Source organism: Pseudomonas sp. NFPP25, from assembly GCF_900116505.1.
Classification (GTDB): Bacteria; Pseudomonadota; Gammaproteobacteria; order Pseudomonadales; family Pseudomonadaceae; genus Aquipseudomonas; species Aquipseudomonas protegens.
In genome coordinates this window covers 1,034,535-1,081,461 of sequence record NZ_FPBG01000002.1, presented here as the reverse complement: position 1 = coordinate 1,081,461, position 46,927 = coordinate 1,034,535, and the positions used below count along the sequence as shown (strand labels likewise).

General features: G+C 65.2%; 44 protein-coding genes (1 of these 44 running past the window's edge). 26 read left to right on the top strand and 18 right to left on the bottom strand.

The genetic code is table 11. The features are described 5' to 3' along the window. Positions 1-495 precede the first annotated feature (495 nt). Both rhtA and BM382_RS11975 read left to right on the top strand, forming a co-directional pair. Positions 496-1,383 carry a threonine/homoserine exporter RhtA gene (gene rhtA / locus BM382_RS11980; RefSeq protein ID WP_019092955.1) on the top strand — a complete coding sequence of 296 codons (888 nt, stop codon included), beginning with the start codon at positions 496-498 and terminating at the stop codon, positions 1,381-1,383. Positions 1,384-1,541: 158 nt separating this feature from the next. Next, the gene (locus tag BM382_RS11975; RefSeq protein ID WP_011062423.1) at positions 1,542-1,823 is read left to right on the top strand and encodes a hypothetical protein; all 282 of its coding nucleotides are present in this window, start codon (positions 1,542-1,544) and stop codon (positions 1,821-1,823) included. Positions 1,824-1,832: 9 nt separating this feature from the next. On the opposite strand, the gene BM382_RS11970 is transcribed toward BM382_RS11975, so the two are convergent. After that, entirely contained in the window at positions 1,833-2,402 is a 570-nt protein-coding gene (locus BM382_RS11970) for a TetR/AcrR family transcriptional regulator (RefSeq protein WP_072442931.1), read from the bottom strand. 93 nt (positions 2,403-2,495) lie between these two features. On the opposite strand from BM382_RS11970, the gene BM382_RS11965 reads away from it, so the two are divergent. Then, positions 2,496-3,236, top strand: coding sequence for an SDR family oxidoreductase (locus BM382_RS11965; protein WP_019092954.1), 741 nt, complete (start codon positions 2,496-2,498; stop codon positions 3,234-3,236). A 37-nt stretch (positions 3,237-3,273) separates the two neighbouring features. Then, entirely contained in the window at positions 3,274-3,870 is a 597-nt protein-coding gene (locus BM382_RS11960) for a 2-hydroxychromene-2-carboxylate isomerase (RefSeq protein WP_011062426.1), read from the top strand. A gap of 84 nt (positions 3,871-3,954) precedes the next feature. Here BM382_RS11960 and BM382_RS11955 read toward each other — a convergent pair whose 3' ends face one another. From BM382_RS11955 to BM382_RS31585, 5 genes are all read right to left on the bottom strand, one after another. Beyond that, a complete protein-coding gene (locus BM382_RS11955) occupies positions 3,955-5,763 on the bottom strand; it encodes an aminopeptidase P family protein (protein WP_072442929.1) in 1,809 nt (602 codons plus the stop codon). Positions 5,764-5,818: 55 nt separating this feature from the next. After that, positions 5,819-6,988: a cysteine desulfurase family protein gene (locus BM382_RS11950; RefSeq protein ID WP_072442927.1), complete on the bottom strand. Its 1,170-nt coding sequence runs from the start codon at positions 6,986-6,988 to the stop codon at positions 5,819-5,821. A 210-nt stretch (positions 6,989-7,198) separates the two neighbouring features. Then, entirely contained in the window at positions 7,199-7,813 is a 615-nt protein-coding gene (locus BM382_RS11945) for a LysE family translocator (RefSeq protein ID WP_015636467.1), read from the bottom strand. Positions 7,814-7,915: 102 nt separating this feature from the next. Beyond that, a complete protein-coding gene (locus BM382_RS11940; RefSeq protein WP_019092950.1) occupies positions 7,916-8,176 on the bottom strand; it encodes a hypothetical protein in 261 nt (86 codons plus the stop codon). Positions 8,177-8,359: 183 nt separating this feature from the next. After that, positions 8,360-8,578: a hypothetical protein gene (locus BM382_RS31585; protein WP_121528503.1), complete on the bottom strand. Its 219-nt coding sequence runs from the start codon at positions 8,576-8,578 to the stop codon at positions 8,360-8,362. Between BM382_RS31585 and msuE the strand changes: the two genes are divergently transcribed. The 4 genes from msuE (at position 8,577) to BM382_RS11920 (ending at position 12,736) form a co-directional block, all read left to right on the top strand. After that, positions 8,577-9,140 carry an FMN reductase gene (gene msuE, locus BM382_RS11935; protein WP_015636469.1) on the top strand — a complete coding sequence of 188 codons (564 nt, stop codon included), beginning with the start codon at positions 8,577-8,579 and terminating at the stop codon, positions 9,138-9,140. The two genes, BM382_RS31585 and msuE, sit on opposite strands and share 2 nt — an antisense overlap. A 9-nt stretch (positions 9,141-9,149) precedes the next feature. Then, positions 9,150-10,289, top strand: coding sequence for an FMNH2-dependent alkanesulfonate monooxygenase (ssuD, locus tag BM382_RS11930; RefSeq protein ID WP_011062432.1), 1,140 nt, complete (start codon positions 9,150-9,152; stop codon positions 10,287-10,289). Positions 10,290-10,423: 134 nt separating this feature from the next. Continuing rightward, positions 10,424-11,611, top strand: a complete 1,188-nt coding sequence (locus BM382_RS11925; protein ID WP_011062433.1) for an acyl-CoA dehydrogenase family protein — start codon at positions 10,424-10,426, stop codon at positions 11,609-11,611. Between the two features lie 24 nt (positions 11,612-11,635). Continuing rightward, positions 11,636-12,736 carry a sigma-54 interaction domain-containing protein gene (locus BM382_RS11920; RefSeq protein ID WP_011062434.1) on the top strand — a complete coding sequence of 367 codons (1,101 nt, stop codon included), beginning with the start codon at positions 11,636-11,638 and terminating at the stop codon, positions 12,734-12,736. On the opposite strand, the gene BM382_RS11915 is transcribed toward BM382_RS11920, so the two are convergent. Continuing rightward, positions 12,733-13,098 (bottom strand): antibiotic biosynthesis monooxygenase, encoded by a 366-nt coding sequence (locus BM382_RS11915; RefSeq protein ID WP_011062435.1) that lies wholly within the window; start codon positions 13,096-13,098, stop codon positions 12,733-12,735. The genes BM382_RS11920 and BM382_RS11915 overlap by 4 nt on opposite strands. 108 nt (positions 13,099-13,206) lie before the next feature. Here BM382_RS11915 and soxR point away from each other — a divergent pair, with 108 nt between their 5' ends. From soxR to BM382_RS11890, 5 genes are all read left to right on the top strand, one after another. Beyond that, positions 13,207-13,680: a redox-sensitive transcriptional activator SoxR gene (soxR, locus tag BM382_RS11910; RefSeq protein WP_011062436.1), complete on the top strand. Its 474-nt coding sequence runs from the start codon at positions 13,207-13,209 to the stop codon at positions 13,678-13,680. A gap of 258 nt (positions 13,681-13,938) precedes the next feature. Next, entirely contained in the window at positions 13,939-15,777 is a 1,839-nt protein-coding gene (locus BM382_RS11905) for an AAA family ATPase (RefSeq protein ID WP_072442925.1), read from the top strand. Next, positions 15,774-16,418 carry a 4Fe-4S cluster-binding domain-containing protein gene (locus BM382_RS11900; protein WP_011062437.1) on the top strand — a complete coding sequence of 215 codons (645 nt, stop codon included), beginning with the start codon at positions 15,774-15,776 and terminating at the stop codon, positions 16,416-16,418. Before BM382_RS11905 ends, BM382_RS11900 begins: the two co-directional genes overlap by 4 nt. 15 nt (positions 16,419-16,433) lie before the next feature. Continuing rightward, complete coding sequence (locus BM382_RS11895; protein ID WP_072442923.1) at positions 16,434-22,751, top strand: AAA domain-containing protein; 6,318 nt, start codon at positions 16,434-16,436, stop codon at positions 22,749-22,751. Next, positions 22,748-24,082 carry a coiled-coil domain-containing protein gene (locus BM382_RS11890; RefSeq protein WP_072442921.1) on the top strand — a complete coding sequence of 445 codons (1,335 nt, stop codon included), beginning with the start codon at positions 22,748-22,750 and terminating at the stop codon, positions 24,080-24,082. Before BM382_RS11895 ends, BM382_RS11890 begins: the two co-directional genes overlap by 4 nt. A gap of 168 nt (positions 24,083-24,250) precedes the next feature. Here BM382_RS11890 and BM382_RS11885 read toward each other — a convergent pair whose 3' ends face one another. The 3 genes from BM382_RS11885 to BM382_RS11875 form a co-directional block, all read right to left on the bottom strand. Next, positions 24,251-25,021: a MetQ/NlpA family ABC transporter substrate-binding protein gene (locus BM382_RS11885; protein WP_011062440.1), complete on the bottom strand. Its 771-nt coding sequence runs from the start codon at positions 25,019-25,021 to the stop codon at positions 24,251-24,253. Between the two features lie 82 nt (positions 25,022-25,103). Beyond that, positions 25,104-25,769 (bottom strand): methionine ABC transporter permease, encoded by a 666-nt coding sequence (locus tag BM382_RS11880; protein ID WP_011062441.1) that lies wholly within the window; start codon positions 25,767-25,769, stop codon positions 25,104-25,106. Positions 25,770-25,772: 3 nt separating this feature from the next. Beyond that, complete coding sequence (locus BM382_RS11875; RefSeq protein ID WP_047337435.1) at positions 25,773-26,996, bottom strand: SfnB family sulfur acquisition oxidoreductase; 1,224 nt, start codon at positions 26,994-26,996, stop codon at positions 25,773-25,775. Positions 26,997-27,279: 283 nt separating this feature from the next. Between BM382_RS11875 and BM382_RS11870 the strand changes: the two genes are divergently transcribed. The 10 genes from BM382_RS11870 (at position 27,280) to BM382_RS11825 (ending at position 35,337) form a co-directional block, all read left to right on the top strand. After that, a complete protein-coding gene (locus tag BM382_RS11870) occupies positions 27,280-27,747 on the top strand; it encodes a VOC family protein (protein ID WP_011062443.1) in 468 nt (155 codons plus the stop codon). A 296-nt stretch (positions 27,748-28,043) separates the two neighbouring features. Then, on the top strand, positions 28,044-29,267 hold the full coding sequence (locus BM382_RS11865; RefSeq protein ID WP_053159635.1) for a PepSY-associated TM helix domain-containing protein: 1,224 nt from the start codon (positions 28,044-28,046) through the stop codon (positions 29,265-29,267). After that, positions 29,264-29,806 carry a hypothetical protein gene (locus BM382_RS11860; RefSeq protein ID WP_011062445.1) on the top strand — a complete coding sequence of 181 codons (543 nt, stop codon included), beginning with the start codon at positions 29,264-29,266 and terminating at the stop codon, positions 29,804-29,806. Before BM382_RS11865 ends, BM382_RS11860 begins: the two co-directional genes overlap by 4 nt. After that, on the top strand, positions 29,803-30,141 hold the full coding sequence (locus BM382_RS11855; protein ID WP_072442920.1) for a hypothetical protein: 339 nt from the start codon (positions 29,803-29,805) through the stop codon (positions 30,139-30,141). The genes BM382_RS11860 and BM382_RS11855 overlap by 4 nt, the downstream gene beginning before the upstream one ends. Further along, a complete protein-coding gene (locus BM382_RS11850) occupies positions 30,138-30,710 on the top strand; it encodes a DUF6162 family protein (protein ID WP_072442918.1) in 573 nt (190 codons plus the stop codon). The genes BM382_RS11855 and BM382_RS11850 overlap by 4 nt, the downstream gene beginning before the upstream one ends. Positions 30,711-30,745: 35 nt before the next feature. Beyond that, positions 30,746-31,675, top strand: coding sequence for a metal ABC transporter substrate-binding protein (locus BM382_RS11845; RefSeq protein WP_072442917.1), 930 nt, complete (start codon positions 30,746-30,748; stop codon positions 31,673-31,675). Further along, complete coding sequence (locus BM382_RS11840) at positions 31,672-32,415, top strand: metal ABC transporter ATP-binding protein (RefSeq protein WP_015636481.1); 744 nt, start codon at positions 31,672-31,674, stop codon at positions 32,413-32,415. The genes BM382_RS11845 and BM382_RS11840 overlap by 4 nt, the downstream gene beginning before the upstream one ends. Further along, positions 32,415-33,314, top strand: coding sequence for a metal ABC transporter permease (locus tag BM382_RS11835; RefSeq protein WP_011062450.1), 900 nt, complete (start codon positions 32,415-32,417; stop codon positions 33,312-33,314). Before BM382_RS11840 ends, BM382_RS11835 begins: the two co-directional genes overlap by 1 nt. Next, a complete protein-coding gene (locus BM382_RS11830; protein ID WP_011062451.1) occupies positions 33,315-34,298 on the top strand; it encodes a metal ABC transporter solute-binding protein, Zn/Mn family in 984 nt (327 codons plus the stop codon). A 211-nt stretch (positions 34,299-34,509) separates the two neighbouring features. Then, complete coding sequence (locus BM382_RS11825; RefSeq protein WP_072442915.1) at positions 34,510-35,337, top strand: class I SAM-dependent methyltransferase; 828 nt, start codon at positions 34,510-34,512, stop codon at positions 35,335-35,337. A 289-nt stretch (positions 35,338-35,626) separates the two neighbouring features. On the opposite strand, the gene BM382_RS11820 is transcribed toward BM382_RS11825, so the two are convergent. From BM382_RS11820 to BM382_RS11805, 4 genes are all read right to left on the bottom strand, one after another. Beyond that, a complete protein-coding gene (locus BM382_RS11820) occupies positions 35,627-35,851 on the bottom strand; it encodes an MbtH family protein (RefSeq protein ID WP_011062453.1) in 225 nt (74 codons plus the stop codon). 82 nt (positions 35,852-35,933) lie between these two features. Continuing rightward, complete coding sequence (locus BM382_RS11815) at positions 35,934-37,346, bottom strand: aspartate aminotransferase family protein (protein WP_072442913.1); 1,413 nt, start codon at positions 37,344-37,346, stop codon at positions 35,934-35,936. Between the two features lie 235 nt (positions 37,347-37,581). After that, a complete protein-coding gene (locus tag BM382_RS11810) occupies positions 37,582-38,907 on the bottom strand; it encodes an ATP-binding protein (RefSeq protein WP_011062455.1) in 1,326 nt (441 codons plus the stop codon). Then, positions 38,908-39,585 (bottom strand): response regulator, encoded by a 678-nt coding sequence (locus BM382_RS11805; RefSeq protein WP_011062456.1) that lies wholly within the window; start codon positions 39,583-39,585, stop codon positions 38,908-38,910. A 153-nt stretch (positions 39,586-39,738) separates the two neighbouring features. Here BM382_RS11805 and dsbD point away from each other — a divergent pair, with 153 nt between their 5' ends. Genes dsbD through dsbG form a run of 3 tightly spaced genes read left to right on the top strand, consistent with a single transcriptional unit; the run spans position 39,739 to position 43,096 of the window. Then, positions 39,739-41,490, top strand: coding sequence for a protein-disulfide reductase DsbD (gene dsbD, locus BM382_RS11800; RefSeq protein WP_019092940.1), 1,752 nt, complete (start codon positions 39,739-39,741; stop codon positions 41,488-41,490). Further along, a complete protein-coding gene (locus BM382_RS11795) occupies positions 41,490-42,353 on the top strand; it encodes a TlpA disulfide reductase family protein (protein WP_011062458.1) in 864 nt (287 codons plus the stop codon). The genes dsbD and BM382_RS11795 overlap by 1 nt, the downstream gene beginning before the upstream one ends. After that, complete coding sequence (gene dsbG, locus BM382_RS11790) at positions 42,329-43,096, top strand: thiol:disulfide interchange protein DsbG (protein WP_011062459.1); 768 nt, start codon at positions 42,329-42,331, stop codon at positions 43,094-43,096. Before BM382_RS11795 ends, dsbG begins: the two co-directional genes overlap by 25 nt. A 311-nt stretch (positions 43,097-43,407) precedes the next feature. On the opposite strand, the gene BM382_RS11785 is transcribed toward dsbG, so the two are convergent. From BM382_RS11785 to BM382_RS11770, 4 genes are all read right to left on the bottom strand, one after another. Next, positions 43,408-44,220 (bottom strand): alpha/beta fold hydrolase, encoded by an 813-nt coding sequence (locus tag BM382_RS11785; RefSeq protein WP_011062460.1) that lies wholly within the window; start codon positions 44,218-44,220, stop codon positions 43,408-43,410. A gap of 108 nt (positions 44,221-44,328) precedes the next feature. After that, complete coding sequence (locus tag BM382_RS11780) at positions 44,329-44,685, bottom strand: hypothetical protein (protein WP_072442911.1); 357 nt, start codon at positions 44,683-44,685, stop codon at positions 44,329-44,331. Between the two features lie 440 nt (positions 44,686-45,125). Next, positions 45,126-46,175 (bottom strand): hypothetical protein, encoded by a 1,050-nt coding sequence (locus BM382_RS11775; RefSeq protein WP_083541071.1) that lies wholly within the window; start codon positions 46,173-46,175, stop codon positions 45,126-45,128. A gap of 119 nt (positions 46,176-46,294) precedes the next feature. Next, positions 46,295-46,927: the 3' portion of a ParB/Srx family N-terminal domain-containing protein gene (locus BM382_RS11770; RefSeq protein ID WP_072442907.1), read on the bottom strand. Its footprint extends 405 nt past the window's final position; 633 of the gene's 1,038 nt are visible here — the last part of the coding sequence; its start codon lies off the right edge, out of view — the gene reads right to left on this strand; the stop codon is at positions 46,295-46,297.

Sequence of the window (46,927 nt, the reverse complement as noted above, 5' to 3'; positions counted from 1 at the left end):
CTCATTTGCTGTCAAGTGATTTTTTTAAGAAGTTTTCAAAGTTTCCTTTTTAACTTCAACCACTTGCGCTTCCGATCTCTCGTTAGCGGGAGGCGAATTCTACAGCGTTACACGCTGCTGTCAACACCTCTTTTCAACCGCTTTCGACCGAGAGGATCGAGAGGATCGAATCGTTAATAAGGCGAAAACTGACTGCCTTACCAACTGCTTCTGGCTTCGATGAACTGAAGCGTAACCGCTGTCGAAAACTGCGTAACTCATTGAATCTCAAGGAGTTTTCCGTTTCGACTGCGCCGGAAGTGGGGCGAATTATAGACCTGTAGAATCTGCCGTCAAGGGTTAATTTGCATTTTCTATGATCAGCCGCAAAACAGCCCATTCGCAGCTTCTATATAGAGGCGTAAAAAAGACCATGCGCACTATATTGCTCATCCGTGATTAGTTGAGCATCATGTTCCAGGTGCCCCTCCCCCAACACTCTGGATGACCCCTTGCATGAATGACCAACCGCGCAGCCTTGCCTCGACCCTGTTTCCGGTGGGGCTGCTGCTTATTGCCATGGCCTCGATTCAATCAGGAGCCTCACTGGCCAAGAGCATGTTCCCAATCGTTGGCGCACAAGGAACCACAACCCTGCGGCTGATTTTCGCCAGCATCATCATGCTGCTTCTATTAAGACCCTGGCGCGCCAAGTTCACCACCAACACCCTGCGCACCGTGATCATCTACGGCATGGCCCTGGGCGGCATGAACTTCCTCTTCTATATGTCCCTCAGGAGTGTCCCTCTGGGCATCGCCGTCGCCCTCGAGTTCACAGGCCCCCTCGCAGTAGCCATCTATGCGTCACGCAAGGCCATAGACTTCCTGTGGATCGCTCTGGCTATCGTCGGGCTGCTACTGCTTATTCCCACCGGAGCCACAGAAACAGCCATCGACCTGGTCGGTGCAGGTTATGCACTGGGGGCCGGGGTCTGCTGGGCGCTGTACATACTCTTCGGACAGAAGGCCGGAGCCGAGAACGGCATTCAGACCGCCGCCCTGGGCGTCATGATTGCTGCTCTCTTTGTTGCACCCATAGGCATAGTCCATGCCGGCGCCGCACTACTGACTCCCTCCCTGATCCCGGTTGCCCTGGGAGTCGCCATCTTGTCCACAGCCCTCCCCTATAGCCTGGAGATGGTTGCCCTGACTCGCATGCCAGCCCGGACCTTCGGCACCCTGATGAGTATCGAGCCCGCTTTCGGCGCGCTTTCGGGCCTGTTGTTCCTCCACGAGTACCTGTCCCTGTCCCAGTGGACGGCAATCGCCTGCATCATCCTGGCTTCCGTAGGCGCCACCATGACCATGCGCCGCGAGACCAAACCAATAGTTGCAGTTGATTGAGATTCAACTCTGGTAATTGGTGCTCATTTAGGCCATGTTTAGCCGGCTACTCAACGTCGCCCAGGGAGTTGCCGGACAGGGATATCGCACACGCAAAAGACGACAGGTAATGCAGTCACACTCGGACGCCAGATCCGGGGCTAGCGATAAGGACGGGGATGAAACGATTTTTGATACTGTTGGCCGTACTTGCAATTGCAGGCTGCGCGGCGACCGCGAAAACCGAAGTCAAACGGGGCAAGAAAGGACTCCACATCAACTGCTCGGGTTTATCTTCTTCCTGGGAAAAGTGCTACACCAAGGCGACTGAGTCCTGCGGCCCCAAAGGCTACAAGGTCATCGCCAAGTCCGGTGATGCCGTGGAAGACCCAGGCGACTACCCCTTCGGCCTGAACCCTGCCGGCTACACCAGCCGCAGCATGATCGTCATCTGCAAATAGCCTTGCCGGTCAACTTGCGGGCAGCCGCTCCAGCTGCCCGATGATCTGCTCATGGCTGGACGCCAGTACCTGATGCTGAATGGCGGGGTTCACCAGCATTCGCGCTACCACCAACGCGCCAACGCACTGGGACAGGATCGACCAGGCCAGGCTTTCGCTGCCCAGAGTCTGCGCCCAAGCCTGGTGCAAGCGGCAGATCCAGTCCTGCGCCTCCTGCCGCACCTCTAGGCTCCCCCGGGCAATCTCCGCACCCAATGCCGGCAGTGCGCAGCCAGCACCCGGCTGTTGCAGATGCGCCACGCTCAAGTACTGCTTCAGGCAGCGACGCAACTTCTCCTGATTCTGCTGCCCCTCCCCGCCCAGGCGCGCCAGGCTCTGGCTCAACTCGCGCTCGACAATCGAGCTGAACAATTCGTCCTTGGAGGTGAAGTGGCTATAGAAAGCCCCGCCACTCAGGCCAATGGCTTTCATCAAGGCATCCACCCCCACAGTGGAAAAACCTTCGCTCTTGGCCTGCGCCGCGCTGCTTTGCAGCAGACGCTCGCGGGTTTCCTGCTTGTGACTGGCTGAATAACGCATTCCCTGACGGGCTCCCAAGTTTTCTTGACGACGGAAAAATCATAGCATAACGTTCGTTTAGTTAACGATCGTTTACCAAAGAGCGAACCTCCCATGACTGCAACCTTGAACAAGAACAAAGTCGTACTGGTAGTGGGTGCCGGCGACGCGACCGGCGGTGCCATTGCCAAGCGTTTCGCCGCCGAAGGCTTTATTGCCTGCATGACCCGCCGCAGCGCGGACAAACTGCAACCCCTGGTGGACGCCATCCAGCAGTCCGGCGGCCAGGCCCATGGTTTTGGCTGTGATGCACGCAAAGAGGAAGACGTGATCGCGCTGATCGAGCAGATCGAAACCCAGATCGGCCCTATCGAGGCCTTTGTCTTCAATATTGGCGCCAATGTGCCCTGCAGCATTCTTGAAGAAACCGCACGCAAGTATTTCAAGATCTGGGAAATGGCCTGCTTTTCGGGCTTTCTCAATGCCCGGGAAGTGGCCAAGCGCATGGCCAAACGCCAACGCGGCACTATTCTGTTCACCGGCGCCACCGCAGGCGTACGCGGTGCCGCCGGCTTTGCCGCCTTCGCCGGGGCCAAGCACGGCATTCGCGCCCTGGCCCAGAGCATGGCGCGGGAACTGGGCCCCCTGAACATCCATGTCGGCCATGTCATCGTCGACGGTGCCATCGACACCGATTTCATCCGTACCAGCTTTCCCGAAAAATACGCCCTCAAGGACCAGGACGGCATCCTCAACCCCGAGCATATCGCCGAAAACTACTGGTACCTGCACAGCCAGCCCCGGGACGCCTGGACCTTCGAGCTGGACCTGCGCCCGTGGAACGAACGCTGGTAAGGCCTTCTCCAATAACAACAATCAAGGAGTCTGAAACATGAGCAAAAAGGTGGAGTTCTTCTTCGACCTGGGCAGCCCGACCTCATACCTGGCCTATACCCAACTGCCAAAAATCTGCGCCGAAACCGATAGCCAGCTGGTGTATCAGCCCATGCTGCTGGGCGGGGTCTTCAAGACCACCGGCAACGCTTCCCCCATCAGTGTTCCCGCCAAGGGCCGGTACATGCTGCACGACCTGGCGCGCTTTGCCCGGCGCTATGGGGTGGAGCTCAACTTCAATCCGCACTTTCCCATCAATACCCTGCTGCTGATGCGCGCCACCACCGGGGTTCAACTGCGCCTGCCGGAACGTTTCGGCGAATTCCTCGACTGCCTGTTCCGTGCGCTCTGGGTGGACAAACGCAACCTCAACGACCCGGCCACCATCACCCAGGTCCTGGAGCAAGGTGGCTTCGACCCGCAGCAGATCCTCGACCTGAGCAATGACGAAGAGGTCAAGGCCGCCCTCAAGGACAAGACCGAACAGGCGTTGCAAAAAGGTGTGTTCGGCGCGCCCAGCATGTTCGTGGGAGACGAACTGTTCTTTGGCCAGGACCGCCTGGATTTCGTCCGCGAAGCCTTGAACGCGCCGTAACCTGCCCTGTCCCTGGCAGCGGCCGCGCCATTGCCAGGAGCCCATCGCGTGACGTCACCCGCCTTGCGCGGGTGACATCTTTCCTCAGATAGCCGCAGTACGAACCTGCAACCACTCCAGGGCCGGGCCCTCCAGCAGCGGGCTGAGGCGCCGGCGGACTTCGGCGTGATAGCCGTTGAACCATTCGCGCTCATCCTCGGTGAGCAGCGATGGCTCCAGGCAACGGGTATCGATCGGGCACAGGGTGAGGGTTTCGAAGTTCAGAAACTCACCGAACTCGGTCTTGCCCGCCTCACGGTTGAGCGCCAGGTTCTCGATTCGTACGCCCCAGCGGCCAGGGCGGTAGGTCCCGGGTTCGATCGAAGTGATCATCCCCGGTTGCATCGCAGTCTGCGGCGTCGCTGCGGCCTGATAGGCAATCACCTGCGGGCCTTCGTGAACGTTGAGAAAATAACCGACGCCATGCCCGGTGCCGTGCCCGTAGTCCACACCCTCGGCCCAGATCGGCGCCCGGGCGATGGCATCCAGCAACGGCGACAGAATGCCCCGCGGAAACTGCGCCCGGGACAGCGCGATAACGCCCTTGAGCACCCGGGTGCAATCGCACTTCTGCTCGGCACTCGGCGTCCCCACCGGCACCATGCGCGTGATATCGGTGGTGCCCCCCAGGTACTGGCCGCCGGAATCGATCAGCAACAGGCCATCACCCTCGATCACCGCATGCTCTTCGGGCGTGGCGTGGTAATGGGGCATGGCGCCGTTGGCGTTGAACGCTGCAATGGTATTGAAGCTTAGCGAGACATAACCCGGGCGCTGCTCACGGGCGGCCGTCAGGCGCTCATCAATGGTCAGCTCGGTAATGCGCTCACGCCCCAGGGCGCTGTCCAGCCAGGCGAAGAATTCGCAGAGCGCCGCACCATCCTGCTCCATGGCCTGGCGAATGTGCTCGGCGTCCGCCAGGCTCTTGCGCGACTTGGCCAGGGTGGTGGGGTTGAGCCCCTCCAGCAGCTTCACCCCGGGGTTCAGGTGCTCCAGCAAGCCCGCGGTGACGCGCGCCGGGTCGATCTGCAACGCTACGCCTTCCGGCACTGCCTGCAAGGCCGCGGACACCTCTGAATAGTCGCACAGGCTGACGCCATCCACCTCCAGTTGCGCGCGCAATGCCTCATCGACCTTGCTCAAGGCCACGAACAAGGTCGCCTGCTGCTGGCTGATCAGGGCAAAGGAGACAAACACCGGATTGAAGGACACATCGGCGCCGCGCAGGTTGAACAGCCAGGCAATGTCATCGAGGGTAGCGATGAAATGCCAGTCGGCGCCGCGCTCCTTGAGGGTTGCGCGCAACGCCGCAAGCTTCTCGACCCGGCTCTGGGTGGCCTGGGGCGGCAGATGCTGATAGACCGGTTGATCGGGCAATGACGGACGGTCGTTCCAGGCTTCCTGTAGCAGGTCGATATCGGTACGCAGGCTGGCCCCGCGTTCCTGCAGCTTGCTGCCCAGGGTACGGGCCGAAGCGAAGGCCATGACCGCGCCGTCCACCGCCACCACCGCACCTTGCGGGGTCTGCTCGGCCAGCCAGTCCAGGGGCCCGGGCTGGCCCGGTTGCAACTTCACCAGTTCGATGCCGCTGCCCTTGAGTTCCTTGGTGGCCTGCTCCCAGTAACGGCTGTCGGCCCATACGCCGGCAAAGTCAGCGGTCACGATCAAGGTCCCGACCGACCCATGAAACCCCGACAGCCACTGGCGCCCTTGCCAGTAGCCCGGCAGGTATTCCGACAGGTGCGGGTCGGCCGAGGGCACCAGCAAGGCGTGAATGCCTTCGCGGCTCATCAGCTGACGGACATGCGCCAAGCGCTGGGGGACCACTCCATTGGTCGAAGGCTGGGTACTCATTGTGTCTCCTTAACCGGCTTAATCATTGTTATGGAAGATCGAAGTCACTCGACCCTCAAGGTTGTGTTGTGGCCCAGAACGCAGGGGCTGAGGCGGTCGCCGCCTGGATCAGTTGAGCGGCGCGATCCACATCCTGTTCGCAGGTGAAACGCCCGAGGCTCAAGCGGATGGTCCGCGCGGCCTGCCCGGCATCATGCCCCAGCGCCAGCAATACATGGGAAGGCGCATTGCTTGCCGAGTTGCAGGCCGAAGTCGCGGAAAAGGCCAGGGCCGCGCCCAACGCCGCCCCATCAAAACCTCCCTCGGTGAAGGTCAGGCTCAGGGTGTGGGGAATGCGCTGGGTGACACTGCCATTCAAGCGCAGGCCGGCGATACCCGCCAGTTGCTCCAGCAGGCGCCCGCGCAGACGCACGATGGCGGCGGTTTCTTCCTCGAACAGTTCGCCGGCCAGGGCGAAGGCGGCGCCCATGGCCGCGATCTGGTGGGTGGCCAGGGTTCCGGAGCGCAAGCCGCCCTCATGGCCGCCGCCATGAATCTGCGCCTGCACGTGTTGCTGCGCCCGCGGCCCGACATACAGCGCGCCGATGCCCTTGGGGCCATATAGCTTATGGGCCGAGAACGACATCAGGTCCACCGGCCACCGGGCCAGATCGATGGCCACCTTGCCCGCACCCTGGGCGGCATCCACATGCAACAGGGCGCCACGCTCACGCACCACCTGGCCAATGGCCGGAATGTCGTTGAGGGTGCCCAGTTCGTTGTTCACCAGCATCAGCGACACCAGGAAGGTGTCGTCGCGCAGGGCTTCGCTGACCGCTTGCGCGGTGATCAGGCCATCGGCATCCGGCACCAGGTAGGTCACTGCGACCCCGGCCTCCTGCAGTTGCCGGGCGGTGTCGAGCACCGCCTTGTGTTCGATCTGGCTGGTGATGACATGGCCGCCGCTCACGCCCCGGGCCTGCATCACCCCCTTGAGGGCCAGGTTGTTGGATTCGGTAGCGCCGGAGGTCCAGACAATCTGCTCGGGCTGCGCGCCGACCAGTTGTGCCACTTGTTGCCGGGCGCGCTCGACGTAACCCCGCGCTTCCCGGCCAAAGACGTGTGAACTGGACGCCGGATTGCCGAAATGGGCGTTGAAACCCAGGCACTCCAGCATGACCTGAATGACTCGCTCATCCACCGGCGTGGTGGCGGCGTAGTCGAAATAAAGAGGACGCTTGTTCATGACTGAAAACCCGCAGAGCTTGTTCCAGGGTCGGCATATGCTGGCAAAAAGGCGAGGCAGCCATGCGCCGTGCTTAGGCGGCGCGGCAAATGCTGGCCTTGAGCAATACCCGATCGGATGCAGTTAAAGAAGAACATCTTCGTTTAAAAGTGCGTAGGAACGCTCCTGCATCGCAGCTTACAGGCTCGAGGCAGCGCCATGAAGCGCCGTTCAACTCATCTTTTCGAACAACAGCGGTGCGAGGGAAAGCACCAGCAAGGCGGCCATCAACAAATTGAACAGGCGCAACCAGCGCGGGTTGCGCAACACATTGCGCAGCAGGCTGCCGCACGCAGCCCAGAGGCTCACCGTGGGCGCATTGATCAGCGCGAACACCGCGGCAATCACCAGCACATTGGTGAAGTAGCCCTGCAACGGGGTGTAGGTACTGATGGCCCCCACTGCCATGACCCAGGCCTTGGGATTGACCCACTGGAACGCTGCGGCGCCCCAATAGCCCAGCGGCCGGCCGTGGTGCTGCTGCTCATCGGACAGCGGCCCGGAACGGGCAATCTTCCACGCCAGGTACAGAAGGTACGCTGCGCCAACGTAGCGCAGCACGCTGTACAGCAGCGGGTAGGCCTCGAACACCGCCCCCAGGCCCAGGCCGACCGCCAGCACCAGGACAAAGAAGCCGCAGCTGATGCCGAGGATGTGGGGAATGGAACGGTTGAAGCCGAAGTTCACCCCCGAGGCCAGCAACATGGTGTTGTTGGGACCGGGCGTGATGGAAGTGACCAGGGCAAACAGGGCGAAGGCCAACAGCAGGTCAGGGGAAAGGCTCATGGGGGCAAGATCCGGGGCAGGTCGATCAGGCCTCGACCCTAACCCAGCCTCAGACTGAAACCCACGGACAGTTGCTGAAAACTTGGACCAGTACAGTTCTTCTCAACTGGCAGGTTGATGGCGACTGATATTGCGCTGTGCACTCATTTCACCCTGGCTGTCGAAGCTCGCCGGGCGGCCCAGCAACTCGGCCTTTTTCTGCTGGTATTCATCGAAGGACAAACCGCGCCGGTTCAACGCCTCCATAGCCAGCTCCCGGGTTTCCTGCGCGGTATAGGGCCGCAACTCCGGTGCACCGGGGCTGGCACAACCGGCCAGCACACTGGAAACCAACAACAGCAAGACAGCAGAGAAAGCCTTCATGGCGAGCACCTGGGGCGGGTTGCGAACAATGGACACAGGCTACTCGCGCGCCATCAGCGGCAAAAATCACCCTGCTCGATAGTGGCTATCGATCGTTCCAAGGCCAGAGGGCTGAGCACCTTTATATTCCATAAAACTCTATAAATATGGAAACAAGCTCTTTTGAGGAATAACAACAAGCCTTTATAACAGTCCCATCTCGCCCGCCAACTGTTGCCAGAGCAACTGTTGACCAGGCAACAGCCGATCAACAAAACAGCGGTTGGGCAACAGCACCCGGCAACTGCAGATCAGCGCAAAACCGCGCCGTACAAGGGCTGCAAGTCTTTGGTACAGCTCTTGCTCCAGAGCCCGGGACCTGCCACTGCTCGTTGAGCCACTGTTTAAAAAGGAACTGATCATGTCCCGCCCCTTGAACGTCGTAGCCCTTTCCGGTGGAACCTGGCGCCCATCGCGCACCCTGGTGCTGACCCAGGCCCTGCTGGCTGAACTGTCCGGGCACCTGTCCTTCAACGCCCACCTGATCGAACTGGGGGATATCGCCCGCCCGGTGGGTGCCGCCCTGTCGCGCCAGGAACTGCCGGCCGAGGTTGAAGCCGAACTCCAGGCCATCGAGAACGCCGACCTGCTGATCGTCGCCGCCCCGGTGTATCGCGGTTCCTATCCCGGCCTGCTCAAGCACCTGTTCGACCTGATCGATCTCAATGCCCTGATCGACACCCCGGTGCTGCTGGCCGCGACGGGTGGCAGCGAACGCCATGCCCTGGTTCTGGATCACCAGCTACGCCCACTGTTCAGTTTCTTCCAGGCCCTGACCTTGCCGATCGGCGTGTACGCCACCGAGGCCGACTTCAGCAATTACCAGATCACCAGCGACCTGCTCAAAGCGCGCATCCAGCTCGCCGCCGAACGGGCCGCGCCGCTGTTTCGCGCCCACCCGACCCACCTGCTGAAAATCGCCTGAGGAACTGTCATGGATGTGTTCTGGTTTCTTCCGACCCACGGCGACGGCCATTTCCTCGGCACTGCCCAGGGCGCGCGCCCGGTCACCCTCAACTACCTCAAGCAAGTGGCGCAGGCCGCGGACAGCCTGGGCTATCACGGTGTGCTGATTCCCACCGGGCGCTCCTGCGAAGACTCCTGGGTGATCGCCTCGGCCCTGGTGCCCCTGACCGAACGCCTGCGCTACCTGGTGGCGATCCGCCCGGGGATCATCTCCCCCACGGTTTCCGCGCGCATGGCCGCGACCCTGGACCGGCTGTCCAACGGCCGCCTGCTGATCAACGTGGTCACCGGCGGCGACCCGGACGAAAACCGCGGCGACGGCAGCTTCCTCAGCCACAGCGAACGCTATGAAGTCACTGACGAATTCCTGCAGATCTGGCGTCGGGTGCTGCAAGGCGAAGCCGTGGACTTCGAAGGCAAGCACCTGCATGTGCAGAACGCCAAGGCGCTCTACCCGCCCGTGCAGAAGCCCTACCCGCCGCTGTACTTCGGCGGTTCCTCCGAGGCCGCTCATGAACTGGCGGCGGACCAGGTGGATGTCTACCTGACCTGGGGCGAGCCACCGGCGGCGGTGGCGCAGAAACTGGCCGACGTACGCGAACGTGCAGCGCGCAAGGGCCGCACGGTGAAGTTCGGCATCCGCCTGCATGTGATCGTGCGTGAGACCGAGGACGAGGCCTGGAAAGCCGCGGACAAGCTGATCGAGCACATCAGCGACGACACCATCGCCGCCGCCCAGCAGTCCTTTTCCCGCTTCGACTCCGAAGGCCAGCGGCGCATGGCAGCGCTGCACGGCGGGCGCCGCGACCAGTTGCAGATCGCCCCCAACCTCTGGGCCGGGGTCGGCCTGGTGCGCGGTGGCGCCGGTACCGCCCTGGTGGGCAACCCGCAGCAAGTGGCCGAGCGCATCAAGGAGTACGCGGACCTGGGAATCGAGAGCTTCATTTTCTCCGGCTACCCGCACCTGGAAGAAGCCTATCGCTTCGCCGAGCTGGTGTTCCCGCTGCTGCCGGAGCCCTATGCCAGCCTGGCCGGCCGCGGTGTCACCAACCTCACCGGGCCGTTCGGCGAAATGATCGCCAACGACGTGTTGCCCAACAGCCGCTGAAATCCCCAATGCTGTTGCAGGAGCCGGCTTGCCGGCGAAGGCGATCTTCCGGCCCGCTTCGCTGGCAAGCCAGTTCCTGCAGCTCGCAGCACCTTTTCCCGGCCGCCACAACGGCCACGAACGAGGAACACCGCGTGACTGCCAAACCGCAAAGCGCCCTGTTGTCCCCCCTGCAGACCGCCCGCCAACTGGCCGCCGAGTTTGCCCTGACCGCCGTCGAACGCGACGAGCGCGGCGGCACCCCCAAGGCCGAGCGTGACGCGCTGCGCCAAAGCGGCCTGCTGGCCCTGAGCATTCCCAGCCAGTTCGGCGGGCTCGGCGCGCCCTGGAGCGAGACGCTGAACATCGTCCGCGAATTCGCCCGGGTCGACAGCTCCATCGCCCATGTCTTCGGCTTCCACCACCTGATGCTGGCCACCGTGCGCCTGTTTGCCAAACCCGAACAGTGGCAACCCTGGTTCGAACAGACCGCACGCAAGAACTGGTTCTGGGGCAACGCCCTGAACCCACTGGACACCCGCACCGTGGTCCGGAACCTGGGGGGCTGGCGCGAGTTTTCCGGCAAGAAGAGCTTCTGCTCCGGTGCCAGCGACTCGGAAATGCTCATTGCCTCGGCAGTGGATGAAAGCAATGGCGGCAAGTTGCTGATCGCCGCGATCCCCAGCGGCCGCAGCGGCATCACCCTGCACCACGACTGGAACAACATCGGCCAGCGCCAGACCGATAGCGGCAGCGCCACCTTCGAACGGGTACGGGTGGAGGAGTCGGAACTGCTGCTGGACCCCGGCCCGCTGAGCACACCATTCGCCTGCCTGCGCCCGCTGATCGCCCAACTGACCTTCACCCACATGTTCCTCGGCATCGCCGAAGGCGCCTTCGAAGAAGCCCGGCAGTACACCCTCGGCGAAACCCGGGTCTGGCATAAGTCCAGCGCCCAAGACGTGCGCCAGGACCCCTACATACTCAGCCACTACGGCGAATTCTGGGTCGCCCTGGAAGGCATCCGCCTGCTGGTGGAGCGGGCCGCCGCGCTGCTGGACCAGGCCTGGGCCAAGGGCCCGGCCCTTAGCGCCGAAGAGCGCGGGCACCTGGCCACGGCCATCGCCACCGCCAAGGTCGCCGCCAGCCGCCAGGGCCTGGAGCTGTGCAGCCGCCTGTTCGAAGTCACCGGCGCGCGCTCGACCCACGCCTCCCTGGGCCTGGACCGGCACTGGCGCAACCTGCGCACCCAGACCCTGCACGACCCGCTGGACTACAAGCTTCATGAGCTGGGCGACTGGGCGCTGAACCAGTCCCTGCCAACCCCGACTTTCTACTCCTAGCCTTCTGTTCGACGGAGAGTGCCGATGCAGCTTCTGACCCTACCCCCTTCGCCCGCCCTGGCGACCTCGATCCGCGCCACCGCCCAGGTGTTCGAGGACCCGAAATCCCAGGCCCTGCTGGCGCACCTGCAACAGGTGGCACCGAGCGAAGCCAGCGTGCTGATCATTGGCGAAACCGGGACCGGCAAGGAGCTGGTGGCGCGCCATATCCACAACCTCAGTGCCCGGCGCAACCGACCGTTCGTGGCGGTGAACTGCGGTGCCTTCTCCGAATCCCTGGTGGAGGCGGAACTGTTCGGCCATGAGAAAGGCGCCTTTACCGGCGCCCTCAGCGCCAAGGCCGGGTGGTTCGAAGAGGCCGACGGCGGCACCCTGTTCCTCGACGAGATCGGCGACCTGCCCATGGCCATCCAGGTCAAGCTGCTGCGGGTGCTGCAGGAGCGCGAAGTGGTGCGCCTGGGTTCGCGCAAGAGCATTCCCATCGATGTGCGCGTACTGGCCGCCACCAACGTGCAACTGGAAAAGGCCATCAACGCCGGGCATTTTCGCGAAGACCTGTATTACCGCCTGGACGTGGTCAGCCTGGAACTGAGCCCGCTGCGCGAGCGCCCCGGCGACATCCTGCCGCTGACCCGGCACTTCATCGAGGCCTACAGCCAGCGCCTGGGCTACGGCAGCATCAGCATCAGCCCCGAGGCCGAGCACAAGCTCAAGAGCTACAGTTGGCCGGGCAACATCCGCGAGTTGGAAAACGTCATCCACCACACCCTGCTGATCTGCCGCAACGGGGTGATCCAGCGCGACGACCTGCGCCTGTCGAACATGCGCATCGAACGCGCCGACGACAGCCACCCGAGCCACGACGACTCCGCCGAGGCCCTGCTGGAACGGGCCTTTGAAAAACTCTTCGCCGAACAGGCCGGGGCCCTGCACGAAAAGGTCGAGGATGCCTTGCTGCGCGCGGCCTACCGCTTCAGCCACTACAACCAGGTGCACACCGCCAACCTGCTGGGCCTGAGCCGCAACGTCACCCGGACCCGGCTGATCAAGATCGGCGAACTGGCGGTGAACAAGCGGCGCCCGATCGATGCGCCCAACGAGCGCACCCTGCAACTGTCGATCTAGCCCGGCAGGTCGCAGTGCAAGGCATTGTCGTGGCTACGGGCGATGCTGCTGCGCACCTGGAATGAACCGAAGGTCACGGTCTTGGCCTGGTGGGCGAGGATCAACTGCCAGAAATCCTGCTCGCCGTTCTCGAAGCGCCGGAACGCCGCTTCGCCGGCTTCCCGGGATTGCCATTGCAGGTAATTGAGCACCCGCCGGCCATCGTCGCTGGCCTGCACGCTGGCACTCAGAAAACCGCCATAGCCCTGGGCCAAGCGCTCGGTCTGCTCGGCCAGGGCCGATACCAGGGCCTGTTGCTGATGGGGCTCGATCTCGAACTCGATCAATTGGGTAAAGCTGCGGGTCTTTTCAAAGGCGCTCATGGATCACTCTCCACTGGGGGCAAACAGAATATTGCTGTTGAATGCGCCGCAGGGTAAAACCTCTAGTTAAGTCAAGGTCAAGCGTATTTTTCCTCCCGAGGTCCACTGATGATCGAACCCGACTCCCGTCATAAAGAGCTGAGCGTCGGCCAACTGTCGGCCCGCAGTGGCGTAGCCGTCACCGCGCTGCATTTCTACGAAACCAAGGGCCTGATCCACAGCCATCGCAACGCGGGCAACCAGCGCCGCTACCCACGTTCGGTGCTGCGCCGGGTGTCGCTGATCAAGGTGGCCCAGCGCCTGGGCATTCCCCTGGCAGAGATCGGCCAGGCCCTGGCGACCCTGCCCGCCGACCGCGCGCCTACTGCCGCGGACTGGCAGCGCCTGTCGGAACAGTGGAGCCGCGAACTGGACGAACGCATCCGCCAACTGAGCCTGCTGCGCGAGCGGCTGAACCAGTGCATTGGCTGTGGCTGCCTGTCCATGGAAGGGTGCCCGCTGCGCAACTATGGAGATGCCCTGGGAGACGCCGGCCCGGGCGCCCGCCTGCTGGAGCCCGACGCCGCCACCGACACCCCGTAGCCGGCTTCCCTCGCAGGAACCGGCTTACCGGCCAAGGCTGACTCTCGGGCCTCTTCGCTGGCAAGCCAGCTCCTACAGCCACATCGCCTTCATACCCGTAGGAGCCGGCTTGCCGGCGAAGGCGATCTCACGGGTCTCTTCCCTCGCAAGCCGGATTCCCGCTCAGCGCTGACAGGTAAGAAAGCCTGTGGAGCATCGTAAGTAAAAACGTCCCTATGCTAATGTCGCGTCCTGCTTCCTACGACGAGCTCCGCTTCCATGCCAAGGACTGCCACTTTCGAAAAGCCACGCTGGCTGCGCGATCTGCTGCGTTTTCTCCCACTGAAAAGCCAGTTCGTACTGTCCGGTAACGTCCGTGACCTGCAGGCCAGTGAGGTCGCCCCCGGGGTCATCACCCCCCAGCCTTTCAACCTCAACCTGCGCGATGAACTGCTGGCAGCCGGCTATGCCCAGGTGCTGAGCTGGGATCCCCTAGGCGGCCTCAGGGTTTTGCTGGCCCCCGGCAGCGAGCCGGCCCAGGCCGATAACCTGCTGCGCGAGCTGGGCCTGACCCCGGTGGACGGGGCCGCGCCGGCCGGCCTCGACCTGTTGTCGGCGACCTTGCCGCGCCTGGTGGAGCGCCAGGGCGCGCCCCTGGCCCTGATTGTCGACTTTGCATCACGCCTGGTGATCCGCAATGACGCCCTGAGCGCCGCAGAACACCAGCTGTTCACCCAGGCCCTGGTGCTGTCCCACCAGGCCCGCAGCCGCCCGGCTGGGGAGCTGCGCACGCCGTTCTTCAACAGCATTCTCTGGGTGGTGGAAAAGGAAGGCGACCTGCCCGACTGGATGCTGATCGACAACCCACGCCTGCGGCCCATTCCCGTGTCCAAACCCGACCAGCAGGCCCGCCAGGCCCTGGCTCCGGCACTGTTGCGCGGCCTGCCCGGCGCCCAGGAGGCCAGCGAAGAAAGCCGCGACAGCGCGGTGCGGGCCTTCGTCGAAAACACCGAGGGCCTGCTGCTGCTCGACCTCAACGCGATCGTCCAGCTGGCCCGGGTCGAAGGCCTGGCCATGGAACGCATCGGCGATGCCGTACGCCGCTATAAAGTCGGGGTCACCGAAGACCCCTGGCTGAAGATCGACCGCCAGCGCATCCGCCAGGCCGACGGCTTCATTCGCCAGCGGGTCAAGGGCCAGGGCCACGCCGTGACCCACATGCTGGATATCGTCAAGCGCGCCATGACCGGGGTCGGCGCCAGCCGCAAGGGCAACCGGCCCCGGGGCGTGGCCTTTCTTGCCGGGCCCACCGGGGTCGGCAAGACCGAACTGGCCAAGACCATCACCAGCCTGCTGTTTGGCGATGAAAGCGCGTACATCCGCTTCGATATGTCGGAATTCAGCGCCGAACACGCGGACCAGCGCCTGGTAGGCGCGCCACCCGGCTATGTCGGCTACGACGTGGGCGGCGAACTGACCAACGCGATCCGCGAAAAACCCTTCAGCGTGGTGCTGTTCGACGAGATCGAAAAGGCTCACCCGCGGATCCTCGACAAGTTCCTGCAGATCCTTGATGACGGTGTGCTTACCTCAGGCCGGGGCGACCGGGTGTACTTCTCCGAGGCGCTGATCGTCTTCACCTCCAACCTGGGCATCTACCGCCAGGGCGACAACGGCGAGCGAGTCGCCAACGTCCAGCCCGGCGAAGCCTTCGAAGCGGTGCAAGGCAAGGTCCAGGGCGAGATCGAGCGCTATTTCAAACTGGTGCTCAACCGCCCGGAAATCCTCAACCGGATCGGCGAGAACATCATCGTCTTCGACTTCATCCGCCCGGACATCGCCGAGCAGATCTTCCAGCAGATGGTCGGCAATATCCTCGCCGACCTGGCGGCCCAGGCCCTGCATGTGCAGCTCGATGACGACTCGCTGCACAACCTGCGCCAGCTGTGCCTGCAGGACCTGTCCAACGGTGGCCGGGGCATTCGCAACCAGTTGGAGGCGCACCTGCTCAACCCCCTGGCCCGGGCCCTGTTCGACCAGGATGCGCAGCCCGGCCAATCCTTCGAAATCCGCCAACTGCAGGCCGGCGGCCTGCAACTGCTTGCCCGCGCCTCGTGAACATCAGCCTGTCGCGGGTGCACTTCCCGGTCACCACCCTGGGGCCGGGGCAGCGCCTGGGCCTATGGTTCCAGGGGTGCAGCATCCGCTGTGCAGGCTGCATTTCCGCGGACACCTGGGGGCCGGGCAAGCACCCCTTGCCGTTGGCCCAGGTGCTGGACGACCTGCAACCCTGGCTGGCCCGGGCCGAAGGCATCACCCTGTCCGGCGGCGAGCCCTTCGACCAGCCCGAGGCGCTGCTGGCCCTGCTTCGAGGCCTGCGCGAGCGCACCGGGGTCGACATCCTGGTCTACAGCGGCCACTCCCTGGAAACCCTGCAACCGCTATTGCAACAAGCCGAAGGCCTGCTGGATGCATTGATCTGCGACCCCTTCGAGCAACAACAGGCGCAAACGCTGGTCCTACGGGGCAGCGACAACCAGCGCCTGATCTTCTTGACCGAGCTGGGCCGCCAGCGTCTGTCCACCTACCAGCGCCCGCTGCACCACGAAGACCGCGCGCTGGATGTGATGTTCGACGACGACGGCAGTGTCTGGATGGCTGGAATTCCCCGGCGTGACGACGTGCTGCGTCTGCGCGACCTGCTGCACGACCAGGGCCACCAACTCCAGATCAGCGCCCACACCTCACGCCGCCGTTAACCGGAACCGCTACCGATGATACGTTTTTGCCCCAATTGCCAGACTGAACGCCCACTGGCCGAAATTTTCTGTGAAGGCCAGGTAGACAACCGGGCCTGCGGCTGGGAACTTTCCGCCGAAGCGATTCATCCCGAAGGCTGGCGCCCACAACCGGTCATCACCCTCGAAGCGCTTGAGCCGCAGCCACCGGTCGCGGCGGACAGCGGCTCCCCCTTGCTCTGCGGCAACGGTCATGCCATGGCGGACGGCGACTTGATGTGCCTGGTCTGCGGCGCCGACCCGCTCGCCCCGGAGCAACAGCCACCCGCAGCGCCCCCAGCCGCCGACAGTGAAACCGTGATCGAAGGCTGGCGCCTGCTGCGCCAGATCAGCAGCGGCGGCGTGCGCGAGCGCTTTATCGCCGAGCACCGGGAAACCGCGCACCGGGCGGTGCTGACCCTGTACCAGGCCGGCGCCGAACCCGACCCGTCGGTGTACGAAGCCCTCAAGCGCCTGCCCCGGGAACACGTGCCGGAAATCATCCTCACCGGCCGCTGGGACGAGCGCGCCTTCGAAGTGGCTGAAGAACTCACCGGCGGCACCCTGGCCGACCTGGGGATCGTGGTCAGCGACAGGACCGCGGTGCAGCACATCGTCCGTGAACTGGGCCAGGCCCTGCATGCCTTCAGCGAAGCCGGCCTGCGCCACCGCGACCTGCGCCCGGCGACCTTGCTGGTGCGCAGCCGCGAGCCCCTGGACCTGGTGATCAGCGGCTTCGGTTCGGCGCGGCTGTCGGAGTTCGACCTGGACATCGTCTCGCCCCTGGAAACCAGCCGCTACATGGCCCCCGAAGCCATTGCCGGGGGCGTGGCCGCAGCCTCCGACTGGTGGAGCCTGGGGATGATCCTGCTGGAACAACTGACCCAGGGAGAATGCTTCGCCGGCATCAATGCCAACGCCTACCTGATTCACATTCTGGCCAACGGCGTGCTGCTGCCGGACGACCTCGACCCGCGCCTGGAACTGCTGCTGCGCGGCCTGCTGGCCCGGGACCGCCACCAGCGCTGGCAATGGCCCCAGGTGCAGGCCTGGCTCCAGGGCGAAAGCCCCAGCGTCCCGGCCTCGGTCGCCAGTGAAGAGGACGCCGAGGAAGGCGCCAGCATCGCCCTGGGCAGCCGGCGCTTTCGCCGGCCAGGGCCGTTCGCCCTGGCTGCCGCCGAAGTCGAACACTGGCCCCAGGCCCTGGATCATCTGCTGCGCGGGGTGATCGTCACCTGGGCCGAACAGGCCGGTTTGCCCGCACGGCAGCTGGCGGGCCTGCGCCAGGTGGCCCAGCACGAAGGGCTGGACGATGACACCCGGCTGATGCTCGCCTTGAAACTGCTGAACCCGGAAATGCCCCTGATCCAGCGCGGCGAGATTGTCACCCCCGGCTGGTTGCTGGAGCATCCCCTGGACGGTTACCGCTTGATCAGCGGCCCGGCCCCGGACCTGCTGGAACGCCTGGAGACCGAGCACTGGCTGTCGCGGCTCAAGCTGCGGGCCGAACAGGTACGCCAGCGCGCCCAGCACCAGGCCATCGAACTGGACGAGGACCAGCTGCGCATCTACCTGCTCTCCAGCTCCCGCGCCCGTCTGGCCGCACAGTGGGAAGAACGCCAGCGCCTGCTGCCGGACAGCGAGCACAACGGCATCCTGTCCCTGGCGGACCGCCGCTCCATCAGCGAAGAAGACCTGATCGTGCTGCTCAGCGCCGCCATCGGGCAGTTCCGCTCGGTGGACGCGATCCTCGAAGAAGCCGCCACCCTGGCCCGCGAAGCCGTGGTCCTGAGCTTCGATGCGGCCAGTGCGCGTGCCCTGCTGGGGCTGCCGCGCCCGGCCTTGTACCGTGAAGTCGATGAGCGCATCAGCGGCTTCGCCCGTTGTGGCGTGCCGAGCGTCGATGAATGGGCCGAGCAGTTCCGCCTGGAACGGCGCATGCCCCTGGCCAGGGCCCTGGTGCTGCTGGCCATCGGCGCCGAGCAGTGGCTGGAGCCGCAAAAGCAGCACTACGTGTCGCAGATCCTCGACTTCTTCGAGAAGAAGGTCGCCAGCGTGGTGCTGCGCGGCCCGCTGGTGCGCATGAGCATCGGCAAGACCACCGCCCGGGTCGACCTCAACGAATTGCACAGTGAGCGCAGCCCGGCCCCGGCGCTGCTGGATCACCTGGTGGCGCGCAACGCCCAGCCCATCAGCCTCGACCCGGCGTGCTTCGCCGAAAACCCGCAGCTGGATGCACGGCTCAACAGCCTGTACCGCCAGAGTTCGCTGTACAAGCGCGACACCGGGATCGATGGCCTGTACCTGGGCTTCCCTTTCCTCCTGACCCGGGACGCGCGTGGCACCACTCGCACTCGCATCGCGCCGTTGCTGCTGTGGCCGGTCAAGCTGCTGCTGGAAGTCGGCAGCCGCGGCAAGGTGGCCCTGGTCTTCGACAGCGAGCGTGAAGAGGTGCGCCTCAATCCGGGGCTCGACACCTTGCTGGGCATCGATGCCGCCAAGCTCTGGCGCAAGGCCGCCGATGAACTGCTGGGGCGTTCGGCGCTCAAGGCCGCCGACGTGATGGACGCCTTCGGCATGCTGGCCACGGCCAGCTCCCGGGTGCTCGGCAGCCTGCCACCGCCGAGCACCGAAGTGCAGCCCTACCAGGATCAACTGGCCTGTGCCGCCGTGCTGTTCCATGTGGCCTTCATGGGCCAGGCCATCGGCGAGGACCTGCGCCAGCTCAAGGCCCTGCCCCCCGGCGGCACCGGCCTGGAAACCGCCCTGCGCCTGAACCCCGTGGAGCCCGACAGCGGCGACAGCGCTGCCACCGCGCTCGCGCCTGAACTGCAGCGCTTCTTTACCGTGGCCAGCGACCCCTCCCAGGAAGCCGCGGTGCTCCAGGCCCGACAGGCCCCCGGGCTGCTGGTGGAAGGTCCGCCCGGCACCGGCAAGAGCCAGACCATCGTCAACATGGTGGCCGACGCCATCGGCCGCCAGCGCAGCCTGCTGATCGTCTGCCAGAAGCACGCCGCCCTGGAAGTGGTGCACAAGCGCCTGGTGGCCGAAGGCCTGGGCAACCGGGTGGTGATGCTCAACGACATCAACCGTGACCGCGAACCGGTGATCCGCAGTGTCCGCGAACAGCTTGAGGCCCTGTTCAAGGACGATGCCGTCCAGCAACCCTGGCTGCACCAGCGTGAACGCCTGGCGGCACGCATCGAAGCCCTGGAGGGCGAACTGGATCGCTTCCACCAGAGCCTGCACCGCATCGATGAACACTGTGGCTTGAGCTACCGCCAGTTGATCGGCGAGCTGATCGGCCTGGAACAGGGGCCCGCGGCCCTGGATGTCCCGGTATTGCGCCAGCACCTGGCGGCCCTGGACATCGCCAGCCTGACCCGCCTGGAAGAGGCCTGCGCGCCGCTGATCCGCCTGTGGCTGCCGGCCCGCTATGAACACAGCGCCCTGGCCCAGCTCCAGCCCTTCCCCACCGACGCCGCCACGGTGCAAGCGTTCAACCAGGGCTTCGAGCGCCTGCTGAGCTGCGAGGAGCAGCGCCTGGAAACCCTGCAGGCACACCCGGCCGACTTCGAAGTCGACGACCCGGCGCCCTACCGCGCCTGGCTCGACCAGCACCTGCACAGCCTGCTGGGCCTGGACGATGAGCGTCGCCAACGGCTGGCACGCTGGCTCCCGCTGTTTCGTGGCAGCAACGGCCAGGCCGCAGAAGGCGACGGGCTGATCCAGGCCCTGCAGGCACTGGCTCAACAACTGGAACAGTGCGACGCCACCGCTTACCAGGCCGACCTGGCGCCGGGCCTCAGCGCCCTGCCCGCGGCCCAACTGCGCACCCTGCAGCAACGCGCCCGCGCCGTTATCCAGGGTCGCTCCTGGCTGGCGCGGCTCAACCCGCTGCGCCTGATCCGCCAGCGCCAGTTGCTGGCCTTCCTCGCCGAACAGGGCGCCGCGGCCCAGCCGCAGCGCCTGCCGGAACTGCTGGCGGCGGCCCTGCTGGAAAGCCAGTGGCGGCCCTTGCGCGCGCAGTTGCAACACCTGCATCAGCAACTGAGCCTTGCACAAATCGCCAGCGATTGCGGCCCGGGCCTGCTGCCGCAGGTACGCCAGGACCTCGGGCAACTGCAAGAAATGCGCGCCCTGGCCATGACCCTGGCGCAAGCCCCCCGGGTGGAGCAGTTGGATGCGGTGGTACTGACCGGCGAGCGGCGCTCTCTGGACAGCCTGCTGGCCGGCTACGACGCCGCGTTTATCCGCCACAGCGTGCGCCAGGACAGCCTGAATGCCCTGCAGCGCCTGGATCAGTGGCTGCAACCCGAGCTGCTGGGCCAACTGCGCCAGCGCGTGGAGCACAACCAGGGCAATCAGTCGGCCCTCAACCGCCTGCGCGACGCCTTGCCGACCCTGAGCGCCTACCAGGCTTTCCGGGCCCGGGCCGGCCAGCTGTCGCCGGCGGACCTGGAGTTGCTGGTAGTCCTGCGCGATTACCAGGACGCGCTCGACGCCATTCCCGCCGAGCAACTGGAAGCCGTGGTGCGGCGCATGCTCAACCGCGAAGCACGGCTGGGCTGGAAGCGCCAGATCGAACAACGCCAACCCGAACTGATGCTGGAGCACAGCGAAACCGCGGCGAAGATCGCCAGCCTGGGCGAAGCCGACACCCAGATGCGCAACCTCAACCGTCAGTTGCTCAGTGAAGGCATCGAGCTGTCGCGCCTGGGCACCCGCAAACAGTGGGAGGACGTCACCCGCCTCACCGGGCGTCGTTCGCGACGCTTGCGCGAGTTCATGGAAATGGGCGCCAGCCTGGGGCTGATGAGCCTGCGCCCGGTGTGGCTGATGAACCCGGACGTAGCCAGCCGGGTGCTGCCGCTCAAGCCCGGGCTGTTCGATACGGTGATCTACGACGAAGCCTCGCAGATGCCGGTGGAGTTCGCCCTGCCGACCCTGTACCGGGGCCGGGTCACGGTGGTCAGCGGCGACGAGAAGCAGATGCCGCCCACCGCCTTCTTCTCCAGCCGGGTGGAAAGCGACGAAGCCGAACTGTTCGATGGCGACCAGCCGGACGCCGATGCCGACGAGGAACAACGGGAGGCCTTCGAAGACACCTGGAACCGCCGCGAAATCAAGGACTGCCCGGACCTGCTGCAACTGGCTCGCAGCTCGCTACCCTCCACCACCCTGCAGATCCACTACCGCTCGGCCTACCGCGAGCTGATCGGTTTCTCCAACGCCTCGTTCTACGGCAACCGCCTGAGCATCCCGGTACGCCATCCCCAGGCCAATATCCTCGCCATCAAGCCGCTGGAGCTGATCCGCGTGGACGGCGTCTACCAGCAGCAGGTCAACCCCGACGAGGCCGAACGGGTGGTGGACTACCTGGCCGAGCTCTGGCAGGCGCCCTACGCCGAACGCCCCTCGGTGGGCGTGGTGACCTTCAACCGCAAGCAGGCCGACCTGATCGAAGAGCGCCTGGAGCTGCGCGCCGAGCAGGACCCGGCGTTTCGTGCGGCCTACAGCCAGGAGCGCGAACGCAGCGAGGACGGCGAGGACATGTCGGTGTTCGTCAAGAACGTCGAGAACGTCCAGGGCGATGAGCGCGACATCATCGTGTTCTCCTCGACCTTCGGGCGTAACAGCCAGGGCAGCTTCCGCCGCAACTTCGGGGTCCTGGGGCAGACCGGCGGCGAGCGCCGGCTCAATGTGGCGGTGACCCGGGCCCGGCGCAAAGTGGTGATGATCACCTCGATGCCGATTGCCGATATCTCCGACATGCTCACCACCCAGCGCCCGCCCGCCAGCCCGCGGGACTACCTGCAAGGCTACCTGGAGTACGCCCGCGCCCTGTCGGCCGGGGAGTTTGCCAGCGGCCACAGCCTGCTGGGGCGCCTGGTCACCGAGCGCCAGGATGCAAAGGTCCAGCACAACGCCCACAGCGACGGCTTCACCCAGGCGGTGGCGGCGTACATCCGCACCCTGGGCTGGAGCCCGGTCAGCGCCAACGAAGGGGATGCCTTCGGCCTGGACTTTGCCATCGAGCACCCCGATACCGGGCTCTACGCCCTGGGCATCGAATGCGATACCCCGCGCCACGGCCTCCTGGCCCGCGCTCGCTCCCGGGAAATCTGGCGCCCTTCGGTGCTGCGCCGGGCCATTCCCCACCTGCACCGGGTCTCGTCGCAGGCCTGGTACCACGACCCGCAAAGCGAGCGCGCTCGCCTGCAGGCCGCCATCGAGCAGGCCCTGCAGCCGCTGGCCGGTGCCGATTCGGTGACGCAGCCCCAAGCCCTGGCAGACACGGAGCAAACCCCATGAGCGGCCCGAAAGTGGTGCGTATCGTCACCCGTGAAGAAATCCTGGAGATCTGCGCCGGTCACCTGCGGCGCCTGGAACAGGCGATTGCCCGCTGGGAAACACAAGCCCAGCGCCTGGGGCAACTGACCGAACAGGAACGGGCCGCCACCCACGAGCGGTTCAAACAGTTGCGCCAATTGATCGAGGCCGATCGCCTGCAGGACCTGCAAAAGCAGGTACCGATCGAGATCGAGTTCCTCAAGGACGATCTGCAACAACGGGAAAACCGCGCCGTGCAGCAAGCCACGCAACAGCGCCAACTGGCCCGCCGCCAGCGGGAAAACGCCGCCACCCTGTTGGGCGCCCTGCAAGGCAAGCCGCTCGCAGCCCAATTGCTGGAGCCGTTGCGGGCGATTGCCGATGGGCAGCCGGTGCCGGCTGTGGAGTCGATCCTGGCCCAGGGTTTCGCTAGCCTGGGGGCGGCAGTCGAAGAACAGGGCCTGAGCGAGGCCCAGCAGCATCTGGCCCGGCGCCTGCAAGGCGAAACCCCAACCCAGACCCTGGCGCAGTGGCGCGCCGCCCATGAGCAAGCGGAACCCAGACTGGAACGCATCGAGCAGCACATTGCCCAGTTGCTGACCCTCGATGATCAGGCCAGCGCCGAACCCTACCTGGCCAAGTTGCGCCAGATAGATGCAGAAACCCGCGTGCAGCAGCGCAACCTGCTGCTGGACAGCCTGGTGCTGGAGCTGGCCCAGGCCACCCGCGACAGCCAGGAGCGCCGCGCGCGCCTGGCTCGCCTTGAGGAACTGGCCAGCGAAGTGGCGACCTTGTGCCCCGCAACCGCCGAGAACGAGCTGGCCCAGGCCGGCCAATGCAGCCTGGCCCATATGGCGCCAGTGGACGGGCTGATTGCCCGTTTCAGTGCGCTGATCGAAGCCGAGCTGCAACAACGCGCCGCCCTGGCCCGCCGCCAGGCGGTACTCGAAGGGCTGGCCAGCCTGGGCTACGAAGTTCGCGAGGGCATGGCCACCGCCTGGGCCCAGGACGGCAGGGTGGTGCTGCGCAAGGGCGCCACTCCGGGGTATGGCGTGGAGGTGGGCGGCAATGCCGACAACGGCCGGTTGCAGGTACGCGCGGTAGCCCTCAGCGCCCAGCGCGATACCCAGCGCGACAAAGACATCGAGACCATCTGGTGCGGCGAGTTCCAGCGGCTGCAAGCCCTGCTGGCGGCCCGGGGCGACGACCTGAGCATCGAGAAAGCCCTGGCCGTAGGGGCGGTGCCGCTCAGGGAGGTGCTGCTGGACGACACCCGGCAGCAATACCGGGAGCAGGCGCAACAGCGCACCTGACCCGCCTCGCCCTGTGGGAGCCGGCTTGCCAGCGAAGGCGGTCTCGCGGGCCTCTTCGCTGGCAAGCCAGCTCCTACAATCCGCCTCCCCGTAGGAGCCGGCTTGCCGGCGAAGGCGATCTCGCGGGCCCGTTCGCTGGCAAGCCAGCTCCTACAGGGGGGCAGATGCTCAGAAGCCGGGGGCGATCTGGCCTTTGTAGCGGGTCAGGATGAACTGGCGCACGGCGTCGGAGTTCAGCGCCTTGGCCAGTTTCTGGATCCGCGGGTCGTTGATGTTGTCCGGGCGCGCCACCAGAAATTCGATGTACAGGTCCTTGCCCTTCTCCACGATCAAGGCGCTGTTGGTATCGATCCCGGCTTCCAGGGCGTAGTTGGCGAAGACAAACGCCAGGTCCACCTGGCTTACCGAGCGGGCCAGCAAGGCGCCTTCCAGTTCACGGATCTTCAGGTGCTTGGGGTTCTCGACAATATCGCGCTGGGTGGCCAGGGTGTTGCTCGGGTCCTTGAGCTTGATCAGCCCCGCTTCATCCAACAGCACCAGGGCCCGGCCGGTGTTCACCGGGTCGTTGGGAATCGAAACGCTGGCCCCGTCCTTGAGCTCGGCGATGCTCTTGATCCTGGTGGAATAGGCGCCGAACGGTTCGATGTGCACCCCCACCACGGGCACCAGGTCGGTGTGCCGGGTCTTGTTGAAGTCATCGAGGAACGGCCGGTACTGGTAGTAGTTGGCGTCGAGGTTCTTCAGCGCCAGCTGCTGGTTGGGCTGGATGAAGTCGGTGAACACCTTGATCTGCAGGTCCACGCCTTCCTTGGCCAGTTGCGGTTTGACGAATTCGAGGATCTCGGCGTGGGGCACCGGGGTCGCGCCCACCAGCAGCTTTTCGTTGGCGTTGACGCTCAGGGACAGTACGGCGGCCAATACGGCCAGGGTCTTCTTCATGGGTTGCTCCTAAGGCAGAGGCAGGCAGCCGTCGTGGGGCGCACGTGGGGCCGTGTTTCGGGTTGGGTTCGAAGAAATCGCTTCAACGGCGGCTGTAGTGCGCCACCAGGCGGTCACCGGTCATCTGCAGGGCCTGCACCAGCACCAGCAGCAGGACCACGGTGACCACCATCACATCGGTCTGGAAACGCTGGTAGCCGTAGCGGATCGCCAGGTCGCCCAGGCCGCCGCCACCGATCACCCCGGCCATGGCGGTGTAGTCCACCAGCACGATGGCGGTCACCGTGACCGCCGCCAGCAGACCGCCCCGGGCTTCGGGCAGCAAGGTGTGGCGAATGATCTGCCAGGTGCTGCCGCCCATGGCCTGGGTCGCTTCCACCACCCCGCGGTCCACTTCCCGCAGGGCGGTTTCCACCAGCCGGGCAAAGAACGGCGTGCAGCCCACCACCAGCGGCGGGATAGTGCCCGGCACGCCAAGCGAGGTGCCCACCAGCAAGGTGGTCAGGGGAATCAGCACGATCAGCAAGATGATGAAGGGCAAGGAGCGCAGCATGTTGACCAGCACCGACAGCACCCGATACAGGCCCACCGCTTCATGCAACTGGCGCTTGCCGGTGAGAAACAGCAGCACGCCCAGGGGCAGCCCCAGCAGCACGGTAAAACCCAGGGCCGCGCCGAGCATGCTCAGGGTATCGACGCAGGCCTGGGCGATATCGGCCCAGTAAATGTTCTTGAACAGTTCGGCCATGGTTCAGGACCAGTCATGGCGCGGTGGCTTGATGTCGTTGAGCAGCCAGTTGCCCACCACGTGGTATTTCCAGCGCACCGGGTCGTGCAGGGTATGCACCCGGGCGTTACGCCAGTGGCGGTCGAAGTTGTGGCGCTTGAGGGTGGAACGGGTGCCCCCCAGTTCGAACAGTTTATTGCTGGCCTCGATGGCGATTTCGGTGGTCAGCACCTTGGCCTTGGCCACCGCCAGGGAGGCCCGGGCCACATTGTCTTCATCGGGTGCCGGGCGGGCCGCGTCCAGGGCCAGGCCGGCCCGCTCCAGCAGGGCCTCGGCGGCTTCCAGGCGAATGTCCAGGGCCCCCACCTGGATGATGGTCAGCGGGTCTTCACTGGCCTTCTCCACCCCGGCATCGATCCACGGCCGGGCATGCTCACGCACGAAGGCGATGGTGTCGCGCAGCGCCGCCCGGGCAATCCCGGCGTCGATGGCGGCCGTGGTCAGCTGGGCGAAGGGCCCGGCCAGGGTCGGGCTTTCGTAAGAACGGTAGGTGGGAAACAGGTTGAAGGCCGGCACCTTGAGGTCCTGGGCCAGTACGGTGCCACTGGAGGTGGTGCGCTGGCCGATGCTGTCCCAGTCGTCGATCACCGCCAGCCCCTCGCTGCCCCGGGGCACGAAGGCCAGCTGGCCCCTGCCCTGCTCGTCCAGGGCCAGCACTGCCAGCCAATGGGCATACAGCGAACCGGTGCAGTAGCCCTTGCGGCCATTGATCACATAACCGTCACCCGAGCGGCGGACAGTGGCCTGGATGTCCTGGACGTTCTTGCCGCCGGTTTCCGACAACGCATTGGCAAAGCGATGGCCTTGCAGGGCCAGGGCGAAAAAGTGCGCCTGTTGCTCCGGCGTGCCCTGCAGGCGGATGTCTTCCAGCAGGCAGTAGTGGTTCTGCGGGATCTGCCCCAGGGACGGGTCGGCAGCGGAAATGATCGCGATGACCTCGGCCAGCACCGCATAGGACACCTGGGCGCCGCCGAATTCGCGAGGCACACTGATGCCCCACAAGCCACTGTTGGAGTACAGGTCGACCACCTGCGCCGGTACTTCCCGGGTACGGTCGCGCTCGGCGTCCTGCTCCAGCAGGATCGCGGCCACTTGCCGGGCCACGGCCAGGGCTTCGGCGCCATCGCGGATCACATGGGCAGCGGGAGTGTGCAGGGGATAAACGGCAGATTCAGGCAATGCAGGCATACGGCGCTCTCGGGCGAATGAAGGTGACTGCCGCTCATTGCAGCTTCTGTGCCTAAAGCCTGCCCCCATGAATTCAAGGACTTGTGTGGTTATTTCGCCCCTGCATCAGGCCCTCTACCGGGCAGATTGCTGGAACGCTGTTGATGGGCCAACAGTAGGCCAGTGTTGCCTGGACGACACCTCGTCGGCCCGTGCCAGGCAGGCAAGGGCCCGGGTATAGAGTGAAGCCTGCTCCACGCGGCGTCAGCGTCGCCCCCAACAACAAGATCAAGGAGAAACCCTGATGAGCGTCAATCCCATTCCCGAAGGTTTCAGCGGCGTCACCCCCTACCTGGGCATCCAGCGCGCCGCCGAGGCCATCGAGTTCTACAAGAAGGCCTTCGACGCGGTGCAGATCATGCGCCTGGACATGCCCGACGGCAGGGTCGGCCATGCCGAACTGCGCATCGGCGGTTCGGCCATCATGCTCGGCAGCCCTTGCGAACAAACCCCGATGGGCAGCCCGGAAGCCCACAAGACGTCGGTCGGGCTGCACCTGTATGTGGAAGATGTCGACAGCCGCTTTGCCCAGGCGATCGCCGCGGGCGGCACCGAAGTGTCGGCGGTCAAGGACCAGTTCTACGGAGATCGCAGCGGCAGCCTGCGCGACCCTTTCGGGCATGTGTGGTTCCTCGCCAGCCGCAAGGAGGAACTGAGCGCCGAGGAAATCGGCCGGCGGGCCCGGGAAATGTTCCAGCAACAGGCTGGCTGAGCCTGCCCCTGTAGGAGCCGGCTTGCCGGCGAAGGCGTCTCGCGGCCCCGTTCGCGGGCAAGCCTGCTCCTACGGGGCCTTGGGCATTGGCCAAACCAGTCAAGCAGCGGCTTTCACGAGGGTTTCGCAGCTTCGTAACATTTACTTTCATATCGCCTTTCGGGATTTACGATTCTCATTCGTCTTAATTAGATGCAGCAGGCCGCGTTGGCCCAGGCTATGCCCGGCGCTTTTTGTCCCGGGCCCGGTCCCGGGTTCCAGTGCCGCTCCATTCCTCGAATCAAGACGCCCATTCAATGTCGAAGAAGTCCCGTTCAAAAATCTGGTTTCTGGTGCACAGCTGGCTGGCCCTGCCCATCTGGTTCTTTGTGCTGATTGTCTGCGTCACCGGCACCCTGGCGGTGGTCAGCCAGGAGATCGTGTGGCTGGCCAACCCCGACGTGCGCGCCAGCAAGCCCAGCGATGACGCACAACCGCTGAATTACGACCAGATCGTCCAGGCCATCAAGCGCGCCGAACCCCAGACCCGGGTGGACACCATCGTCACCCCGGATGAAAGCCACTTCGCCCTGAGTGTCAGTGTCAGCTACCCGGACGGCCGCTCGCCGACGCTCTACGTCAACCCCTACACCGGGGTGATCCAGGGCACCAGCCCGCAGTTCGATTTCCAGGGCTTCACCCGCGCCCTGCACGGCTGGTGGCTGGTGCCCTTCACCAACGGCTACAGCTGGGGCTGGTACCTGGTGTCCTTGCTGGGCCTGCCCATGCTGGTGTCGCTGATCACCGGGCTGGTGGTCTACAAGAAGTTCTGGAAAGGCTTTCTCAAGCCGACCCTGCGCCTGCGCCATGGCGCACGGATCTTCTGGGGTGATTTCCATCGCCTGAGCGGTATCTGGTCAATCTGGTTCATCGCGGTGATCTCCATCACCGGCACCTGGTTCATGATCGAAGCGATTCTTTCGGACAACCACATCAGTATCTCCAGCGAACCCGTGGTCCCGGTGATCGCCCGTGAACAAGTGCCGACCACGGGCGATGGCAGCCCGGCGCCGATGATCGGCCTGGACCAGGCCATCGGCATTGCCACACAGAAAATCCCCGGCTTCGACATCAGCTTCGTCAGCCTGCCGAGCAACGCCTACAGCCACCTGTATGTCGGCGGCCGCGGCTGGTATCCGCTGATGTACCAGACCGCCAACATCAACCCCTATACCGGCTCCCTGGACACCTCGCACCTGCTGGCAGACCGCAACACCCTGGAGTTCGTCACCGAATCCATGCGCCCGTTGCACACCGGTGATTTCGGCGGCCTCTGGATCAAGCTGATCTGGTTCTTCTTCGGCCTGGTGCTGAGCATGATGGTCCTCAGCGGCCTGCTGATCTGGACCAAGCGCACCGCCCTGGCCACCGCCAACGCCCTCAAGCGCGAAGAAAAGGCCGCCCGGGCGCGCCCCGCCAGCAAACCCGCCCAGGCACCCGCCCCGGCCATGAGCGCCGAAACCTCGGAGAGCACCCTGTGAGCCAGACCAGCACCGCCGCCGCGCCTTCGAACCTGAGCCGGCTCTGGCACAAGTGGCGCTTTCACCTGAACATCCTGCTGTTGCTGATTCCCCTGGGCTTCATGCCCAAATACTTCGCCGACGTTGCCCTGTTTCGCGGCGAAAGCGGCCTGGGTGAACGGGAGATCGGCGAAATCCAGGTCGGCCCCTGGAGCCTGCGCCTGGCGGAAATGCGCAACGAAGCGCCACGCAGCGATGGCCCCGCCGGTTACCTGAAAAGCTTCAACGCCGCCCTGTGCCAGGCCTGCATCGAGCCGGTCAAGGCCACCTACCTGCGCATCGGCAAGCCCCGCAGCCTGCGGGCCGCCGGGGTGATTTTCTTCGGCAGCCCGTACCGCATGGGCGCCAGCCTGCCCATCCCGGAAAAGACCAAGGCCGATTCCGAGCTGTGGATCACCATGGAAGGCTGGGACGGCAGCATGCACCAGGCATCCATTCCCCTGAGCCAGGCGTCACCCGCCACCGTGGCCTGGCTCGAAAAACAAGGAGGCAAACGATGAGTTGCGCAGTATCCCCACGACGCCTTGGCGCCCTGGCCCTGTTGTTGCTGGGCGGCGCCTTCAGCCAAAGCGCCCTGGCCCACAACCCGATGTGCGAGTGCAAGGCCATAGACGCCGAGCAGATCCGCTGCACCGGTGGTTTTTCCGATGGCAGCGGCGCCCCGGGGGTGACCCTGGACGTGATCGGCTACGACGAAACCATCCTGATGCCGGGCAAGCTGGGAGCCGACTCGACCCTGACCTTCAAGAAACCTTCCAGCGAGTTCTACGTACTCTTCGATGCGGGCCCCGGCCACGTGGTCGAGATCGACCAAGCGGATATCGAGGCCCCATGACTCCTGCCACCACCCAGGTTGTGCGCCCCGCCGGCGCCGGCCATGAAACCCTCTATGTGCTGTTGCTGTGTGCACTGATTCTGAGTGTGGCTGCCACCGTGGTGCTGTGGCGCGGCGAAGAAACCGCGACCGGCAATGTCGCCAGCCACCAGCTGGACGCGCGCCGCGACCTCAGCGCCGGCGAGCAGGGCATCTATGCCGACCTGCGGGTGACCCTCGACGAAATCCACCTGCTGCGCGCCGAAAGCCAGGACCTGCCGACCCCCGAGGAACTGGCCGGCGAAGGCTTCGCACCCTTCGCCCAGGACGCCAGCTCGGTGAGCCGCGGTGGCCATATCTGGACAGTGCAGAACCAGGCCTACCTGGGTCTGAGCCAGAACCCGCAAGTGGCCGGCTCCTTTCTGATGCGCATCGACGCCGAAGATGACACCCAGGTGGATATCTGGCTCAACCGCGCCCCTTCCGCCGCCCTGCCCGCTGACCTGGGCGACGAACCACTGGCCGCCGCCGGCTGGCAACAGGTGGTGGCGCAATTCGATGCCGGAGTGACCCGCCAGCATCGCCACTGATCATTCGCATTCACCCGAGAGAAGACCGCTTGCCCATGCCTATTTCATCTCAACGCCGCCCCTTTCTGCAGGTGCTGCTGGTCAGTCTGCTGGCCCTGATGCTCAGCCCCCTGGCCAGCGCCGACCCGGCCAAGCGCCTGCGCATCGGCATCACCCTGCACCCCTACTACAGCTACGTGGCCAATATCGTCGGTGACAAGGCCGAGGTGGTGCCGCTGATTCCCGCCGGCTTCAACCCCCACGCCTACGAACCCCGGGCCGAGGACATCAAGCGCATCGGCACCCTGGACGTGATAGTGCTCAACGGCGTGGGCCACGATGACTTCGCCGACCGCATGATCGCCGCCAGCGAGCGCCCGGACATCCCGGTGATCGAAGCCAACGAAAACGTGCCGCTGCTGGCCGCCACCGGCGTCGCCGCCCGGGGCGCCGGCAAAGTGGTCAACCCGCACACCTTCCTCTCCATCAGCGCCTCCATCGCCCAGGTCAACAACATCGCCCGGGAGCTGGGCAAGATGGACCCGGCCAACGCCAAGACCTACACCCAGAACGCCCGGGCCTACGGCAAGCGCATGCGGCAGATGCGCGCCGACGCCCTGGCCAAGCTGACCCAGGCGCCCAATGCCGACCTGCGGGTGGCCACGGTGCATGCAGCCTACGACTACCTGTTGCGCGAGTTCGGCCTGCAAGTCACCGCGGTGGTGGAGCCGGCCCACGGCATCGAACCCAGCCCCAGCCAGTTGAAGAAGACCATCGACCAACTGCGCGAGCTGGACGTCAAGGTGATCTTCTCGGAGATGGACTTCCCCTCCACCTACGTCGACACCATCCAGCGTGAATCCGGGGTCAAGCTCTACCCGCTGTCACACATTTCCTACGGCGACTACAGCGCCGACAAGTACGAGAAGGAAATGAAGGGCAACCTCGACACCGTGGTCCGGGCCATCCAGGAGGCCGGGGCATGACCGCCATCGAGACCCTGCTGCGGGGCCCGGCCATCGAGTTCGACCAGGTCAGCCTGACCCTGGGCCGCACCACCATCCTCGATCGCGTCGCCTTCCAGGTGCAGCCCGGCAGCGTGCACGCACTGGTGGGCCCCAACGGCGGCGGCAAGAGTTCGCTGATCAAGACCCTGCTGGGGCAGATGCCGCACCAGGGCCAATTGCGCCTGCAATGGCCGGATGCGCCCGGCACCATCGGCTACGTGCCCCAGGCCCTGGAGTTCGACCGTGGCCTACCGATGACCGTGGACGATTTCATGGCTGCCATGTGCCAGCGCCGCCCGGCCTTTCTCGGCCTCAGCCGGCATTACGCCCAGGCCATAGGCGAGGCCCTGGAACGGGTCGGCATGCAAGACAAGCGCAAACGGCGCATGGGCGCTCTGTCCGGCGGTGAACGCCAGCGGGTGCTGCTGGCCCAGGGCCTGATCCCGGCCCCGCAACTGCTGGTATTGGACGAACCGATGTCGGCCCTGGACGAGGCCGGGATCCAGGTCTTCGAACGACTGCTCCACGACTGGCGCCAGAGCGGCATCACCCTGTTGTGGATCGAGCACGACCTGGAGGCCGTGGGCCGCCTGGCGGACCGGGTCACCGGCCTCAACCGTCGGGTGCTGTTCGACGGCCCGGCGCAGCAGACCCTGACCCCGGAGCGCCTGCTCAGCCTGTTCTCCACCCATCCACGAGCCGCCGGGAGCGCCGCCTGATGACCTATGAAGCTTTTCGCCTGATGGTCCAGGGCTGGGCTTCGGCCGGCTACCTGCCCGAAGCCCTGGCCTACGGGTTCGTGGTCAATGCGCTGCTGGCCGGGCTGCTGATCGGCCCGGTGCTGGGCGGCCTGGGTACCCTGGTGGTGGTCAAGCGCTTCGCCTTCTTCTCCGAAGCGGTAGGCCACGCGGCCCTCACCGGAGTGGCCATCGGCATCCTCCTGGGCGAGCCCTACACCGGTCCCTACGGCAGCCTGTTCGGCTACTGCCTGCTGTTCGGCATCCTCCTCAACTACCTGCGCAACCGCACCGGGCTGGCTCCGGACACCCTGATTGGCGTCTTCCTCTCGGTGTCCCTGGCCCTGGGCGCCAGTCTGCTGCTGATCCTGGCCGGCAAGATCAATGTGCACATTCTTGAAAACGTGCTGTTCGGCTCGGTGCTCACGGTCAACGGCAACGACCTCTTGGTGCTGTTGATCGTCGGTGCCCTGGTGCTGGGCCTGAGCCTGCCGCTGTACAACCGCATCATGCTGGCCAGCTTCAACCCACAGCTGGCGGCCGTGCGCGGCGTCGCCGTCAAGACCCTGGACTACCTGTTCGTGATCCTGGTGACCCTGATCACCGTGGCCGCGGTCAAAGTCATCGGCGCCATCCTGGTAGGCGCCTTGCTGGTGATTCCGGCCGCCGCGGCACGCCTGCTGAGCCAGTCGCTCAAGGGCTTCTTCTGGATCTCGGTGAGCATCGCCACCGTCAGCACCCTGTGCGGCATCCTGCTACCCATCGTCTTCGACCTGCCGGTGCCCTCCGGCGCGGCAATCATCCTGGTGGCCGGCGTGGCCTTCGCCCTGGCCGCCATCGCTCGCGGCACTGTCCCCAGCCTGAAAGGGAATATCGGATAAATGCACAGTTCATTGCCTCACCTGTCACTGCGTCGCCTGACCCTGGCCCTGGCCCTCGGCGGCCTGATCAGTACTCCGGCCCTGGCCGAGCGCGACCACTTCGAACCGATGCGCGTGGTCGCCAACCACGGCATGGGCAACACCGCGCTGCACAGCGCCACCTCAAGCAAATCACCGACGGTGCTGGCTTCCCTGCCGGTGACTTTCGGCCTGGGGCAGATCCTGCTGCAGGGTACCGACATCAAGCTGGAACGGGCCGCCCCGGCCAACCTGCCGGGCTCGCGGCAGACTGCCTATTTCACCGGGCGTGGCGCTCCGGCCCTGGCCAAGCTGGCACTCAATGCCGACGCAGTGATCGGCCTGCGCTCGATCTGGCCGGACGACCCGCTGTACCCCAACGCCCGGCGCAGCAACATCCGCATCGTCGAGATCGACGCTGCACGCCCGGTGGACGGCGCCCTGCCCGGGGTGGCCCTGCAACCTGGCAAGAGCGACGGGCTCAACGCCCAGCCCTGGCTGTCCAGCAACAACCTGGGGCGCATGGCCGACGTGCTGGCGGCGGACCTCGCGCGGCTGGCGCCCGAAGCCAAACCGCAGATCGAAAGCAACCTGGCAGGCCTCAAACAGCGCCTGCTGAAACTCAGCGCCGACAGCGAAGCGCGCCTGGCGGAGGCCGACAACCTCAGCGTGCTGAGCCTCTCCGAGCACTTCGGGTACCTGGTCAGTGGCCTGAACCTGGAACTGCTGGAAGTGGACGCCCGGGCGGACAACGAATGGACCCCCGAGGCCCTGAAAAAGCTGCAAGCCCGGCTCAAGGACAACGATGTGGCCCTGGTCCTGCACCACCGCCAGCCGTCCGATGCACTGAAAGCCGCCATCAGCGCCGGCGGCAGCCAGCTACTGGTGCTGGAAACCGACAGCGCCGACCCGCTCGCCGAACTGGAAGGCAACCTGCAGAAAGTCACCCAGGCCCTGAGTCTGTAGCCGCTGCCGCAGGCTGCGAACGGCTGTGCAGGAGACGCTGCTCTTGAGATCGCTGAAGGTCCTGCGGACCTTGGCGCAGCTTCGCCATGGCTCGGCAGCGCCTACAGTCGGGGTCAGGGGGCCGGGGCCGCTTACATATTCCCTCAAGATCGCGCGCATTTTCCGGTGCTAGTCTGCGCTTCGCCAAAAGCCCAGAGAAGAAGCCCGCGCCATGAGCGACTACGTAAAACTCAACAAGACCAACTGGGACGAACGCGCGCCCCTGCATGCCGCCTCGGCGGACTACGCGGTGCAGCGTTTTGTCGACGAAACCGGCTATCTGTCCGACGTGGTGCAGTTCGACCGGCCCTTGCTGGGGGATATCCGAGGCCTGCGCGGGGTGCATCTGCAATGCCATATCGGCACCGACACCCTGTCCCTGGCCCGCCTCGGCGCGCAGATGAGCGGCGTGGATTTTTCCCCGGCGTCCCTGGCGGAAGCCCGGACCCTGGCCCGACGCTGCAATACGCCTATCGACTACCACGAGTCCGACGTGTTCCTGGCCACCGAGGTACTGCCCCAAGGCAACTTCGATCTGGTCTACACCGGCATCGGCGCCCTGTGCTGGCTGCCGAGCATCGAGCGCTGGGCGCAGACCGTCGGCGCCCTGCTCAAGCCCGGTGGCCGGCTGTTCATCCGCGAAGGCCACCCGATGCTCTGGGCCATCAACGAAGATCACCACGACTCATTGCGGGTGGAACTGCCCTACTTCGAAACCCGCGAGCCTCTGGTCTGGGACGACGAAAACACCTACGTGGAAACCGACAGCCCCCTCAAGGCCACCATGACCCACGAATGGAACCATGGCCTGGGAGAGATCATCAGCGCCTTGCTGGCCCAGGGCCTGGACATCACGGGACTGGTGGAGCACCAGAGCATCCCCTGGGAAGCCCTGCCCGGGCAAATGGTGGTGGATGAACGCGGCGAATGGCGACTCAAGGAAGCGCCATGGCGCCTGCCACTGAGCTACACCTTGCAGGCCGTCAAGCGCGGGGGCTGATCGCCCGGCGTGAAAAACCGCCAAGCTCAAGAAGGCAGCGCCTCTGTAGCCGCTGCCGCAGGCTGCGAACGGCTCCGCAGGAGGCGCTGCCCTTGAGATCGCTGAAGGTCCTGCGGCCCTTTGCGCAGCTTCGCCATAGCTCAGCAGCGGCTACAGAACAATCTTGATCCGGGATCTTTGTAGCCGCTGCCGCAGGCTGCGAACGGCTCCGTAGGAGGCGCTGCTCTTGAGATCGCTGAAGGTCCTGCGGCCCTTTGCGCAGCCTCGCAGGCTCGGCAGCGGCTACAGGTCAGCCGGCGACGGCCTGCTGGTCCATCTTCTGGCGCAGGCTCAGGGGACGCATGTCGGTCCAGACTTCTTCGATGTAGGCCAGGCAGTCCTTCTTGAAACCGCTCTTGCCCACAGTGCGCCAGCCCTGGGGCACGGCCTTGTAGTCGGGCCAGATCGAGTATTGCTCTTCATGGTTGACCACCACCTGGAACAGGATGTCCTCACGGTCGAATACTGAAGTCATTGCTTGTCTCCATCACTGATAAGGTTCGCCGCGCTCAGCGCACGGCGGTTGTGTAGAAGGAACGAAACGGCGGGGCAAAAAATTAGAGGCTGGCCACTGCCGCCGCTACGGCTTTGCTGAAGATCTGGGCCACCTGGTCGATCTGCGCTGCGGTGATTACCAGCGGCGGCAGGAAACGCACCACGGCGCCGTGGCGCCCGCCCAGCTCCAGGATCAGCCCGCGCTTGAGGCATTCGCGCTGCACCAGCGGTGCCAGGCGCGCATGCTGGGGTGGATGGCCCTGGGCATCCGGCACGCCGGCCGGGTCCACCAGCTCCACCCCGAGCATCAGGCCACGACCACGGATATCCCCCAGTTGCGGGAAGTCGCGCTGCAGGATCAGCAGGTGCTCGCGCAAGCGCTCGCCCATGGTCGCCGCGTGCTCGGGCACCCGGTGTTCCTTGAGGTAGCGCATCACCGCGGAACCGGTGGCCATGGCCATCTGATTGCCGCGGAAGGTGCCGGCGTGGGCACCCGGCTGCCAGGTGTCGAGCCAGTCGCGATAGACCATCACCGCCAGCGGCAGGCTGCCGCCGATGGCCTTGGACATCACCACCACATCGGGAATGATCCCCGCGTGCTCAAAGGCGAACATCTTGCCGGTGCGACCGAAGCCGCTCTGGATTTCATCGACGATCAATGCCACCCCGGCCTTCTCGGTGATGCGGCGCACACCTTGCAGCCATTCCAGGTCGGCCGGGATCACCCCACCCTCGCCCTGCACCGCCTCGACAATCACTGCTGCTGGCAGGGCCACCCCGGCTTCCGGATCGGTGAGCAGGTTTTCCAGGTAATGCAGGTTGACCTTGACCCCTTCGGCGCCCCCCAGCCCGAACGGGCAGCGGTAGTCATAGGGGAACGGCAGGAACTGCACGCCGTTGTTCAGCAGCCCGGCCAGGGCGCGCTTGGGCCCCAGGCTGCCCATCAGGCTCAGCGCACCCTGGCTCATGCCGTGGTAACCGCCCTGGAACGACAGCACGGTGCTGCGCCCGGTAGCGGTGCGCGTAAGCTTCAGCGCGGCTTCCACGGCATCGGTGCCGGTGGGGCCGCAGAACTGGATCCTGGCCTCGCCAGCCAGGGCCTCGGGCAACAGGCCGAACAGGTCCTGGACGAACTGGTCCTTGACCGGGGTGGTCAGGTCCAGGGTCAACAGCGGCAACTCATCGGCCAGCACCTGCTGGATCGCGGCGATCACCACCGGGTGATTGTGGCCCAGGGCCAAAGTCCCGGCACCGGCCAGGCAATCGATGAAACGCCGGCCCTCGACGTCTTCGACGTGAATGCCGCTGGCCCGCTTCAGGGCCAGGGGAATGCGCCGTGGATAACTGCGGGCATTGGATTCCTGGCGGCTCTGGCGGGCCAGCAGGGGCGACTCGTCGAACTGGTAAAGCGTCTCTTGCGGGGCGGCGCCAAGGCCCACCGGCGAATCTTCCATCAGGCTGGTAACGGCTGACATGTCTCGAACCCTCACGCTGCAATTTGAGCAAAACGGCCACCGGCCGGATGCGCAGCCCAAGCGCGGGCGCGCACTGACAGGTTTTCCTGTTCTAAAAACGCTTCAGCGCGGTGGGGATTTACACCCCGGGGCGAGGAAATTGCACATGCCGCCCCGTAGGAGCCAGCTTGCTGGCGAAGGCGGTCTCAAGGGCCCCTTCACTGGCAAGCCAGCTCCTACAGTGGACGGTGATGGGTCAGGCGCGGTGGGCTGGCAGGGTCAGCTCGACTCGCAGGCCATCGGGGCGGCTGTCGAAATTCAGCTCGCAACCACAACGCTGGACGATGGCCTGGACAATCGCCAGGCCCAGGCCACAGCCACTGCTCTGGCTGTCGCGCCAGAAGCGCTGGGTCAGGTGCTGCAAGTCTTGCGCGGGAATGCCCGAGCCATGGTCGCGGACCTGGAAACGCACCCGGGCGCCGACTGTCTCCAGGTTCAGCTCCACCGGGCATTCTTCAGGGGTGTGGCGCAGTGCGTTGTCCAGCAAGTTGCGCAAGGCAGCGATGGCCAGGGTCGAGGGCATTTCCACCGCAGCCTCGCCGGCCTTGCCGTGCATATGCAGCTTGACCCGGGCCCGAGCGCCCACGGCGGCGTCCTGGATCGCCAGGCGCGCCACCTGTTCGGCAGTACAGTGCACGCCGTCGTCGAACGACAGGCTGCCCTCGACCCGAGCCAGCAACAGCAGCTGCTCCAGGGTCCGGTGCATGCGGTCGGCGCCCTCCTCGGCCCGGGCCAGGGACTGATCCCGGGCCGCACCTTCGGTCATGCGTGCCACTTGCAGGTGGGTCTTGATCGCGGTCAGCGGGCTGCGCAATTCGTGGGCGGCGTCACCGGTCAGGCGCCGTTCGCGCTCGATGGTCTTGGCAATGCGCTGGAACAGCTGGTTCTGGGTTTCCAGCAGCGGCCGCAGCTCGCTGGGCATGGGCTGGATCTGCAACGGTTCCAGGGAGTCGGCGCTGCGGCGCATCAGCGCGTCACGAATCCGGTTCAGCGGGGCCAGGCTCTGGCCGATGCCCAGCCACAGCAGCCACAGGCAGCCGAGCAAGGCCACGCCCACCGGCACCGAAGCCGCCAGCAGCACCGACATGTTCAGGGCTTCGCGCTCGACCTGGCGATCCGCGGTGGTGATGCGCATGTCGCCGCGCACCAGGGTGAAGGTGCGCCAGGGCGCGCCGTCGATCATCTGGTCGTGAAAGCCCAGCTTCTCGGCTTCCAGCGGGTGCTCCGGAGTGCTGTGGCTGCGGGCCAGGATCTGCCCGCGCAGGGAACTGACCTGGCAGGCCATGCCGCCGGGGATGGTCAGGGCTGCGCTGTTGATCTGGTTGCTCGGGCCATGGGACGGCAGCGCCGGCATCTGCTCCAGCAGCCCGGCGACCATGCGCGCCGAAGCGACCAGGCGCTGGTCCAGGGAAAACATCATCTGGTTGCGCAGGTCACTGAGCATCCAGGCCGCGGCCAGGGCCCAGATCAGGATGAAGGCAGCGCCCAGGGTCATGCTCAGGCGCAGGCGCAGGCTTCTCACTTAGCGGTTCTCCTCACCGTCGGCCGGGCCCAGGCGATAGCCGAGGCCGCGCACGGTTTCGACGATGCCGTTGCCGAGTTTGCGCCGCAGGTGGTGGATGTGCACATTCAGCGCGTTGCTCTCCAGCTCATCGTTGAAACCGTAGACGCTGTCCTTGAGTTGCTCGCTGGACAGCACCCGGCCACGGTTGTGCAGCAGCGCCTGGAGCAGGGATTGCTCGCGCCGCGAGAGGTCCACCGGTTGGCCGCCGAGCAGGGTTTCCCGGGTGCTCGGGTCATAGGTCAAGCGCCCGTGCTCGATCAGGTTGACGCTGCGCCCCGCCACCCGGCGCAACAGGGTGTGCAGGCGCGCCGCCAGTTCCCGCAGGTCGAAGGGCTTGAGCAGGTAATCGTCGGCACCGGCCTGCAAGCCATCGACCCGGTCGGTCACCGAGTCGCGGGCGGTGAGGATCAGCACCGGAATCTCCAAGCCCTGCTGGCGCTGCTGCTTGAGCAGCTTCAAACCGTCTTCATCCGGCAGGCCAAGATCCAGTACCATCACGTCGAAATCGGCCACGCCGAGCATGGCCCGCGCTGCCGAAGCGGTGGCCACATGCTCGACCGTCAGGCCCTGGGCCGTGAGGCCGGCGACTATCCCGCTGGCAATCAGCTCATCATCTTCACAGACAAGTACGTGCATGGTCGGTCCTGTACAAAGGCGTTGATTAAGCGGGCTGCGGATTAAGCGGACATTATGCCCGCCGTTTCCTGGCCACAAGCCAAGTATGGTTAATCATCGGTTAATCAGGACCGGCCATTGTGCTCGCAACTTGCACCGGTTTAAGGCTTGGCCATGCGTCGATTGTTTCTCCTGTTGTTCATGCTCTTCACCACACTGGCGCACGCCGGCAACAACCCGTTCGAGGTCAAGCCCGACTTCCTGCCGGTGGGCAAGGCCTTCGTCTTCACCTCCGAGCGCCTGCCTTCAGGGGAAACCCAGCTGTTCTGGCAGATCGCCGACGGCTACTACCTGTATCAGAAGCGCCTGAAATTCGACGGCGTGGCGCCAGAGCTGCAACCCACCCTGCCGGCCGGTGAAGACCACAGCGACGAATTCTTCGGCCAGCAGACGGTGTATCGCCAGGGCCTGGAAGTGAAGCTGCCGGCCGCCGCCAGCGGCAAGGTCAAGCTGGGCTGGCAAGGCTGCGCCGACGCCGGCCTGTGCTACCCGCCGCAAACCCTGGAAGTGGACCTGGGCGGTGCGCCGGCAGTGGCCGCCAGCAACGTCGCGACCACCAGCAATGGCTCGGCCCAGGACCAGTTGCTGGCCAATGACCTGCAACACAAATCCTGGGGCCTGGGCCTGCTGGCCTTCTTCGGTTTCGGCCTGCTGCTGGCCTTCGCCCCCTGCTCGCTGCCGATGCTGCCGATTCTGGCCGGCATGGTGGTGGGCAGCGGCGCCAGCCCGCGCCGGGGCCTGGCCCTGGCCTCAAGCTATGTGCTGTGCATGGCCCTGGTGTATGCCGGCATGGGGGTAATCGCCGCCCTTTTGGGCAGCAACCTGCAAGCCTGGCTGCAACAACCCTGGGTCCTGGGCAGCTTCGCCGCGCTGTTCGTGCTGCTGTCGCTGCCGATGTTCGGCTTCTTCGAGCTGCAGATGCCGGCCCTGCTGCGCGACCGCCTGGAAGGCGCCAGCCGCCAGCGCCAGGGCGGCAGCCTGATTGGCTGCGGCATTCTCGGCGCGCTGTCGGCCCTGTTGGTGGGCCCGTGCATGACCGCGCCACTGGCCGGCGGCCTGCTGTACATCGCCCAGACCGGCAACGCGCTGTTTGGCGGCCTGGCACTGTTCGCCCTGGGCCTGGGCATCGGCCTGCCGCTGTTGCTGCTGGTGACCCTGGGCAACCGCTTCCTGCCCAAGCCCGGCCCGTGGATGAACCTGCTCAAGGGTGTATTCGGCATCCTGTTCCTGGGCACCGCCATCTACATGCTGCGCCCGGTACTGAACCCCGGCCTGTGGATGGGGCTGTGGGGCGCCCTGGCCCTGGTGGTGGCCTACTGCGCCTGGCAGCAACGGGCGATTGCCGGCCGCTTGCTGCACCTGTTCGGTGCCGGCGCGCTGCTGTTCGCGGCCTGGGGCGGCATGCTGCTGGTGGGTGCCGCCGGTGGCGGCGACGACCTGTGGCGGCCGCTTAAGGTCTACAGCGGTGGCCCGGTGGCCAATAGCGTCACGGCCCATGATGCCTTCACCACGGTGAAGTCCCCCGCCGAGCTGCAAGGCGCCCTGGACAGCGCCCGGGCCCAGGGCCAGTGGGTGCTGCTGGACTACTACGCCGACTGGTGCGTGTCCTGCAAGATCATGGAGAAAACCGTGTTCGGCCAGCCTCAGGTGCTGGAGGCCCTGAAGGATGTGCGCCTGCTGCGCCTGGACGTGACCCTGGACAACGCCGACGGCCGCGAACTCCTGAGCCGCTACAAGGTGCCGGGGCCACCGAGCATGCTGTGGATCGGCCCGGACGGCAGTGAACGCCGCAGCCAGCGCATCACCGGCGAAGTGGATGCCAACGCCTTCCTGCAACGCTGGACCCAGACCCGGGAAGCCCGTTGATGCTGACCTTTACCATCGGCACCTTTGCCATCGCCCTCAACCACCTGCTGCTGATCAGTGCCCTGGCCCTGGCCACCCTGGTGGGCTGGCGCGTGGCCAAGCGCGGCGGTGACAACCCCGAATCCGTGCTGTTCAGCCTGTTCCTTTTGGGCATGCTCGCCGCCCGGGTCAGTTTCGTGCTCGCTTACTGGAAGCACTACCAGCACGACCTGTGGATGATCATCGACCTGCGCGACGGCGGCTTCCTGGCCTGGCCGGGGGTGATCGTCATGCTCCTGGCGGCCCTGGCCTGGGGCTGGAAACGCCCGGCGCTGCGCCGCCCATTGGGTGCCGGGGTGGCCAGCGGCCTGGCCTTCTGGCTGCTGGCGACCCTGGCCCTGACCCTCTACGACCAGGGCACGCGCCTGCCGGAAGTGGCCCTGCGCAACGCCGCCGGCGAAACCGTGCAACTCACCGACTACCAGGGTGGCCCGCTGGTGATCAACCTCTGGGCCACCTGGTGCCCACCGTGCCGGCGGGAGATGCCAGTGCTGGAGAGAGCCCAGCAGCAACGCCCGGACCTGACCTTCCTGTTCGTCAACCAGGCCGAAAGCATGCAAAGCGTCAGCACCTTCCTGGCCACCCAGGACCTGAACCTGAACAACGTGCTGTTCGACGGCAGTGGCCGCCTGGGCAAAGCCGTGGGCTCCATGGCCCTGCCGACTACGCTGTTCTATAGCGCCGATGGCCGCCTGCTGGGCAGCCACCTGGGGGAACTCTCGGAAGCCAGCCTGGCCCGGGCCCTGGAAAACTTCGACGGCGCCCACCCGACCTCGGTCGCCCCTTCAAGGAAACTGCCATGCCCTTCATCCGCCACTTGCTGAGCCTGTCTCTGGGCGCGGCGTTGCTCAACGCCCCACTGCTACAGGCCGAGGAACTGCCTGCGCCCATCCGCAAGATCGAAGAAAAAGGTGCCAAGATCATCGGCAGCTTCGACGCCCCGGACGGCCTCAAGGGCTACGCCGCGCAGTACCAGAACCGCGGCATGACCCTGTACCTCACCCCTGACGGCAAGCACGTGTTGCTGGGCAACCTCTACGATGCAGACGGCAAGGACCTGAGCGCCGAACCGTTGCAGAAACTGGTCTACGCGCCCATGGCCAAGGAAGTCTGGGGTAACCTGGAAAAGAGCAACTGGATCGCAGACGGCAAGGCCGATGCACCACGCATCGTCTACCTGTTCAGCGACCCCAACTGCCCCTACTGCAACATGTTCTGGGAACAGGCGCGGCCCTGGGTCAAGGCTGGCAAAGTGCAGTTGCGGCATATCATGGTGGGCATCATCCGCGAAGACAGCCCGGGCAAATCCGCCGCCCTGCTGGCCGCCAAGGACCCGCAGCAGGCCCTGCAGGATCACGAAAAGGCCGGCAAGGGCAGCGCCCTCAAGCCGCTGGCCAGCATTCCCGCAGCGGTGCAGGCCAAGCTCGACGCCAACATGAAACTGATGGAAGAGCTGGAGCTGTCGGCGACCCCGGCGATCTTCTACCTCGACGACAAGGGCGAGTTGCAACAGCAGCAAGGCGCCCCGGCCCCGGGCAAACTGACCCAGATCCTCGGCCCCAAATAACCCCGCCCCTTCCCCGTAGGAGCCGGCTTGCCGGCGAAAGCGTCCGTCAGGCGGGCGCCCGGCTTGCGGGCCTCTTCGCTGGCAAGCCAGCTCCTACAACGCGTATCCCACCCGTAGGAGCCGGCTTGCCGGCGAAAACGCCCGTCAGGCGGGCACCTGGCTTGCGGGCCTCTTCGCTGGCAAGCCAGCTCCTACAACGCGTATCCCCACCCGTAGGAGCCGGCTTGCCGGCGAAAGCGCCCGTCAGGCGGGCACCTGGCTTGCAGGCCTCTTCGTTGGCAAGCCAGCTCCTACGGCAAGAGAGTCAGGCTTCAGCCGTTGCGCTGTAAAAACGCCAACAAGGCCCGGGTCACGAACTCCGGGTTTTCCCGGCTGGAAATATGCCCCGCGTCAGGAACCAGCTGGTATGGGCAGCCAATGCGTTCGGCCATCTCGAGGGTTTCCGCAGGTGGTCGCGGCTTGTCCTGATCACCACACAGCAGCAAGGTGTTCGGCCCATCCAGGTGCTGCAGCTGATCCAGCACATCCGCCCGGCTGAAAGTGATGCGCCCCATGGGAATCACGCTCTGGCGCAGGCGCTCGGCCGGCAGTGCCGCGAGGCTGGCACGAAAATCCTGGAACAGCGCCGACTGCCGATCGATCCCCGGACGGAAGAAGATCGGCACCACGATATCCAGCAGCGGCTCGGCGATCAGGCCGCTGTCCTCGATCTGCTGGAACAGGGAAAAGTAATACTGCCGGGTCGGCGCAGGCTCGGCGCCCAGGTAAGTGTCCATCAGCACCAGGCCGTCGATGCGCTGCGGCGCCGCCAGGGCCAGGCGCGCGCCCCACATGCCCCCCACCGACAAGCCCACCAGGGTTACTCGCTCGATCTGCAAATGGTCGAGCAAGGCCAGCATCTGCCGCGCCACATCATCCAGCGACGCGGTGCCCTCAGGCAGCGCCCCGGACTGGCCATGGCCCCACAGGTCCACGGCGATCACCCGATACTGCGCCGACAGCGCCTCGATCTGCGGCGCCCACATGCCGGTGTCCCACAAATAACTGCCGGCCAGGAACACCACCGGCCCCTGGCCCTGGTCGAGGTAGTGCAACGGTTGTCCATCGATGGTTGCGAAAGGCATGGGCTAGCTCCTGCAAGGAAATGACGAAAAAGGTCCGACAGACTGTGCCGTGAAAAAAGCCCAGTCAATCGGACCCGTCCGACAAAACGTATCAGGAGATGCCCGGATTCAACGCCCGCGCTGACAGTCGAGCAAGGCTTCGACCACGGCCCTGGCCATTTCCACGGAATGCACCATGGACCAGATCAGCCCGCGCTCCAGGCCGCTGCCCTGCTGGGTGATTTCATCGCACACCTCCTCGGCACATTTGAGCAGCAGCGCCACATGCACCAGGGCTTCTTCGGCGCTGACGCCTTCGCGCACGCTGTACAGCGAGTCGGGGGAAACGGGTTTGGCTTGGGTCGTGAGCTGGAACAGCGCGGGGTCCAGCGGTTGCCGGGCCAGGGCCACGCGCAGGGTGGTGTTGGCGGCCTTGAGGGCGGGATCGCGATAGGACGAGGGGGGATCGGGGACGAGCTTTTTCATGGTCAAACTCCTGGTAATGACAAGGAGCCGACACCGTTCGCTTGCACACGAATAAGGTGGCAGCCGTACGCGGGTGTGCAAGACCGAGTTACCAGAACCCCGGCAGATCCGAAGATCTCCCGCGCACGGCCGCCATAACATGGCGAACATGAAAACGCTCAGGCATGACTGAGCGTTTATGCGTCTGGTAAAGGTCGGACTTGCACATCCGAGCCATCGATTGGGCGATGGCTCCAGCACCCTAGCCCGCCCACCAGGCGCATTCAAGCGGCCCGCAGTTTCTCGGAAATGCCTTACAAAAGAAAGCGACTAAACGCCATCCCAGCGACCTTTCAACCGGCTTGCCGGCGAAGGCGTCCGTCAGTTTGGCGCATGGCTTGTGGGCCTCTTCGCTGGCAAGCCAGCTCCTACAGAGGGCGTGTCCGCCTTAGGGCTGGGCCTCAACGGTATTCTTCCGGCGCTTCGCGTTCGAGGATTTCCTCCAGGTCGCTCAGGTCACCGCGCTCCTTGAGAATGCCGCTGACCTGGTCGATCCACGCTTGCTCCGAGGCAATCCCCGCCCAGGACTGGCTGCCAAACCCGTGATACGGCCGGTCGTCGAAGGTGCTGATCAGCAACTGGTTGAAGCGCCCGGTGTCCAGCTTGTTGCGCTGGATTTGCACTTGCAGCGCCCCCAGCACCTTCTGCTGCTCTTGCGGGTTGGGGCGATAGCGGTAGAGCCGCGGCGAGCTGAGCACCAGAAACTCCGGCGGCAGGTTTTCATCGATGGCCGCCTGCAGGCGGTAATGGCCATCGAGAATCAGATAGCAGCTCAGACCGGTGACGTACCACAGCAGGATCGGCGGCAAGCTGCCTTCGCGGGCTTTTTTGCGCCACCACTTCAAGCGCCCGGAATGCGGGTCCACGGCATGCAGGCCGACTACTGCGCCACCGTACTCCCCCAACCCGACCCAGCGCGCCGTACCGGCCTGTTGGTTGTCGAGGATGTTACGACCATAGATCGCCCACTGCGGCATATGGCTCAGGGCGTCTTCACCGCCCTTGAAGTACCAGGCTTCGGTGCCGCTGAGCAGCGGCCGCATCGGTTTCTGCGATGCCGGGCGCAGGGCCCGCACCAGCCAGTAGCCGGGGTAAAAGAAGTCCGGCTGGTGCTGCATCAATTGCTCGACGAAGAAGCGGCTCCAGGCCTTGAGGCGCAGCGCCGGGTCGAGGCGCGCCTGTTGTTCCACCTGAGGCGAGTCGATGGGGCCCACCAGGGTTTGCGGCAGTTGCTCCGGCAGGTGATTGCGCACCAGCCATACGCCATACAGGCAGCGGGACATGGTGCCCCAGAGCAGGGTCTGGTCGCCGAGCACCAACTGCATACGGCTGTTGTTGCCACTGAGCAGGCACAGGTTGGGCTTGCCGCTGGCCGGGCGTTTGACGTCCACGCCGAGGCCGTTCCAGTGGCCGGCCAAATCCTCGATATCACGCCAGAAAATCTGTTCCACGATTGTCCCTAATCCTTGATCAATGACCGGCCCTGCGGCGGGCAGGCGCGACTATAGCAGAGGGCTGGAGGGCCCATTCGCCTGTAGGAGCTGGCTTGCCAGCGAAGGCGGCCAGCGCCTTACCCATGGCGGCCAATGACCGCGTCTACTTCGTCTGCCAACCCTTGCCCGCCCAGGCACTGACGCACCTCGTCGCACCACTGCGACTCCGGCTCATTGCCGGCCCAGGCCGGGGTAGCGCTGCGGTACTGCGGCCGGTCATCGAACGCCTGGATCAGCACCCGGTTGAGGTTCTCGGTGCTCAGGGCCGGGTTGCGCGGCACCGCGTCGCCGCGCTTGCGCAGTGAATCCATGACCCGTTGCTGATGCTCCAGGCTCGGTGCGAAGCCGCGCTCGCGGGTGGCGCTAAGGACGATGAATGATGGCGCGAGGTTTTCCGCGATGGCCGCCTGCAAACGGTAATGGCCGTCGATCACCACGTAGGACGCCAACCCGCCGACGTACCACAGCAGGATCGGCGGCAGGCTGCCTTCGCGGGCCTTCTTGCGCCACCACTTCAGGCGCCCGGCCTCGGGGTCGACACGGTGCAGGCCGATGAGCTTGCCGCCGCCATGCCACCAGTCGATCCACTCCAGGGTCTGGGGTTGCAGGTTGTCGAGAAAATCCTCGCCGTACAGGTGCCAGTTGGGCACATGGGTCAAAGGGTCGATCACCGAGGTGAAGCGCCAGTGGTCCAGGCCGCTCGCGGTGCT

What these genes read in the sequence shown, in the direction of transcription:
- BM382_RS11815 (WP_072442913.1), bottom strand. Translation starts at nt 37,346, where the DNA reads ATGTCAGCCGTTACCAGCCTGATGGAAGATTCGCCGGTGGGCCTTGGC.
- BM382_RS11895 (WP_072442923.1), top strand. Translation starts at nt 16,434, where the DNA reads ATGATACGTTTTTGCCCCAATTGCCAGACTGAACGCCCACTGGCCGAA.
- dsbD (WP_019092940.1), top strand. Translation starts at nt 39,739, where the DNA reads ATGCGTCGATTGTTTCTCCTGTTGTTCATGCTCTTCACCACACTGGCG.
- BM382_RS11820 (WP_011062453.1), bottom strand. Translation starts at nt 35,851, where the DNA reads ATGACTTCAGTATTCGACCGTGAGGACATCCTGTTCCAGGTGGTGGTC.
- BM382_RS11875 (WP_047337435.1), bottom strand. Translation starts at nt 26,996, where the DNA reads ATGCCTGCATTGCCTGAATCTGCCGTTTATCCCCTGCACACTCCCGCT.
- BM382_RS11855 (WP_072442920.1), top strand. Translation starts at nt 29,803, where the DNA reads ATGAGTTGCGCAGTATCCCCACGACGCCTTGGCGCCCTGGCCCTGTTG.
- BM382_RS11950 (WP_072442927.1), bottom strand. Translation starts at nt 6,988, where the DNA reads ATGAACAAGCGTCCTCTTTATTTCGACTACGCCGCCACCACGCCGGTG.
- BM382_RS11830 (WP_011062451.1), top strand. Translation starts at nt 33,315, where the DNA reads ATGCACAGTTCATTGCCTCACCTGTCACTGCGTCGCCTGACCCTGGCC.
- msuE (WP_015636469.1), top strand. Translation starts at nt 8,577, where the DNA reads ATGTCCCGCCCCTTGAACGTCGTAGCCCTTTCCGGTGGAACCTGGCGC.
- BM382_RS11780 (WP_072442911.1), bottom strand. Translation starts at nt 44,685, where the DNA reads ATGAAAAAGCTCGTCCCCGATCCCCCCTCGTCCTATCGCGATCCCGCC.
- BM382_RS11865 (WP_053159635.1), top strand. Translation starts at nt 28,044, where the DNA reads ATGTCGAAGAAGTCCCGTTCAAAAATCTGGTTTCTGGTGCACAGCTGG.
- soxR (WP_011062436.1), top strand. Translation starts at nt 13,207, where the DNA reads ATGATCGAACCCGACTCCCGTCATAAAGAGCTGAGCGTCGGCCAACTG.
- ssuD (WP_011062432.1), top strand. Translation starts at nt 9,150, where the DNA reads ATGGATGTGTTCTGGTTTCTTCCGACCCACGGCGACGGCCATTTCCTC.
- BM382_RS11965 (WP_019092954.1), top strand. Translation starts at nt 2,496, where the DNA reads ATGACTGCAACCTTGAACAAGAACAAAGTCGTACTGGTAGTGGGTGCC.
- BM382_RS31585 (WP_121528503.1), bottom strand. Translation starts at nt 8,578, where the DNA reads ATGATCAGTTCCTTTTTAAACAGTGGCTCAACGAGCAGTGGCAGGTCC.
- BM382_RS11915 (WP_011062435.1), bottom strand. Translation starts at nt 13,098, where the DNA reads ATGAGCGCCTTTGAAAAGACCCGCAGCTTTACCCAATTGATCGAGTTC.
- BM382_RS11960 (WP_011062426.1), top strand. Translation starts at nt 3,274, where the DNA reads ATGAGCAAAAAGGTGGAGTTCTTCTTCGACCTGGGCAGCCCGACCTCA.
- BM382_RS11890 (WP_072442921.1), top strand. Translation starts at nt 22,748, where the DNA reads ATGAGCGGCCCGAAAGTGGTGCGTATCGTCACCCGTGAAGAAATCCTG.
- BM382_RS11795 (WP_011062458.1), top strand. Translation starts at nt 41,490, where the DNA reads ATGCTGACCTTTACCATCGGCACCTTTGCCATCGCCCTCAACCACCTG.
- BM382_RS11785 (WP_011062460.1), bottom strand. Translation starts at nt 44,220, where the DNA reads ATGCCTTTCGCAACCATCGATGGACAACCGTTGCACTACCTCGACCAG.
- BM382_RS11840 (WP_015636481.1), top strand. Translation starts at nt 31,672, where the DNA reads ATGACCGCCATCGAGACCCTGCTGCGGGGCCCGGCCATCGAGTTCGAC.
- BM382_RS11845 (WP_072442917.1), top strand. Translation starts at nt 30,746, where the DNA reads ATGCCTATTTCATCTCAACGCCGCCCCTTTCTGCAGGTGCTGCTGGTC.
- BM382_RS11955 (WP_072442929.1), bottom strand. Translation starts at nt 5,763, where the DNA reads ATGAGTACCCAGCCTTCGACCAATGGAGTGGTCCCCCAGCGCTTGGCG.
- BM382_RS11940 (WP_019092950.1), bottom strand. Translation starts at nt 8,176, where the DNA reads ATGAAGGCTTTCTCTGCTGTCTTGCTGTTGTTGGTTTCCAGTGTGCTG.
- BM382_RS11850 (WP_072442918.1), top strand. Translation starts at nt 30,138, where the DNA reads ATGACTCCTGCCACCACCCAGGTTGTGCGCCCCGCCGGCGCCGGCCAT.
- BM382_RS11825 (WP_072442915.1), top strand. Translation starts at nt 34,510, where the DNA reads ATGAGCGACTACGTAAAACTCAACAAGACCAACTGGGACGAACGCGCG.
- BM382_RS11835 (WP_011062450.1), top strand. Translation starts at nt 32,415, where the DNA reads ATGACCTATGAAGCTTTTCGCCTGATGGTCCAGGGCTGGGCTTCGGCC.
- BM382_RS11945 (WP_015636467.1), bottom strand. Translation starts at nt 7,813, where the DNA reads ATGAGCCTTTCCCCTGACCTGCTGTTGGCCTTCGCCCTGTTTGCCCTG.
- BM382_RS11975 (WP_011062423.1), top strand. Translation starts at nt 1,542, where the DNA reads ATGAAACGATTTTTGATACTGTTGGCCGTACTTGCAATTGCAGGCTGC.
- BM382_RS11805 (WP_011062456.1), bottom strand. Translation starts at nt 39,585, where the DNA reads ATGCACGTACTTGTCTGTGAAGATGATGAGCTGATTGCCAGCGGGATA.
- BM382_RS11905 (WP_072442925.1), top strand. Translation starts at nt 13,939, where the DNA reads ATGCCAAGGACTGCCACTTTCGAAAAGCCACGCTGGCTGCGCGATCTG.
- BM382_RS11970 (WP_072442931.1), bottom strand. Translation starts at nt 2,402, where the DNA reads ATGCGTTATTCAGCCAGTCACAAGCAGGAAACCCGCGAGCGTCTGCTG.
- rhtA (WP_019092955.1), top strand. Translation starts at nt 496, where the DNA reads ATGAATGACCAACCGCGCAGCCTTGCCTCGACCCTGTTTCCGGTGGGG.
- BM382_RS11870 (WP_011062443.1), top strand. Translation starts at nt 27,280, where the DNA reads ATGAGCGTCAATCCCATTCCCGAAGGTTTCAGCGGCGTCACCCCCTAC.
- dsbG (WP_011062459.1), top strand. Translation starts at nt 42,329, where the DNA reads ATGCCCTTCATCCGCCACTTGCTGAGCCTGTCTCTGGGCGCGGCGTTG.
- BM382_RS11880 (WP_011062441.1), bottom strand. Translation starts at nt 25,769, where the DNA reads ATGGCCGAACTGTTCAAGAACATTTACTGGGCCGATATCGCCCAGGCC.
- BM382_RS11920 (WP_011062434.1), top strand. Translation starts at nt 11,636, where the DNA reads ATGCAGCTTCTGACCCTACCCCCTTCGCCCGCCCTGGCGACCTCGATC.
- BM382_RS11885 (WP_011062440.1), bottom strand. Translation starts at nt 25,021, where the DNA reads ATGAAGAAGACCCTGGCCGTATTGGCCGCCGTACTGTCCCTGAGCGTC.